Below are 57,671 nucleotides of genomic sequence, written 5' to 3'. Positions count from 1 at the left end.
GCTTGTATCGTCTGCAGGTCGACGCCGGGCTTGAACGGGTCTACTTGCTGCAGCCGGGCCTGTTCAGTGGCACCGAGTTGCTGGCCATGGCTGAGGCCGACTGGACGGCCCCTGGCGCGCTCTCCGCTGCCAAGCGGCTGATGCGCCAGGCATTGGCCGTGCACCTCGGCGGCCGGCCATTGGTCAGTCGCGAGTTGTTTCGAAAGCCGTAACGATCCTGTGTCCGGTCTCGGAAACAGTTATTTTCGTGACCGGACACTATATGCTGTGCACCGAATCTTCCCTTCTTCAGGAGCGTTTCCGTGACCACCAGCAATCGCATTCTTCTTGGCGTCAACATCGACCACGTAGCCACCCTGCGTCAGGCCCGGGGCACTCGTTACCCTGATCCGGTCAAGGCCGCGCTGGATGCGGAAGAAGCGGGCGCTGACGGTATCACCGTGCATTTGCGTGAAGACCGCCGGCACATTCAGGAACGCGATGTGCTGCTGCTCAAGGACGTGCTGCAAACCCGCATGAACTTCGAAATGGGCGTCACCGAAGAAATGATGTCGTTCGCCGAGCGCATCCGTCCGGCCCATATCTGCCTGGTCCCGGAAACCCGTCAGGAGCTGACCACCGAAGGCGGTCTCGACGTCGCCGGGCAGGAAGCGCGGATCAAGGCCGCGGTAGAGCGCCTGAGTAAAATCGGTTGTGAGGTTTCGCTGTTCATCGATGCTGATGAGCGGCAGATCGAAGCGTCCAGAAGGGTCGGCGCGCCGGCGATTGAACTGCACACCGGCCGTTACGCCGATGCCCAGACCCCGAGCGAAGTCGCTGAAGAGTTGCAACGGGTGGCGGATGGCGTGGCCTTTGGTCTGGCTCAGGGCCTGATCGTCAATGCCGGCCATGGTCTGCATTACCACAACGTCGAAGCGGTCGCAGCGATCAAAGGCATCAATGAATTGAACATCGGCCACGCGCTGGTGGCCCATGCGCTGTTCGTCGGCTTCAAGTCGGCGGTGGCGCAGATGAAGGCGCTGATTCTGGCGGCTGCGGCAAAAGCCTAAGATCAAAAGATCGCAGCCTGCGGCAGCTCCTACAGGATTTGCATACACCCGTAATTTACGGGTGCACTCGGTCGGTGTAGGAGCTGCCGCAGGCTGCGATCTTTTGCAGGCGCCACGATTTAAAGCGGCGGGGTTTCCAGGTTCGGCTTGGTCTTGTCCACGCCAGGTACATGCAAGCTGCCCTCGGCCACCTGATTGCCCTCCAGCTGCGGCTGCGTGACCCAGGTCAGGATGTCGTAGTAACGACGGATGTTGGCGACAAAGTGCACGGGTTCGCCGCCGCGGGCATAACCATAACGGGTCTTGCTGTACCACTGCTTCTGCGACAGGCGCGGCAGCATCTTCTTCACGTCGAGCCACTTGTTCGGATTCAGGCCTTCTTTCTTGGCCATAATGCGCGCGTCATCGAGATGGCCGCCGCCGACGTTGTAGGCTGCCAGCGCAAACCAGGTGCGATCCGGTTCCGCGATCTTGTCGTCCAGCTGATCCTTTATGTAGGCCAGGTACTTGGCGCCACCCTTGATGCTCTGCCGGGCGTCCAGGCGGTTGGCCACGCCCATGGCCTGGGCGGTGTTCTGGGTCAGCATCATCAAGCCGCGAACGCCGGTCTTGGAGGTGACGGTGGCTTGCCATAACGATTCCTGGTAGCCGATGGCTGCCAACAGGCGCCAGTCGACTTGCTCTTCCTTGGCCGAGGCCTTGAAGTGCTTCTCGTACTTGGGCAAGCGTTGCTGCAAATGCTGGGCGAAGGTGTAGGCGCCGACATAGCCAAGTACATCCACGTGCCCGTAATAGCGGTCTTTCAAGCGTTGCAAGGTGTCGTTCTTCTGCACCTTGTCGAGGAACTCGTTGATCTCGTTGAGCAGGCTGTTGTCTTCGCCGGCGGCCACGGCCCAACTCTGTTTGTTGGCCTCACCCAGGTCGAAGGCGACTCGCACATTGGGGAAGTAAACCTGGTTCATTGCCAGTTCGTTGGAATCGACCAGGGTCAGATCAATCTGGCCTTCATCGACCATGCGCAGCAGATCGACCACTTCAACGTCGTCGGACTCTTCGTATTGAATGCCAGGATATTTCAGTTTCAGCGCCGCCAGCTGCTCGGCATGGGTGCTGCCCTTGAGCACCATGATCTTTTTGCCCGCCAGAGCAGCTGCGTTGGTCGGGCGTGACTGGCCATTGCGGTAGATGATTTGTGGCGTGACTTCCAGGTAACTATGGGAAAACCTGACGTGTTGCTTGCGTTTCTCGCTGCTGACCAGACCGGCAGCAGCCAGCACCGGGCCGTTGGGTTTGCCTAACTGACCGTAAAGGTCGTCAAGGTTGTCGGCAGTTTCGATCTTCAGTTCCACCCCCAGATCGTCGGCGAAACGTTTCACCAGCTCGTATTCGAAGCCGGTTTCGCCGTTGCGATCCTGGAAGTAGGTGGCGGGACTGTTACGGGTGATTACCCGCAGTACGCCGTCCTCCTTTACGCGCTCGAGTGTGCTGGGTTTATCAACACAGGCACCAAGCATCAGGAAGAGTCCGGTTGCGATGAGCCATTTGGCACAGCGCGGACGGAAAGCCATTTGGGAAAACATTTGCGCAGTATACGCAAAGGACCACGAGCGCCATATCTCGACAGCGAAGAGCAGGTCTGCTAGCGACTGAAAAACCCGCATTAAAGCCTCTGGAACAGACCTTTTGGCATGAAAGTGACGGTAAAAATAACCCGTGGCACGCGCATTGATGACCAACGGTTACAGGCCCCGGACCACCGGCCGACGTTCGGCCGAGGCCTGGTGTACCGTTTCGGGTGCTGTCGCGGGCGGTTTAGGCTAGAATGCACGGCCTCAAAGCACACCCCTTCCCGAGGCTGTCCCGAAGATGTTGATCCTGCGCGGCGCTCCTGCCCTTTCTGCCTTTCGCCACAGCAAACTCCTTGAGCAACTTTGCCGATGCGTCCCGGCTGTCAGTGGCTTGTATGCTGAATTCGCTCACTTCGCCGAAGTTAACGGCGTCCTGACCGGCGACGAACAGCAGGTGCTAGCGCGCCTTCTGAAGTACGGCCCAAGTGTTCCGGTACAAGAGCCGACCGGTCGGCTGTTCCTGGTGTTGCCGCGTTTCGGCACTATCTCGCCGTGGTCCAGTAAAGCGAGCGACATCGCCCGCAACTGCGGACTGAGCAAGATCCAGCGTCTGGAGCGCGGTATCGCGTTCTACGTTGCTGGCCAGTTCAGCGACGCGCGAGCGCAGCTGATTTCCGATGCCTTGCACGACCGCATGACCCAGATCGTCCTCGGCAGCCTGGAGCAGGCTGCCGGCTTGTTCAGCCACGCCGAGCCGAAGCCACTGACGGCTATCGACGTGTTGGGTGGCGGCCGCGCCGCGCTGGAAAAAGCCAACACCGAGCTGGGCCTGGCCCTGGCCGAAGACGAAATCGACTACCTGGTCAACGCTTTCGTCGGCTTGAAGCGCAACCCGCACGACATCGAACTGATGATGTTCGCCCAGGCGAACTCCGAGCACTGCCGTCACAAGATCTTCAACGCCAGTTGGGATATCGACGGTCAGAGCCAGGAAAAAAGCCTGTTCGGCATGATCAAGAACACCTACGTGATGCACAGCGAAGGCGTTCTGTCGGCTTATAAGGACAATGCTTCGGTGATCGTCGGCAACGTCGCCGGCCGTTTCTTCCCGGACCCTGAAACCCGCCAGTACGGCGCGGTGCAGGAACCGGTGCACATCCTGATGAAAGTCGAGACTCACAACCACCCGACCGCGATTGCCCCGTTCCCGGGCGCATCCACCGGTAGCGGCGGCGAGATTCGCGACGAAGGCGCTACCGGTCGTGGTGCCAAGCCGAAGGCTGGCCTGACCGGTTTCACCGTATCGAACTTGCAGATTCCGGGCTTCGAACAACCGTGGGAAGTGCCATACGGCAAGCCTGAGCGCATCGTCACCGCGCTGGACATCATGATCGAAGGCCCACTGGGTGGCGCCGCGTTCAACAACGAATTCGGTCGTCCGGCCCTGACCGGTTACTTCCGTACCTTCGAACAGTCGATCACCACCCCGCGTGGCGATGAAGTTCGCGGTTACCACAAGCCGATCATGCTGGCCGGCGGCATGGGTAACATCCGTGCCGAACACGTACAGAAAGGCGAGATCACCGTTGGCTCCAAGCTGATCGTGCTGGGCGGCCCGGCAATGCTGATCGGTCTGGGCGGCGGCGCAGCTTCCTCCATGGCCACCGGCACCAGCTCGGCGGACCTGGACTTCGCTTCGGTACAGCGCGAAAATCCTGAGATGGAACGTCGCTGCCAGGAAGTCATCGACCGTTGCTGGCAGTTGGGTGAACACAACCCGATCAGCTTCATCCACGATGTGGGTGCCGGCGGTCTGTCCAACGCCTTCCCGGAACTGGTCAATGACGGCAACCGTGGCGGTCGCTTCGAACTGCGCAACATTCCAAACGACGAGCCGGGCATGGCCCCGCACGAAATCTGGAGTAACGAATCCCAGGAACGCTACGTTCTGGCCGTAGGGCCTGCGGACTTCGAACGCTTCCAGGCAATCTGCGAGCGCGAGCGTTGCCCGTTTGCCGTGGTCGGCGAAGCCACAGCCGAGCCGCAGCTTACTGTCACGGATAGCCACTTCGGCAACAGCCCGGTGGACATGCCGCTGGAAGTGCTGCTGGGCAAGGCCCCGCGCATGCACCGTTCGGCCGTTCGCGAAAACGAACTGGGCGACGACTTCGATCCGTCGACGCTGGACATCGCCGAGTGTGTCGAGCGCGTTCTGCATCACCCGGCCGTGGCCAGCAAAAGCTTCCTGATCACCATCGGCGACCGGACCATCACCGGTCTGGTAGCCCGCGACCAGATGGTCGGCCCGTGGCAGGTTCCGGTGGCCGACGTTGCCGTCACCGCCACCAGCTTCGACGTTTACACCGGTGAAGCCATGGCCATGGGCGAGCGCACTCCGCTGGCCCTGCTGGACGCTCCGGCGTCGGGCCGCATGGCCATCGGCGAAACCCTGACCAATATCGCGGCTTCGCGCATCAACAAGATTTCCGACATCAAGCTGTCGGCCAACTGGATGTCCGCTGCCGGTCACCCGGGTGAAGATGCCCGTCTGTACGACACCGTGAAAGCGGTCGGCATGGAGTTGTGCCCTGAGCTGGGCATTACCATTCCGGTGGGCAAGGACTCGATGTCCATGGCCACCCGCTGGAACGACGAAGGCGTCGACAAGAGCGTGACTTCGCCGCTGTCCCTGATCGTGACTGGTTTCGCGCCAGTGGCTGACATCCGTCAGACCCTGACCCCGGAATTGCGCATGGACAAGGGCACCACCGACCTGATCCTGATCGATCTGGGTCGTGGCCAGAACCGCATGGGTGCCTCGATCCTGGCCCAGGTTCACGGCAAGCTCGGTTCGCAGGCGCCGGACGTCGATGACGCTGAAGACCTGAAAGCTTTCTTCGCGGTGATCCAGGGCCTCAACGCCGACGGTCACCTGCTGGCTTACCACGACCGTTCCGACGGTGGTCTGCTGACCAGCACCGTGGAAATGGCCTTCGCCGGCCATTGCGGTCTGGCGCTGAACCTCGACGGTCTGGCGGAAACCTCGGCCGACATTGCTGCGATCCTGTTCAACGAAGAGTTGGGCGCGGTGATCCAGGTTCGCCAGGACGCCACCCCGGACATCCTCGCGCAGTTCAGCGCTGCCGGCCTGGCCGATTGCGTGTCAGTGATCGGTCAGCCGCTCAACAATGGCGAAATCAGCATCACCTTCAACGGCGAAACCGTTTTCGAAGGCCAGCGTCGTCTGCTGCAGCGCCAGTGGGCCGAAACCAGCTACCAGATCCAGCGTCTGCGTGACAACGTCGAGTGTGCCGAGCAAGAGTTCGACGTGCTGCTGGAAGAAGACAACCCGGGCCTCAGCGTCAAGCTCAGCTACGACGTCAATCAGGACGTCGCGGCACCCTACATCAAGAAAGGCATTCGTCCTCAGGTGGCGGTACTGCGCGAGCAGGGCGTCAACGGTCAGGTGGAAATGGCTGCGGCGTTCGACCGTGCCGGCTTCAACGCGATCGACGTGCACATGAGTGACATCCTCGCCGGGCGTGTCGACCTGAACGAATTCAAAGGTCTTGTGGCGTGCGGTGGTTTCTCCTACGGCGACGTTCTTGGCGCCGGTGAGGGCTGGGCCAAGTCGGCGCTGTTCAACAGCCGCGCACGGGACGCCTTCCAAGGCTTCTTCGAGCGTAACGACAGCTTCACCCTCGGCGTGTGCAACGGTTGCCAGATGATGTCCAACCTGCACGAGCTGATCCCGGGCAGCGAGTTCTGGCCGCACTTCGTGCGTAACCGTTCCGAGCAGTTCGAGGCTCGTGTGGCAATGGTTCAGGTGCAGGAATCGAACTCGATCTTCCTGCAGGGCATGGCCGGTTCGCGCATGCCGATCGCCATCGCCCACGGTGAAGGCCATGCCGAATTCGAAAACGAAGAGGCACTGCTCGAAGCCGATCTGTCCGGTTGCGTGGCGATGCGTTTCGTCGACAACCACGGCAAGGTCACCGAAACCTACCCGGCCAACCCGAACGGCTCGCCGCGCGGGATCACCGGGCTGACCAGTCGTGACGGTCGAGTGACCATCATGATGCCGCACCCTGAGCGAGTGTTCCGCGCGGTGCAGAACTCCTGGCGCTCGGAAGACTGGAACGAAGACGCGCCATGGATGCGTATGTTCCGTAATGCTCGTGTTTGGGTTAACTAAAAGGCGACCATGTACAAGCTCAGCTTCTTTGTTCCTGCGAGCCATGTGGAAGTGGTCAAAAGCGCCGTATTCGCCGCCGGTGGCGGGCGGATCGGCGCTTACGACCAGTGCTCATGGCAGACGCTGGGCCAGGGCCAGTTTCGCCCGCTGGACGGCAGTCAGCCGTTTCTCGGGCAAACCGGCCTGGTCGAGCAGGTGGAAGAGTGGAAGGTTGAGCTGGTGGTGGCCAATGAGTTGATCCGCTCGGTGGTGATGGCGCTCAAGCAGAGCCATCCCTACGAGACGCCGGCTTACGAGGTATTGCGGTTGGAAGATTTCTGATCTTCCTGGCCGCAGAAATAAAAAACCCGCCGATAGTTCAGCGGGTTTTTTATTGGGCAGGATCTAATCGATGTGCACCGATTCCACGGTAGGAGCTGCCGATAGGCTGCGATCTTTTGATTTTTTCGATTACGGCCGAATTTCGATCATGGTGCCGTCCGGGACCAGGTTCCAGACTTCGCGCATGTCGATATTGCGCATGGCGATGCAGCCGTCGGTCCAGTCCAGGGTATGGAAGAGGTACTCGGGGTTGTCCTCTGTATCGGGAGTGCCGTGGATCATGATCATTCCGCCTGGCGCCACCCCTTCACGGCGCGCACGGGCCGCGTCGCTGATGTTCGGATAGGAGATGTGCATGGACAGGTTGAAACGGTCGCTGGTCTTGCGCCAGTCCACCCAATAGAAACCTTCCGGAGTGCGCTTGTCGCCTTCCATAAGCTTCGGTCCCCTGGGTTGCCTGCCCAGGGAGATACGATAGGACTTGAATGCCTTGCCGTCGTTGATCAGTTGCAGTTGATGGGCCGATTTGATGATCAGCACTTTTTCGATGAGCCTGCCGTCCAGGGGATCCGCTGTGGAGGCCTGGGATACCGCAATGAAAGACAGGCAGAAGAGGGCAAGCAACCAGCGCATTGAAACGATATCCCTAAGAGTACGAGGGGCCGCGTACGTTTTTTGTTTATGTGATCGCAGGTTGAGCGAGTGGTGGAATCGATTCGGACCGGACAGGGAAAACCTCTGTCTTTCGGTCAGCGTAGTAGCATTCTAATGTACGCCCGACTGTGCGGAAAGCCAGCTCGGACCAAGGGATGTCGGCTTCTTCGAAAAGTCGCACTTCCAGGCTCTCCTGGCCAACGGCAAAGTCCAGGTCCGCCAGCTCCGCGCGAAAGAACACATGCACCTGGCTGATATGCGGCACATCGATCAGGGTGTAGATGCTCAAATTGCGCACCCGCGCGCAGGCTTCCTCGAAGGTCTCGCGGATCGCCGCCTGCTCCACGGTTTCACCGTTCTCCATGAAGCCTGCCGGCAAGGTCCAGTAGCCGCGCCGCGGCTCGATGGCGCGGCGGCAAAGTAGCACCTGGGTGCCCCAGACAGGCAGGCAGCCGGCGACGATATTGGGGTTCTGGTAGTGGATGGTCTGGCAATGGTCGCAGACGAAACGCAGGCGTGAATCGCCTTCGGGTATGCGCTGGGTGACCGGGTTGCCGCAGTGGCTGCAAAAATTCATGCTGGGTTTCCGTGGATGCTGCGCCTATCTTGGCGTGAGAGGCCCGTTGACGGCAAGTTGTCGTTTAGCGACATACCGTGGATCGGGGGTTGGGCGCGTGATTTCTTTGGTGCATGATGCAAGGTAGCCAACAGATCGAGATGACTCATGCTGGACGAGCTGCTTCATCGTGTAAGCAACCACACCCCGCGAACGCTGGAGACCGACCGACGTTTCCCCGAAGCCGCGGTGCTGGTGCCGATCACCCGCAGTGACGAGCCGGAGCTGGTCCTGACCCTGCGTGCCAGCGGGCTTTCGACCCATGGTGGCGAGGTGGCTTTCCCGGGTGGGCGGCGCGATCCGGAAGACCCCGACCTGATCTTCACTGCATTGCGCGAAGCCGAAGAAGAAATCGGTCTGCCGCCGGGGCTGGTGGAGGTGATCGGGCCGCTCAGTCCGCTGATCTCATTGCACGGCATCAAGGTCACGCCTTACGTCGGAGTGATTCCCGATTACGTCGAGTACCTGGCCAATGACGCCGAGATTGCCGCGGTGTTCAGTGTACCCCTGGAGTTTTTCCGTCAGGACCCGCGCGAACATACCCATCGCATCGACTATCAGGGCCGAAGTTGGTACGTCCCCAGCTACCGTTTTGGGGAGTACAAGATCTGGGGCCTGACGGCGATCATGATCGTCGAATTGATCAATCTGCTCTACGACGCGAAAATCAGCCTGCACCACCCGCCGAAAACCTTTATCAATATTTGAAGCCATCGTTCGTATGGCAGAACCCGTGGCACCTGAGCCTTGAGGATAACTAGATGAAATACCGCCTGGGCGACGCCCGAGTCGAGACCCATCCGCAGAGCTGGGTCGCACCCAACGCCACACTGGTGGGCAAGGTCAAACTGGAGGAGGGCGCCAACGTCTGGTTCAACGCCGTGCTGCGCGGTGACAACGAGCTGATCCTGATTGGCAAGAACAGTAATGTGCAGGATGGCACTGTCATGCACACCGACATGGGCTACCCACTGACCATCGGCACAGGTGTAACCATCGGCCATAACGCCATGTTGCACGGCTGCACTGTCGGCGATTACAGTTTGATCGGCATTAATGCGGTGATCCTCAACGGGGCGAAAATCGGCAAGAACTGCATCATCGGCGCCAACTCGCTGATCGGCGAAGGCAAGGAAATCCCCGACGGTTCGCTGGTGATGGGCTCGCCGGGCAAGGTGGTGCGCGAGTTGACCGAAGCACAGAAAAAAATGCTCGAAGCCAGCGCTGCGCACTATGTGCACAACTCCCAGCGTTATGCCCGGGATCTGGTCGAGCAGGAAGAATGAACACGAAAGAACGACCTGTAGCTTCGCCTTGCGTGAACATTTGCGCGTTGGATGATGACGACATTTGCACCGGGTGCCAGCGCACCGTCGATGAAATCACCCGCTGGAGCCGGATGGATAATGAGGAGCGCCGGGAAGTTTTGGGGTTATGCCATGAAAGGGCCAAATCGAGTGGGCTGGTGTGGATGCTGGGTAAAACACCGAACCCGTAGCAGCTGGCGTAGCCTGCGTTCGGCTGCGCAGCAGTCGCGAATTCTGCTTGCATGGTGTGTCTGGAATACCGCGGTGCCTGATTCTACGACTGCTTCGCAGCCGAACGCAGCCTCGCAGCCTCGGCAGCTGCTACGCGAGCCGAACGCAGCCTTCGGCAGCTGCTACGGTCGCATTTGCGTTTGGCTCCTCTGCCATAGCCTGGCGGCTGCTCAAGAACCCGCTGCCAGGCTGAAGCCAAACCGCCCGGTTCATGTAAAATGCCGCGCTTTCTCCCCATGGGAAGCGCGCCTGGCGTAGCTACCCTCGATGATCCGCTCCTTTGAGGACCTGAGATGACCCGTATCGGAACTCCATTGTCGCCAACCGCGACCCGCGTTTTGCTGTGTGGTAGCGGTGAGCTGGGCAAGGAAGTGGTAATCGAGCTGCAACGCCTGGGCGTTGAAGTGATCGCTGTGGATCGCTACGCCAACGCGCCGGCCATGCAAGTGGCCCATCGCAGTCATGTGATCGACATGCTCGACGGCGCGGCGCTGCGTGCGGTGATCGAGGCGGAGAAGCCGCACTTCATCGTGCCGGAAATCGAAGCCATCGCCACCGCTACCCTGGTAGAGCTTGAGGCTGAAGGCTTTACCGTGATTCCGACCGCCCGTGCCGCTCAGCTGACGATGAACCGCGAAGGTATACGGCGTCTGGCCGCTGAAGAGCTGGACCTGCCGACCTCGCCATACCACTTTGCCGACACCGTCGAAGATTATCGCAAGGCGGTCGAGGACCTGGGCTTCCCATGCGTGGTCAAGCCGGTGATGAGTTCCTCGGGTAAAGGCCAGAGCCTGCTGCGCAGCGTCGATGACGTGCAGAAGGCCTGGGACTATGCACAAGAAGGCGGTCGTGCCGGTAAAGGTCGGGTGATCATCGAAGGGTTTATCGACTTCGATTACGAAATCACTCTGCTGACGGTGCGGCATATCGGCGGTACTACCTTCTGCGCGCCGGTCGGTCACCGTCAGGAAAAAGGCGATTATCAGGAATCCTGGCAGCCGCAGGCCATGAGTCCGATTGCCCTGGCGGAATCCGAGCGGGTTGCCAAAGCGGTGACTGAAGCCTTGGGTGGCCGGGGTCTGTTCGGCGTCGAGTTGTTCATCAAGGGCGATCAGGTGTGGTTCAGCGAAGTTTCGCCGCGTCCCCATGATACCGGTCTGGTGACTCTGATTTCTCAGGACCTGTCGCAGTTCGCCCTGCATGCGCGGGCGATCCTCGGGTTGCCGATTCCATTGATCCGTCAGTTTGGTCCATCGGCTTCGGCGGTGATTCTGGTGGAAGGGCAGTCGACCCAGACCGCTTTCGCCAACCTGGGCGCGGCATTGAGCGAGCCGGATACGGCGTTGCGTCTGTTTGGCAAGCCTGAGGTTAATGGTCAGCGTCGGATGGGTGTTGCGTTGGCCCGTGACGAGTCGATCGAAACTGCTCGCGCGAAAGCGACTCGTGCCTCTCAAGCCGTCGTGGTAGAGCTGTAACCGAGTCGCGGCCATCGCGAGCAAGCTCGCTCCCACAGGGGGCCGCGTTCTGTCAGAAAGAATGCGGTCCAATGTGGGAGCGAGCTTGCTCGCGATTCGATCTATCAGGCGATTCGATTCAAATCGTTATCCCTGGTCTCTTTCAAGCACAGCACAGCAATCAAGCTGAGCACCGCTGCACCCGAAACATACCCGCCCACCCAGCTCAAACCGCCCATCGCCACCAGCTTCTGGGCAAAGAACGGTGCCGCCGATGCGCCGACTATGCCGCCCAGGTTGTAGGCTGCCGATGCGCCGGTATAGCGTACGTGAGTTGGAAACAGCTCTGGCAGCAGCGCCCCCATCGGCGCAAAGGTTACGCCCATCAGAAACAGTTCGATGCACAGGAACAGCGCCACGCCCCAGGTCGAGCCTTGGGTCAACAGCGGTTCCATCAAGAATCCGGACAGAATCGCCAGCACGCCGCCGATGATCAGCACCGGTTTGCGCCCGAATCGGTCACTGGCCCAGGCCGACAACGGCGTAGCGGCGGCCATGAACAGTACGGCGAAACACAGCAGAGCGAGGAAGGTTTCGCGAGTGTAGCCGAGCGTCGACACGCCATAGCTCAGCGAAAACACCGTCGAGATATAGAACAACGCGTAGCACACCACCATCGACCCGGCACCCAGCAGCATCGGCGCCCAGTATTGACTGAACAGTTCGACCAGCGGGATCTTCACCCGCTCCTGACGAGCCATGGCGTTGGCGAATACCGGGGTTTCGTGGAGCTTGAGACGTACATAGAGGCCGACCATCACCAATGCCGCGCTGAGCAGGAACGGGATCCGCCAGCCCCATGAACGGAATTGCTCATCGTTCAGAGTCATGGCCAGGGTCAGAAATAGCCCGTTGGCGGCAAGAAAGCCGATCGATGGGCCAAGCTGCGGAAACATGCCGAACCAGGCCCGCTTGCCCTTGGGGGCGTTTTCGGTGGCCAGCAGCGCCGCGCCGCCCCACTCACCGCCCAAGCCAAGTCCCTGACCGAAGCGCAGCACGCACAGCAGGATCGGTGCCCAGGCGCCAATGCTGTCGTAGCCGGGCAATACACCGATCAGCGTGGTGCAGACGCCCATCAATAGCAAAGACGCGACCAGCGTCGATTTACGCCCGATGCGATCGCCGAAATGACCGAACAGCGCTGAACCCAGGGGGCGGGCCAGAAAGGCAATACCGAACGTCAGGAAGGCCGACAGCATCTGCGCCGTGCCGGAGGTCTGCGGGAAGAACACCGGGCCGATGACCAGTGCCGCCGCCGTGGCATAGACGTAGAAGTCGTAGAACTCGATGGCGGTGCCGATAAAGCTGGCGGTGGCCACGCGGGTTGCGGAATTTGTCGGTTGGGCAGGCGCGGCGTCGTTATAGGTACTGGTAGTAGTCATGCGGTTATCCCTGACAGTCATGAGCTGGAACGAATTATTATGGTCGAACACCCAGGGATGTGGGTTTGGCGCGGGCGCGACTCGAGGTCGGAGTCGGCACCGGACAGGTGCGGGCAGTGCGGGGCCGGATGCCGCTGAGTGCGGGTAGCACGCGGTCTGGCGGGGCTGGGTAAGCGCTTGGATTATAGGAAGGGAGCTATCGATCAAACAAGGGGTATATCGATCAGCAAAAGGCTGGCGCTGACCTCATGTGGCGAGGGAGCTGGCTGTGGCGAGGGGGCTTGCCCCCGCTGGGGCGCGCAGCGGCCCTAGAACCTGCTGACTCGTTGTATCAGGAACATCGCGTGCACCGACTTTACGACTGCTTCGCAGCCGAGCGGGGGCAAGCCCCCTCGCCACAGAGCTTCCTCACCACAAGTATGAGTCTGGCCCGGGATGGGATTACGCGGTGGCCGGCACCAGGCTGTTATGCCAGATCAGCACCCGGCTGACCCGGTTGTCTTCGGTTTCGAGGATTTCCAGGCGATAGCGACCGATCTTCAGGCAGACCGCGCTCTCCGGGATGGTTTCCAGCGCTTCGGTGACCAGTCCGTTGAGGGTTTTCGGGCCGTCGCTGGGCAGGTGCCAGCCGAGACTCTTGTTCAGCTCGCGGATCGATGCGGCACCGTCGATCATCAGTCGGCCGTCGGGCTGGGGGTGGATATGCGGATTGTCGAGGCTTTGCTGGCTTTCGAACTCGCCGACGATTTCTTCGAGAATGTCTTCCAGAGTAACGATGCCCAGCACTTCACCATACTCGTCGACCACCATGCCCAGGCGTCGCTGCTGTTTGTGGAAGTTGAGCAATTGCAGCTGCAACGGGGTGCTTTCCGGAACGAAGTAAGGTTCGTGGCAGGCGGCCAGCAGGGCATCCTTGGTCAGGCTCGCGTCGATCAGCAAATGGCGGATCTGGCGGGTATTGAGCACCGCCTCGACCTGATTGATATCGCTGTGGAACACCGGCAGACGGGTGCGGTTGGAGTTCTTCAGCTGTTCGACGATCTCTTCGATCGGGTCGTCCAGATTGATCCCGTCGACTTCACTGCGCGGTACCAGGATGTCATTGACCGTGATGTTGTCCAGCGCATGAATACCTGACAGCAGGTGCGGGCGGAAGGCGGCCTGCTCATGGTCCGGTCCATGGTCACGGGTTGGCGCTGGCTCGTCCTCGCTCTGTTTGACGCTGGAGGGTTTGGCGTTGAGCGGGCGCAGGAATAATTGAGCGATGGCGTTGAGCAGCCATGCGGCGGGATAGAGAATCTTCAGCGGCACGCTGAGCAGATTATTGCCCAGCCCCAGAATCGCTTCAGGATACCGCGTGGCCAGGGTGCGCGGCAGGTAGTCGGCAAAGACCAGCAGGGCGCAGGTGGCGCTCAGACAGGCCAGCCACGGTCCGTTGTCCTGCCAGTAACTCAGGGCCAGCAAGGTGCCGATGATCACTGTGAGCACCCGGCACAGGGTATTGCACAGAATCAGGCTTTCACGGGGGAAACTCAGCCTGGCCAACGGCTTGTCGCTCGAGCGCGAGGCGGTGCGCTGGGCCAGCAGATGCTGTTGGGCGATTTCGATGGCGGTAAACAGCCCTGACCATAAAATCAGCAGGGCCAGTACAGCGAGCAGTGGCCCCAGGGGCAAGTTGTCCATGATCACTGCCCGTCAGACATGCAGGATGTATTCGCGGACCAGCTTGCTGCCGAAATACGCCAGCATCAGCAGGCAGAAACCGGCAAGGGTCCAGCGAATGGCCTTGTGTCCGCGCCAGCCGAGGCGGTTGCGGCCCCACAGCAGCACGCTGAAGACGATCCAGGCCAGGCATGCAAGGAGGGTTTTGTGTACCAGGTGTTGGGCAAACAGGTTCTCGACGAACAGCCAGCCGGAAATCAGCGACAGCGACAGCAGTGTCCAGCCGGCCCAGAGGAAGCCGAACAACAGGCTTTCCATGGTTTGCAATGGCGGGAAGTTCTTGATCAGCCCGGAAGGATGCTTGTGCTTGAGTCGGTGATCCTGGATCAGCAGCAGCAAGGCCTGGAACATCGCAATGGTGAACATGCCATAGGCCAGGATCGATAGCAGGATGTGCGCCAGGATTCCCGGCGCCTCATCGATCACCTGCACCGTGCCCGACGGTGCGAACTGCGCCAGCAACACCGTGGCCAGCCCCAGTGGGAACAGCAATAACAGCAGATTCTCCACCGGGATCCGCGAGCAGGCCACCAGCGTCAGCGCGATCACCGCGACGGCAATCAGGCTGGCAGCGCTGAAAAAGTCCAGGCCCAGGCCGATCGGCGTCATCAGGTGGGTGAAAAGACTGGCGCTATGGGCCAACACGGCGAGGACGCCGAGCGTGACCAGCAGGCGTTTGTTCGCCTTGGCGCCCATAGCCAGACGAGAGCCTTGATAGAGGGTCGCAGCGGCATATAAGCAGGCGGCGGCGAGAGTGGTTAGCAAACTGGGTGACAAGGGGAGCATAAATCCTGTTAGGCAAGCCCGAAAGGCACTGAGTTTGGCATAGAACCCACATGACACGAAAGACCACAGAACCAGACAGCGAGGTGTCCGCCAGCCCCAGTCTTCGCTATAATCCGCGACCTGCCCACGCCGCAGGCTCGCCGAGCACATGTTTTTCACGGGCTGGGCCGCCATTACCTCGGTCTACTATAGGGCCTGAAAGGATCGCGCATGTTTGAAAACCTAACCGACCGTCTCTCGCAGACGCTGCGCCATGTCACCGGCAAGGCCAAGCTGACCGAGGACAATATCAAAGACACCCTGCGCGAAGTGCGCATGGCGTTGCTCGAAGCCGACGTCGCCTTGCCGGTGGTCAAAGACTTCGTCCATGCGGTCAAGGAACGCGCTGTCGGCACCGAGGTGTCGCGCAGCCTGACGCCGGGCCAGGCCTTCGTGAAGATCGTTCAGGCCGAGCTCGAAAGCCTGATGGGCGCGGCCAACGAAGACCTGAATCTGAGCGCCGTGCCGCCAGCCGTGGTGTTGATGGCTGGTCTGCAGGGTGCGGGTAAAACCACCACTGTCGGTAAACTTGCGCGTTTCCTCAAAGAGCGCAAGAAGAAGAGCGTGATGGTGGTGTCGGCGGACGTCTACCGTCCGGCGGCGATCAAACAGCTGGAAATGCTCGCCGGTGAAGTCGGCGTAACCTTCTTCCCGTCCGATCTCAGCCAGAAGCCGGTGGCGATCGCTGAAGCGGCGATCAAGGAAGCCCGACTCAAATTCATCGACGTGGTCATCGTCGATACCGCCGGTCGTCTGCACATCGACGCCGAGATGATGGGCGAGATTCAGGCCCTGCACGCGGCGATCAAACCGGTCGAAACACTGTTCGTGGTCGACGCCATGACCGGCCAGGATGCCGCCAACACGGCCAAGGCCTTTGGCGATGCGCTGCCGCTGACCGGGGTGATCCTGACCAAGGTCGACGGTGACGCCCGTGGCGGTGCCGCGCTGTCGGTTCGCGCAATCACCGGCAAGCCGATCAAGTTCATCGGTATGGGCGAGAAGAGCGATGCGCTCGAACCGTTCCACCCGGAGCGGATTGCTTCGCGTATTCTTGGCATGGGCGACGTGCTCAGCCTTATCGAGCAGGCCGAACAGACCCTCGATAAAGACAAAGCCGACAAGCTGGCGAAAAAGCTCAAGAAAGGTAAAGGCTTCGATCTCGAAGACTTCCGCGATCAACTGCAACAAATGAAGAACATGGGCGGCCTCGGCGGCCTGATGGACAAGCTGCCGAACATCGGCGGAGTGAATCTGGCGCAGATGGGCAATGCCCAGGGCGCGGCAGAGAAACAGTTCAAGCAGATGGAAGCCATCATCAACTCCATGACCCCGGCCGAGCGCCGCGACCCTGAGTTGATCAGCGGTTCGCGCAAACGTCGGATTGCCATGGGTTCCGGCACTCAGGTGCAGGACATCGGTCGCTTGATCAAGCAGCACAAGCAGATGCAGAAGATGATGAAGAAATTCTCCGCCAAAGGCGGAATGGCGAAAATGATGCGCGGCATGGGCGGAATGTTGCCCGGCGGCGGCATGCCGAAAAGGTAAAAGTTTTCGCGTCGACAGTCATGTCGGCGCTGCCCCACACGGACGTGGGATCTCCAGCAAACCCGCGCTTGGCGGGAGCTGACCTGCCGTTGTTCGCAACGGCTCTATAGCAAATCTTGATGGCATGCCGATAGGCGCCGGAAAAAGACATTTGCAAAAGTCCGGATATTCCTTAGAATATGCGGCCTTTCGGGCACCTATGCCCGCTGTGCATTTAGATTTGCAGCACCGACTACAGGAACGATGTTCACATGCTAACAATCCGTCTTGCCCTTGGCGGCTCCAAAAAGCGCCCGTTTTACCACTTGACCGTGACCGACAGCCGCAATCCACGCGACGGTTCGCACAAAGAACAAGTGGGTTTCTTCAACCCGATCGCTCGTGGTCAAGAAGTCCGCCTGTCCGTGAACCAAGAGCGCGTAGCCTACTGGCTGAGCGTTGGTGCACAACCTTCTGAGCGTGTTGCTCAGTTGTTGAAGGATTCGGCTAAGGCCGCGGCCTGAGCAATATGAACGCGACGCCTGCCATTGCTGATGATTTGATCGTTATCGGCAAGATTTACTCCATTCATGGCGTTCGCGGCGAGGTGAAGGTCTTTTCCTTTACCGATCCGGTTGGAAACCTGTTGGATTACAAGACCTGGACGCTCAAGCGCGAAGGCGATGTACGACAGGTAGAGCTGGTCAGCGGCCGTGTACATAACGGCAAGTTTCTGGTCACAAAGCTCAAGGGTCTCGATGACCGTGAAGAAGCTCGTCTTCTGGCCGGTTTCGAAATCTGCGTGCCGCGTAACCTGTTTCCTGATCTGACCGACGGCGAGTACTACTGGTACCAGCTGGAAGGCCTCAAGGTCATTGACCAGCTCGGGCAATTGCTCGGGAAGATCGATCACCTGCTGGAGACCGGCTCGAATGATGTAATGGTGGTCAAGCCTTGCGCTGGCAGCCTGGATGATCGCGAACGCCTGTTGCCCTATACCGGGCAATGCGTGTTGAACGTCGACCTGGCAGCGGGCGAGATGAGGGTGGAATGGGATGCGGACTTCTAAGCGTGGCTAATTTGCGCGTAGAAGTGATCAGTTTGTTTCCCGAGATGTTCTCCGCCATCAGCGAGTACGGCATCACCAGTCGTGCGGTGAAACAGGGGCTCTTGCAGCTGACCTGTTGGAATCCGCGAGACTACACGACGGATCGACATCACACTGTGGACGATCGCCCATTTGGCGGTGGTCCGGGCATGGTGATGAAGATCAAGCCCCTGGAGGATGCTCTGGTTCAGGCCAGGCAGGCAGCCGGGGAGGCGGCGAAGGTCATTTACCTGTCGCCCCAAGGCCGTCGATTGACTCAGTCGGCGGTACGCGAGTTGGCGAATGAGGAAGCATTAATCCTGATTGCCGGCCGCTATGAAGGCATTGACGAGCGATTTATTGAAGCTCATGTCGATGAAGAGTGGTCAATTGGCGACTATGTACTGTCCGGTGGCGAGCTGCCGGCGATGGTCCTGATAGATGCGGTTACACGACTGCTGCCTGGAGCTTTAGGGCATGCGGACTCCGCCGAGGAAGATTCCTTTACGGATGGTCTGCTGGATTGCCCGCATTACACCCGACCGGAGGTGTATGCGGATCAGCGTGTTCCCGACGTGTTGCTTAGTGGCAACCACGCACATATCCGGCGTTGGCGTTTACAGCAGTCCCTTGGTCGGACCTCTGAACGACGCGCCGATCTTCTGGAAAGCCGCTCGCTTTCTGGAGAAGAGAAGAAGCTGCTCGAGGAATACATCCGCGAGCGGGACGATAGTTAACAACGTATCGATGGTAGATCCGACGATTTACCTTAGGAGCACAGCATGACTAACAAAATCATTCTTGCACTCGAAGCAGAGCAGATGACCAAAGAGATCCCTACCTTTGCCCCGGGCGACACTATTGTCGTTCAGGTGAAAGTGAAGGAAGGCGACCGTTCGCGTCTGCAAGCGTTCGAAGGCGTAGTAATCGCCAAGCGTAACCGTGGTGTGAACAGTGCTTTCACCGTTCGTAAAATCTCCAACGGTGTTGGCGTAGAGCGTACTTTCCAGACCTACAGCCCGCAAATCGACAGCATGGCCGTTAAACGTCGCGGTGACGTACGTAAAGCCAAGCTGTACTACCTGCGTGACCTGTCCGGTAAAGCAGCTCGCATCAAGGAAAAACTGGCTTAAGTCCAGCTTTTTCGATGCAAAAAAAGGCAGCCTGCGGGCTGCCTTTTTGTTGCCCGGTTTTTGTCTTTTTCGATCCCTGGCGACGTTACCCAGAGATTTTCAGCGCGCGCGAGATCAAAAGATCGCAGCCTTCGGCAGCTCCTACGCTGACCGTGTTCACTAGTTGTTGCGTCGATCCCCCCGTAGGAGCTGCCGCAGGCTGCGATCTTTTGATCTTGGGGCAGCCCCCTGTTCCTTGAAATAGCCGGCTATGAAAGACTAGTGACAATAATCCCGGTTCACTGCCTATTCACCCGCGGCCTTGAGCTTGCGAATCCTGAGTGCTCATGCCTGCCATCGACCATCCCCTGATAGACCAGTTTCTCGATGCCTTGTGGCTGGAGAAAGGCCTTGCCGAAAACACCCGTGACGCCTATCGCAGTGATCTGGCGCTGTTCAACGGCTGGCTGCAGGAACAGGGCCTTGAGTTGATCAATGCCGGTCGCGAGCTGATTCTCGATCACCTCGCCTGGCGTCTGGAGCAAGCTTATAAACCGCGCTCCACTGCACGTTTTCTCTCCGGAGTACGGGGCTTTTATCGGTACTTGCTGCGGGAAAAGCTGATTGCGCTCGATCCGACCTTGCAGATCGATATGCCGCAGCTGGGCAGGCCGTTGCCCAAATCCTTGTCTGAAGCCGATGTCGAAGCGCTGCTGGCGGCGCCGGATCTGAGTGAGGTCATCGGTCAACGAGATCGCGCCATGCTCGAAGTGCTGTATGCCTGTGGTTTGCGGGTGACTGAACTGATCAGCCTGACCCTGGAGCAAGTCAATCTGCGTCAGGGCGTGCTGCGAGTGATGGGCAAGGGCAGCAAGGAGCGGTTAGTGCCGATGGGCGAGGAGGCGATCGTCTGGGTCGAGCGGTATATGCGCGACGCTCGCGACGAGCTGCTGGGCGGGCGCCCCAGCGATGTGCTGTTCCCCAGCCAGCGGGGCGAGCAGATGACCCGGCAAACGTTCTGGCACCGGATCAAGCACCAGGCAAAGGTCGCCGGGATCGGCAAATCCCTGTCTCCGCATACCTTGCGCCATGCCTTTGCCACCCATTTGCTCAATCACGGCGCTGATCTGCGGGTGGTGCAGATGCTGCTCGGCCACAGCGATCTGTCGACCACCCAGATCTACACCCACGTCGCCCGTGCACGGCTGCAAGACCTGCACGCCAAGCACCATCCGCGCGGCTGACTGGATATTGAAATGATGCGACCTGTAGCAGCTGCCGCAGGCTGCGTTCGGCTGCGCAGCAGTCGTAAATCCTGTACGCACGGGTTAATTGAAACACCGCAGCGCCTGATTTCACGACTGCTGCGCAGCCGAACGCAGGCTTCGCCAGCTGCTACGAAAAGCGGATCTGCGTTGATCGGCAGGTGTCTTGCATCAGCCACATTCGGCCCCGCAAGGCTTATGTGGTAGGCTTTGCCGGTTTGCACAGTGGGCGGCTAGAACCCGATGTTTCGGTACCGGCGTTCCAACCGTCCCATTTGTCCGCCTTCAGGAGTTCCCATGCGCGTGACCCAGATTTTCGCCGCCGCAGCCATTGCGTTGGTCAGTACCTTTGCGGTGGCCGATCAGGCCGCCGAGCAAGCTATTCGCAAGAGCCTCGATAACCTGCAACTCGAAGTGCCAGTCGATACCATTACTGCCAGCCCGTTGGCCGGCTTGTATGAAGTCAAACTCAAAGGCAGCCGAGTGCTGTACGCCAGTGCCGATGGCCAGTTCGTCATGCAGGGTTACATGTTCCAGCTCAAGGACGGCAAGCCGATCAACCTGACCGAAAAAACCGAGCGTCTGGGCGTTTCCAAGTTGATTAACGGCATCCCGGTCGCTGAAACTGTGGTTTATCCGGCCATCGGCGAAACCAAGTCGCACATCACGGTATTCACCGACACCACTTGCCCGTACTGCCACAAGCTGCATGCCGAAGTGCCTGAGCTGAACAAAATGGGTATCGAGGTGCGTTACGTCGCTTTCCCGCGTCAGGGCCTGGGTTCGCCGGGTGACGAGCAGCTGCAAGCGGTCTGGTGCTCGAAAGACAGGAAAGCGGCCATGGACAAGATGGTCGACGGCACAGAAATCAAGGCCGCCAAATGCGCCAATCCGGTTTCCAAACAGTTTGAAATCGGTCAGTCCATTGGTGTAAACGGTACACCGGCTATCGTTTTGGCCGATGGCCAAGTGATTCCGGGCTATCAGCCTGCGCCACAAGTCGCCAAACTGGCACTGGGTGCGAAATAATCCTGCATCGTCACGCTAAGCCGTTGACGATCATGGTGCGGTGACAGCGGTCGTCGTTCCATTAATAGAGAGCCGCGCGTTGTGCGGCTGTTTTCCACGGCCGACCTTGAGTCGGCCGTTTCATGGGGAGTTCAGAGTGAATCCGGTCAAAGTAGGCATCTGTGGGTTAGGTACCGTCGGTGGCGGCACCTTCAACGTACTTCAGCGTAACGCCGAGGAGATTGCTCGCCGTGCCGGGCGTGGAATCGAAGTGGCACAAATTGCCATGCGTACGCCAAACCCCCTGTGCGAGATTACCGGTACCCCCATTACCAACGATGTCTTCGCCGTCGCGACCAACCCTGAAATCGATATCGTCATCGAGCTGATCGGTGGTTACACCGTCGCCCGTGAACTGGTGCTCAAGGCGATCGAGAACGGCAAGCACGTGGTCACCGCGAACAAGGCGCTGATCGCCGTTCACGGCAACGAAATTTTCGCCAAGGCTCGTGAGAAGGGCGTGATCGTCGCCTTCGAAGCGGCCGTGGCCGGTGGCATTCCGGTGATCAAGGCAATTCGTGAAGGTCTGTCGGCGAATCGCATCAACTGGGTCGCCGGGATCATCAACGGCACCGGCAACTTCATCCTCACCGAGATGCGTGAAAAAGGCCGGACCTTCGAAGACGTGCTGGCCGAGGCGCAAGCCCTGGGTTACGCCGAAGCCGATCCGACCTTCGACGTGGAAGGCATCGATGCGGCCCACAAGCTGACGATCCTGGCGTCCATTGCCTTCGGTATCCCGCTGCAATTCGACAAGGCCTACACCGAAGGCATCACCAAGCTGGCCACTGCCGACGTGAACTACGCCGAAGCCCTGGGCTATCGCATCAAGCACCTGGGTGTGGCACGCAGCACAGCGAGCGGTATCGAACTGCGTGTACATCCGACGCTGATCCCGGCCGATCGGCTGATCGCCAACGTCAACGGTGTGATGAACGCGGTCATGGTCAACGGCGACGCCGCGGGCTCGACCCTGTTCTACGGTGCCGGTGCCGGCATGGAGCCCACGGCTTCCTCGGTGATCGCCGATCTGGTGGACGTGGTTCGCGCCATGACCTCGGATCCGGAAAACCGCGTCCCGCACCTGGCCTTCCAGCCGGACTCGCTGTCGGCCCATCCGATCCTGCCGATCGAAGCTTGCGAAAGTGCCTACTACCTGCGTATCCAGGCCAAGGACCATCCGGGTGTATTGGCCCAGGTCGCGAGTATCCTGTCGGAGCGTGGCATCAACATCGAATCGATCATGCAGAAAGAAGTCGAGGAACACGACGGCCTGGTGCCGATGATCCTGCTGGTCCACCGTGTGCTGGAACAGCGCATGAATGATGCGATCACTGCCCTGGAAGCGTTGCAGGATGTGGTCGGTCCGGTCGTACGGATCCGCGTCGAGCACTTGAACTGAGGCAGCTGCAAGCTTCTAGCTACAAGCTGCAAGTAAAAGCAATCAACACAGCGGCAAGCTTCAAACTTCAAGCTGCAAGTAAGAGCCGAGTCGCTTTTGTCTTGCAGCTTGTAGCTTGTAGCTTACAGCCCAAACCGAAGGTTTGATCTTATGCGCTATATCAGTACCCGCGGCCAGGCACCGGCCCTGAATTTCGAAGAAGTCCTGTTGGCTGGTCTGGCCAGCGATGGCGGCCTGTACGTGCCGGAAAACCTGCCACGTTTCACCCAGGAAGAAATCGCTTCCTGGGCTGGTCTGCCGTACCACGAACTGGCCTACCGGGTGATGCGCCCGTTCGTTACCGGCAGTATTCCGGATGCCGATTTCAAAAAGATTCTTGAAGAAACCTACGCAGTGTTCTCCCACGATGCCGTGGCGCCGTTGCGTCAGCTGAACGGCAACGAATGGGTGCTTGAACTGTTCCATGGCCCAACCCTGGCGTTCAAGGACTTTGCCCTGCAACTGCTGGGTCGCCTGCTCGATTACGTGCTGGAAAAACGCGGTGAACGGGTGGTCATCATCGGTGCCACTTCCGGTGATACCGGTTCGGCGGCAATCGAGGGCTGCAAGCACTGCGAAAACGTCGATATCTTCATCCTGCACCCGCATAACCGCGTGTCCGAGGTTCAGCGTCGGCAGATGACGACCCTCTTCGGCGAGAACATCCACAACATCGCCATCGAAGGCAACTTCGATGACTGCCAGGAAATGGTCAAGGCCAGCTTCGCCGACCAGAGCTTCCTCAAGGGCACGCGCCTGGTCGCGGTAAACTCGATCAACTGGGCGCGGATCATGGCCCAGATCGTTTACTACTTCCATGCATCCCTGCAGCTGGGCGGTCCGGCCCGTTCGGTATCGTTCTCGGTGCCGACCGGCAACTTCGGCGATATTTTCGCCGGCTACCTGGCACGCAACATGGGTCTGCCGATCAATCAATTGATCGTCGCCACCAACCGTAACGACATCCTGCACCGCTTCATGAGTGGCAATCAGTACGTCAAGCAAACCCTGCACGCGACCCTGTCGCCATCGATGGACATCATGGTCTCGTCGAACTTCGAACGCCTGTTGTTCGATATGCACGGTCGCAATGGCGCTGCACTGGCCGACCTGATGGAAACCTTCAAGCAGGGCGGCGGTTTCAGCGTCGACGACGAGCGCTGGACCGAAACGCGCAAGCTGTTCGATTCGCTGGCGGTCGATGATGCGCAAACCTGCGAAACCATCGCTGAAGTCTTCGCCCAAAGCGGCGAGTTGCTCGATCCGCATACGGCCATCGGCGTCAAGGCTGCGCGTGAATGCCGTCGCAGCCTGGACATCCCGATGGTGATTCTGGGAACGGCTCACCCGGTCAAGTTTCCTGAAGCCGTGGAAAAAGCCGGCGTAGGAAAAGCCCTTGAACTGCCGGCTCATCTTTCTGATTTGTTCGAGCGAGATGAACGCTGCACTGTGTTGGCCAATGACCTGAAAGCTGTGCAGGCCTTTGTCAGTCAGCATGGCAACCGCGGAAAACCTCTTTGATTGACTAGATCTGTCACAAATTGAAGCCCGTCTCCTGACGGGCTTTCTCATTTCTGCGTGCCACACTTGTCGTAGTTTCGCCATTGAAGGACGGACGAGTGGCTGTGAAGGGAGTGGTAATGCAGTTTTTTATCAGGTTCAAACCAGGCCTGTGCCGGTGGTTGTTTTTCGCAGCGATGGCTTTCGGCCATCCAGCCCTGGCGGTTCACGGCGGATCGTTTGCCCCCGAAACCTCTATCGCCGACAAAAGGCCAAGGCTTGATGCAGCAGAGCTGGAATGGATCCGTGAACACCCTCAAGTCATAGTGGCCTCATTGCAATATCCGCTGTATCTGTTCAAGGACAAGCGCGGGCAGTGGGCCGGATGGAACAGCGATATCCTCAAGCGCATTTCATCGCTGACGGGTTTGCAGTTCATCCATGAGGAAACCTTTTCCAACGCTCAGATGCTTGAGCTGCTGGAAAGCGGCAAGGCGGACATGAGCACCACCCTTGCGGTCAATGACGAGCGCAAAGCGTTTCTAAGTTTCAGCCATGCCTTTGGAGGATCGGGCTGGGTCTTCGTGATCCGGGCAGACGATTCCCCATGGATTTCCCTGGAACAGCTTGCGGGGAGGGTTCTGGCGCTACCGGAACGACATGCTTTGGAGGCCGGCATCAAAGCTGACTATCCGGATATTCGTCTGCGCTTGGTCAAGACCTATGCCGAAGCCCGGGCCCTGGTCGAAAGTGGCGAGGCGGATGTGACTATCGAGAACGAGACGGGCGCGCAGTTATATCCGCGAGGACAACTCAAGGTGGGAAGCCGTGTCGAAGGCAAATGGGCGTCCGATCATTTGGCTATACGTAAAAGCCAGCCACAGTTGTTGAGTATCCTCAACAAGGCTCTTGATGCGTTCACCGCCGCCGAGTTGCAGGCTATTCGCCAGAAGTGGGTGGGCAGCATCACGCCTGCAGCTCCGGCCTCTTTGTGGCAACGCGTTTCGCGCTGGGTGTGTTGGGGCGCGGTTATCGCCATGGTGTCTGGATTGATTTCCCTGGTCTGGAATCGTCGGCTCAAGCTTCAGGTGCAACAGCGTCTAAAGGTCGAAAGACAACTCAAGGATCAACTGGCTTTTGAACAAGTGCTGCTCAATGCCTTTCCCGATCCGGTTTTTGTCCGCGATCTGCAAGCGCGCCTGGTCATGTGCAACAAAAGCTATGAAGAGAGGTTGTCGGTTCGCCAGGATCAGATTCAGGGGCGCCGTTTGACAGAGGTCGATGTCTTTCCCAGGGAGACCGCCGAGCAGCTGCATGGGGAGCTCATGGAGCAGTTGAAAACGCAAAAAACCAGGTTCGTCAATCGACAGTTGAGGCTCAAGACCGGTGTGATGAATGTCTATCAGTGGACGGTCCCGTTCTACAGTGCCGAGGGGCAGTTGCGGGGATTGCTGGGTGGCTGGATCGATTTCAATGAGCGCAAAGAGTCTGACGCCGATTGACGCGGGACAGCAGTTTTCTTTTTGTCATCTTTCACCGGCATGCTCTACCCATTCACATTGATGGGGCGCGCTTTCGGTCGACCTGACGAACTTTCTTCACGGGCCAGTGGTCATTTACTGTGGACACACGCCCTTAGGCACTTTGTTTTCGGACTATTGAGTGGTGATCGAGATGGAAAGTATCAGCCTGTTACTGGGGGAGGCGTTGAGTCCCTATCACGTAGCCCTGACCCCGTCGGGTGCCCATGGCGAATGCCTGGTGACCTTGAAGAATGCCGCCGGGGCCATTGTGGTCGAGCGGGAGTTCAATCAGGCCCAGTTGACCGACCAGCGTTCGCTGACAGATGTCGTCGACGGCCTGCATCGTGACGTGTTGATCGCCGAAGGGCGCCTCGAACCCTGTGTTATTGCCGCGTTGCGCAATGCAGCACAGGGCAAGGCGCTCGCCAGGAACAATTGATTTTTTGTATTTGGGGAACCTTAATGCCGTCGGGGCAGTCAGATTTTATACAACAGGATCAAGCATTGTGCTCCGGTGCTTGTAGCTTGTTGTACTGGTCTTAATTGGCCACGTTTAACCCCGAGTCGTCTCCCCACTTCTCGGGGTTTCTTTTTGTCTGGCGTTTGTCATTGCTCCGATGAGCCCTGGAAAAATGCCTTGGTGTCTTCCAGATAATCGCGACGCATCTGTGGATCAAGCCACGCAGCATAGAATCCGCTCAGTGTGTCTTGACGCAAATTACCCAAGGCCCTGTTGATGCGGGTGATGGCTTGATGCCCTGGTGCGGTATCCGAGCAACCGACATGGATCGACTGGTATTTTTCCGTGCCTTTGATTGGGTAGAACGCCAGCTCAGCGGGTGATATGCCTTGCTGTTGCGCCTGGTAACGGATTTCCGGCCAATAGCCCAGTAACGCGGTCAGACGGCCCAGACGCTGCATTTGCAACAGGCTACCCAGAGCGTCATTGCCATAGTGCGTCGTCAATGCTTCGGCCGCTGCCCGTTGCAGCAGGTCGTCCACCGGTTGACCATAGCTGCGCTCGGCAATCACCCCGAGTTTCTTGCCGCCAGCGGTCAGCAGTGAGGCCAGGTCGACTTTACCGTCGCTAATGAACGGCGCCAGGGTCGCGCGGTCTTGAAGGCGCACCGCCAGGCCGTTGCTGATGATCCTGAGGCTCGTTATCGAATACACGATCCGCTGCGCACGCTCCTTATTCCAGATCAGCGAAGGATCGCAGGTGAATGAGGGGGCACGGAGCATTTGCATGCCGCGCGCTCGGTTGACCCGCACAATCTGGTGCTCGTACTCCGGCAGGCTGGCGATCAGGAGCGGAATCAATTGATCGATCGCCCCCCGGCCTTTTTGCGGTCCCTCGAAAATCGTCAAGGGCGGCAAGTCGCGCAACAACCAAGTCAGCGTCTCCTTGGCCTGAGCGGCCCCTGGCACTGCCAGCAGGCACGCCAGCAACGGAAAAATGTTCAACAAGCGAATCAAAGACAAGCACCTCAGCTTAGATAGCCCCGACTACACGCAGGCGGGCGATTTGCTCGGCGTCGTAGCCAAGCTCGTTGAGCACCTGCGCGTTATGTTCGCCGAGCTGTGGCCCGACCCACTCGGATGTGCCCGGGGTATCCGAGAGTTTCGGTACGATACCCGGCATCTTGAAGGCTTTGCCATCGGGCAGTTTGGCCTGCAGGAACATTTCACGGGCGAGAAATTGCGGATCGCTGAGCATGTCTTCAGCGCTGAAGATCCGGCTGGCGGGTACTTCGGCCAGGTTCAATTGCTCGATCACCGCGTCCAGTGGCAATGAACTGACCCAGCGATCGATCACCCCGTATAGTTCATCGCGCCGGCCGTCGCGCCCATCATTGCTGCCCAGGGTCGGATCTTCAGCCAGATCCGTGCGACCGATCGCCTGCATGAAGCGCTTGAAGATGGCGTCGCCATTGGCGCCGATCTGCACGTGCTTGCCGTCGGCGCTGGTGTGGATGGAGGAGGGTGTGATCCCGGGCATGATGTTACCGGTGCGCTCACGGATAAAGCCGAAGACGTCGAACTCCGGAACCATGCTTTCCATCATGGCGAAGATCGCTTCATACAGCGCGACGTCCACCACCTGCCCCTGACCGCCATTGACCTCTCGGTGACGCAGCGCCATCAGCGCGCCAATCACGCCCCAGAGCGCGGCAATCGAGTCACCGATGGAAATGCCAGTGCGTACCGGTGGCCGGTCCTCGAAGCCGGTGATGTAGCGCAAGCCGCCCATGGATTCGCCGACCGCGCCAAAACCCGGTTGATCCTTCATCGGCCCGGTCTGACCGAAACCGGAGAGGCGCACCATCACCAGTTTCGGGTTCAGCGCATGTAAAACCTCCCAGCCGAGGCCGAGCTTTTCCAGCACGCCGGGGCGGAAGTTTTCGATGAGGATGTCGGCTTCACTGAGCAGCTGTTTGAGAATCGCCAGCCCGTCCGGGTGTTTCAGGTTCAAGGTCAGGGATTTCTTGTTGCGCGCCTGGACGAACCACCACAGCGAAGTCCCTTCATAGAGCTTGCGCCATTTGCGCAACGGATCGCCGCCGTCCGGGGATTCGACCTTGATCACCTCGGCGCCGAATTCGCCGCAGATGCGCGATGCGAATGGCCCGGCGATCAAGGTGCCGAGTTCGATGACTTTAACCCCGGCAAGCGGTTTGGCGGTGAGCGGCATGGGAAATCCTGTAAGACAAACGGCTGAACGGAGAGAGGGTTTTAACATAGCCCGGCGGTCCGGCTAAAGGTTGATGAGTGTCGGGATTCGTTGATTGGCCTGCGCATCGGTTAGACTTGCCGCCTTTCCTCGTATCAAGAAGCCCGTTCATGGCCCAGCCGTCCACGACCTACAAGTTTGAACTGAACCTTACTGACCTCGATCGTGGGGTATACCAAAGCGTCAAGCAGACCATCGCCCGCCATCCTTCGGAAACCGAAGAACGGATGACCGTGCGCCTGTTGGCCTACGCCTTTTGGTACAACGAGCAGCTGTCCTTTGGTCGCGGTCTGTCAGAAGTAGACGAACCCGCCCTGTGGGAAAAAAGCCTGGATGACCGTGTCCTGCACTGGATCGAAGTCGGCCAGCCGGACGCCGATCGCCTGACCTGGTGCTCGCGTCGTACCGAACGCACCAGTTTGCTGGCCTATGGCAGCCTGCGGGTCTGGGAAACCAAAGTGATCCCGGCGGTGAAAAACCTGAAAAACGTCAACATCGCCGCGGTGCCGCAAGAGATTCTGGAAGTGCTGGCCAAAGACATGCCGCGGGTCATCAAGTGGGACGTGATGATCAGCGAAGGCACGATTTTCGTCACCGACGATCGCGGTCAGCACGAAGTCCAGCTGCAGTGGCTGACCGGCGAGCGCGGCTGATTCTTCGCCTTTCGTCTGCATCACCTGTGTTTGATCCCATCTCCTGAAGAGTAGAATCCCTCGTCCCATGCGTATCGAACCCCGCCTGTTGCCCGCTGTCCTGCCGTTTCTCGGTGACCTGCCACCGTTGTTGACCCGTCTCTACGCGGCCCGTGGCGTGCAGTCGGAGGCTGAACTGGACAAGAGCCTGGCGCGCCTGATCCCGTATCAGCAACTCAAGGGTATCGACGCGGCCGTGGATTTGCTGGTGCTGGCGCTGGAACAGCGTCAACGCATCCTGATCGTCGGTGACTTCGACGCCGATGGCGCGACCGCCAGTACGGTCGGCCTGCTCGGTCTACGCCTGCTGGGTGCCGCTCACGTCGACTATCTGGTGCCCAATCGTTTCGAATACGGTTACGGCCTGACCCCGGAAATTGTCGCGGTCGCCCTGCAGCGCAAACCGCAGCTGCTGATCACCGTCGACAACGGCATCTCCAGCGTCGAAGGTGTGGCAGCGGCGAAAGCGGCGGGGCTGACCGTACTGGTCACCGACCACCACGTGCCGGGTCACGAGTTGCCGGCGGCGGACGCCATCGTCAACCCGAATCAACCGGGTTGCGAGTTTCCGAGCAAGGCCCTGGCCGGGGTCGGAGTGATCTTTTACGTACTGATGGCGTTGCGCGCGCGTCTGCGCAGCCTGGGCCGGTACGACAGCAAGCCGCAGCCGAACATCGGTGAGCTGCTGGATCTGGTGGCGCTGGGCAGTGTCGCCGACGTGGTACCACTGGATGCCAACAACCGGATTCTGGTGCACCAGGGGCTTGAGCGGATTCGCGCGTGACGTGCACGGCCAGGTCTCAAAGCGATCCTGGAAGTCGCCAAGCGCGATCACTCGCGAATCACCTCCACCGACCTGGGCTTTATCATTGGCCCGCGTCTGAACGCAGCAGGGCGCCTGGATGACATGAGCCTGGGCATCGAATGCCTGCTCAGCGAAGATATGGCCTCAGCGCGGGAAATGGCGACCCAGCTCGATGAACTGAACCAGCACCGCAAATCCATCGAACAAGGCATGCAGCGCGAAGCCCTGGCCCAGCTCAAGGACTTACCGCTGGAATCGATGCCGTTCGGCCTGTGCCTGTTCGAAGCCGATTGGCACCAGGGGGTCATCGGGATCCTCGCTTCGCGTATGAAAGAGCGCTACCACCGCCCGACCATTGCGTTTGCCGATGCGGGTGAAGGCATGCTCAAAGGCTCGGCGCGTTCGGTGCCGGGTTTCCATATCCGCGACGCACTGGATGCGGTGGCGGCGAAACATCCGGAATTGATCAGCAAGTTTGGTGGCCACGCCATGGCGGCCGGACTGTCGTTGCCGGAGCAGAATTTTCCGGCGTTTGCCGAGGCCTTCGACGCTGAAGTCCGTCGCCAACTGCGTGAGGAAGACCTGACCGGGCGGCTGCTCTCGGACGGTACGCTGGCGGTCGAAGAGTTCCACCTGGAACTGGCCCGGGCCTTGCGCCACGCGGGTCCCTGGGGGCAGCACTTCCCCGAACCGCTGTTTCATGGAGTGTTTCAGCTGGTCGAGCAGCGCATCGTCGGCGAGCGACACTTGAAAGTGGTGCTCAAAAGTGAATGCGGTTCGCTGAAACTCGACGGTATCGCGTTCGGCATCGATCGCGACATCTGGCCGAACCCGACCATTCGCTGGGTCGAGCTGGCTTACAAACTCGATCTCAACGAGTTCCGCGGCCAGGAAACCGTGCAATTGATGATTGCCCATATCGAACCGCGGTAGTTCGCGCAGCTGTTGTGGCGAGCGGGTTTGGAAACAGGAAGTCGAACACGGACTCTGTGGCGAGGGGGCTTGCCCCCGCTCGGCTGCGCAGCAGTCGTAAAACCGGCACACGAGTTCTAACTGAGGGAACTCATTGTCTGATTTCAGGACCGCTGCGCGCTCCAGCGGGGGCAAGCCCCCTCGCCACAGAGGTGTGCATCCTTTCAAATCGGGGTCTTTAGTGTTCTGAACCCCCCCCTCATCCCCCGTTGTCGACTAGGCTCTAAGCACTGCTTGATTGGCCTTGTGACATCTTGTCAATTTTTTGCCCGCGGGGGCGGGTGCTGCATCCTTCCAGTCACTCGTCGACTATTCAAACAGAACCCTGGAGCCTGACCATAAATAGAGAGGTGCCCCATGAGTCTGCTGCTTGAACCCTACACCATTCGTCAATTGACGCTGCTCAACCGCATCGCGGTCTCGCCGATGTGCCAATACTCCAGCGCCGATGGGCTGGCCAATGACTGGCATCTTGTTCACCTCGGCAGTCGCGCCGTAGGCGGTGCCGGGCTGGTCTTTACCGAGGCCACGGCGGTTACCGCCGAGGGGCGGATCACCGCTCAGGATCTCGGCCTGTGGAACGATGAACAGATCGAACCGCTGCAACGCATCACTCGCTTTATCACCGCCCAAGGCGCCGTAGCCGGTATCCAGCTGGCCCACGCCGGACGCAAGGCCAGCACCCATCGGCCGTGGCTGGGCAAACACGGCAGCGTCAAGCCGGCCGACGGTGGCTGGACCCCGGTCGGCCCGTCGCCGATTGCCTACGACCCCGAACATACTGCGCCGAAACAGCTGGATGAAGGGCAGATCGCCGGGGTCATTCAAGCGTTTGTCGATGCCGCCAAACGCGCGTTGGTTGCCGGTTTCAAAGTGGTCGAGGTCCATGCCGCCCACGGTTACCTGCTGCATCAGTTTCTGTCGCCGTTGAGCAATCAGCGTCGCGATCAATATGGGGGGTCTTTCGAGAACCGCATTCGCCTGGTGCTGCAGGTGACCGAAGCGGTGCGGGCGGTCTGGCCTGAAGAGTTGCCGCTGTTCGTGCGGGTATCGGCGACCGATTGGGTCGAAGATGGCTGGAACCCGGATGAAACCGTCGAGCTGGCGCGTCGCCTGCACGCTTTGGGGGTCGACCTGATCGATGTGTCCTCGGGCGGTACCGCGGCGAATGCCGAGATTCCCACCGGGCCGGGTTACCAGACGCGCTTTGCCGAGCGCGTGCGCAAGGAGGCGGGAATTGCCACGGGTACCGTCGGGTTGATTACCGAGCCGGCGCAGGCTGAACACATCCTGCGCACCTGTCAGGCGGACATTATCCTGCTGGCTCGCGAGCTGCTGCGCGATCCGTACTGGCCGCTGCATGCCGATGATGACCTGGGCGGGCACAAATCCATCTGGCCTGCACAGTACCAGCGGGCAACGCACCGTGATCAGCCGATCCATGAATCGGATTTGCGCGACTAAGATCAACAGATCGCAGCCTGCGGCAGCTCCTACGTACATCCGCAATATCGCAGCCATGTGCAAATCCCGTAGGAGCTGCCGCAGGCTGCGATCTTTTCGATGCCCCCTCGATGAAGGAGATGGATCAAATCAAGGGTACTTGCGCTTGTCCGGCGCCGGCGGGAAGTACTGATACAGCCAGGTCTCGCTCAACGTCCGGTCATGGGTACGGATGAACAGCCGCAACTCCACGGGAGCCACGCTATCGTCGGTGGGGTACCAGTCGAAGATCACGCGGTAACCCTTGATGTCTTCAAGCGGCAGCACGTTGAAGTCCTTTACCTGACCGTTCGACGCCGTGAGGATCGGCTCGATGCTCGTGCCCTCGGGTAGGCGCTCCAGACCGCCGCCGGTAAAGTCCACGGCAAAACGCCGCGCCCATACCTCGGGGTAATGCTCGCCCGGCGCCCAGCCTTCGATAAAACCGCCCATGCCCGAGCGTGTCGCGTTGACCCGCGCCAGCGGTGTGCTGACCGGTGGCAGGGGGCTCCAGTAGAGTTTGTAGCCGTAGTTCAGGGAGTCGCCTGCCGTGATGGTTTTTTTCGGTGTCCAGAAAGCCACGATATTATCGAGGGTTTCACCCGTGGTCGAGAGTTCCAGCAGGTTGATAGAGCCTTCACCCCAGGCGGTGGTCGGCTCGACCCAAAGACTCGGGCGGCGGTTGTACCAGTCCACGGTGTCCTGATAACTGTCGAACTCGTGATCGGTCTGGACCAGGCCAAAGCCTTTTGGATCGGTATCGGCAAAGGCATTGAACTGCAGCGTTGCCGGGTTATTCAGCGGCCGGCAGATCCACTCGCCGTTGCCGCGCCACATGGCCAGACGGTCGGAGTCGTGAATTTCTGGATGAATGGTGTCGCACATGCGCCGTTCGTGGGTGCCGCAGCTGAACATGCTGGTCATCGGTGCGATGCCCAGTTGCTCGATGGCGCTGCGCGCGTTGATATGCGCGTCAATAGTCATCACCACCTGATTGGCCTGGCAGTCGATATCAAAGCGATAGGCTCCGGTGGCGCTGGGCGAGTCGAGCAGGGCGTACACCACAAAGCGCGTGCTGTCCTTGTCCGGCGTTTCGAACCAGAACTTGGTGAAGTCGGGAAACTCCTCCTGGCGCTTGGCGTAAGTGTCGATCGCCAGCCCGCGGGCCGACAAACCGTACTGACCGTCGGGACCCATCGCGCGGAAATAGCTGGCGCCGAGGAAGGACAGCTCATCGTGCTTGTCCAGCTCCGGGGCTTTGAACAGCTGGAACCCGGCGAAACCCAGGTCACCCTTGAGCTGGTTAGTGTCGACCGTGGTTTTCTGATAGTTGAACAAAGATGGGTGAAAGTGCACTTCGCTCGACTGGCGGGTCTTGGGATCGACGCTGAACATGCGCACCGGTTGCTTGAAGCCCATACCGACATGGAAAAACCGCACGTCGAGTTGACCGTTCAGCTTGTTCCACAGCGAATGATTACCATCGTACTTGATCGCGTTGAATTGCAGCGGAGACATGTTGGCGAGCGTCGGCGGCAATACCTGCTTGGTATCCACGTAGCGGCTGCCTGCCAGTTGTTTGGCTTGAGCCTTCAAAGCCTCGAAGTCGAAGGTCTTGGCCTCGCCATCGGCGGTGTCGGTGCCGGCCCAGGCGTGGGCGGCCATTAGTCCGCTGGCTGAGAGACCGGTATAGGCGGCAATGGCCATGGAGGCTTTGAGCAGATTCCTGCGGTGCATAAGTACAACCTGTCTTGGGCGATCCCGCGCCGTTCCTGGCACGTGCTGGATCAGAAATTGAGGTTCGGACATGCCTTCGGCCAAACGCAACTGACACTAAACAGATACCAAATAGCTTAAACCGTTCGGTTGCAGATCAAAATGAATGATGGCGCCGCGTGGCGCTGCAATGAAACAAGAAATGTCGGTGAAGTTTTCCGACAGTACTTTCTGGTTTATAGGGCATTTCTGCTTTTTTTGACTAATTACTCTAAAAACCCCTGTTCAGCGTGCAGATACTTTCTATTCTTGTACTCATAACCGGCTTTGGCCCTTCAGGCCGGTGGGTTTCAGCAGAGGGTTTGCGTTACGCCGCTACTGAAAAAAAACGTTAGGGCGATGAGCTGTCTAAAGTTTTCTTTGACGTGCAGGGGACATCGTCCATGTCGAAAGTACAGGGTATTGCCGGTTTTTTTGCTCTTGTTTGTGGTTGGAACATCTCGCGAAAGTCGCGTCGACTCAGTTCGGAGGAGGTGAAGCTGGTCGAACAGTACCGCGCACTGTCGGAGAGTGATCGCATCGCCATGCGCTATCTGGTGGATGCGATGAGGAGTGTTTCGCGGTTTTAGGAGGGTAGTGGATGAGGGGGCACGGATCTTGCCCCCTCGTACACCTGCTAAATGGCCACGTTTTAGGTAATATTTCTCAATAGCACACCCTGGATATCGAGCCTTACGCAGCCCCCGTAGGAGCTGCCGCAGGCTGCGATCTTTTCGGGTTAATGCTTGAACATTACATGCCGCACAGTAGTGTAGTCCTCCAGTCCGTATGTGGACATGTCCTTGCCATAGCCGGAGAGTTTCTGCCCACCGTGGGGCATTTCGCTGACCAGCATGAAGTGCGTGTTGACCCAGGTGCAGCCGTACTGCAAGCGCGCTGCGAGGCGGTGGGCGCGGCCGACGTCGGCGGTCCAGACCGACGACGCCAGGCCGTAGTCCGAATCGTTGGCCCACGCCAGTGCTTGTGCTTCGTCGCTGAATTTGGTCACCGAGACCACCGGCCCGAACACTTCGCGGCGGACGATCTCATCGTCCTGTTGCGCATCGGCCAGCACCGTCGGTTCGTAGAAGAACCCATCGCCTTCCACCGCCTTACCGCCGGTGATCAGGCGAATGTGCGGTTGCGCCACCGCCCGTTCGACAAACCCGGCCACGCGATCGCGGTGCTCAGCGGTGATCAGCGGGCCAAGCTCGGTGGCCGGATCATCTTGCATGCCGTACTTGATGCTACTGACCGCCGCACCGAGCTTCTCGACGAACGTGTCGTAGATGCCTTCCTGGGCATAGATGCGGCAGGCGGCGGTGCAGTCCTGTCCGGCGTTGTAGAAACCAAAGGTGCGAATGCCCTCCACGGCCGCGTCGATGTCGGCATCGTCGAAGATGATCACCGGAGCCTTGCCGCCCAGCTCCATGTGCATGCGTTTGACGCTGTTTGCGGTGCTGGAAATGATGTTCGCGCCGGTGGCGATCGAGCCGGTCAAGGACACCATGCGCACTTTCGGGTGAGTCACCAGCGGACTGCCGACGCTTGGGCCACGGCCGAACACCAGGTTGAGCACCCCGGCCGGAAAGATCTCCGATGCCAGTTCGGCCAGGCGCAACGCAGTCAACGGGGTCTGTTCCGACGGCTTGAGCACCACGGTATTACCGGCAGCCAGGGCCGGGGCGATTTTCCAGGCGACCATCATCAGCGGGTAGTTCCACGGCGCGATGGAGGCCACTACGCCCACCGGATCGCGGCGGATCATCGAGGTGTGGCCAGCCAGGTATTCGCCGCCGGCCGCGCCGCTCATGCAGCGGCTGGCGCCAGCGAAGAAGCGGAACACATCGGCAATCGCCGGGATCTCATCATTGAGTGCCGCGCTGTAGGGTTTGCCGCAGTTATCCGATTCCAGTTTGGCCAGCTCTGCGCCATGGGCCTGGATCGCATCGGCGAGTTTGAGCAACAGCAACGAGCGTTCTCTGGCCGGGGTCTGCGACCAGCCTTCGAAGGCGGCGTCGGCGGCGCACACGGCGGCATCGACCTGGGCTTCGCTGGCTTCGTTGATTTCCACCAGCACCCGGCCCAGCGCCGGGTTGAACACCGGCTGGCGGGCGCCTTCACCGTCGACCAGTTGGCCGTTGATCAAGAGTTTGGTTTGCATATCGATGTCCTCTTCAATGCGGTTCGGGGGGTGGTTATTTGCCGCCACTCCCGGCAACACCTTCACCGCCACGGGTCAGGTAGTAGGCGCCCAGGATCGGGAACATGGTCACTAGCATCACCAGCATTGCGACCACATTGGTCACCGGCACATCCCGCGGTCGGCTGAGCTGGTTGAGCAGCCACAGCGGCAGGGTGCGTTCATGGCCGGCGGTAAAGGTGGTGACGATGATTTCGTCGAACGACAGGGCAAACGCCAGCATGCCGCCGGCCAGCAACGCCGAGCCGAGGTTCGGCAGGATGATGTAGCGGAAGGTCTGCCAGCCGTCGGCGCCAAGGTCCATCGAGGCCTCGATCAGGCTGTGGGAGGTGCGACGCAAGCGGGCGATGACGTTGTTGTAGACGATCACTACACAGAAGGTCGCGTGGCCGACGATGATGGTGAACATGCCTGGCTCGATGCCCAGGGTCTTGAAGGTCGCGAGCAGGGCGATGCCGGTGATGATGCCCGGCAAGGCAATCGGCAGGATCAGCATCAGCGAGATGCCTTGTTTGCCGAAGAAGTCCCGCCGATACAACGCGGCCGACGCCAGGGTGCCGAGGACCATGGCAATCAGCGTCGCAATGGCGGCGATCTGCAGTGACAGCTTGATCGCTTCCAGCACGTCCGGCCGGGAGAAGGCCACGCTCAACCACTTCAGGGTGAAGCCCTTGGGTGGAAAGCTGAAGGCGGCGTCTTCGGTGTTGAAGGCGTAAATGAGGATGATCAGGATCGGGAAGTGCAAGAACAGCAACCCGCCCCAGGCGGCCAGACGCAGTCCGATGGAAGCTGTTTCCCCCTGCTTTTCTGGTTTAAGTTTTTTTGAGTCAGAGCGCATCGAAGGCCCCCAGACGTTTGACGATGGACAGATAAATGGCGATCAGCACAATCGGCACCAGGGTGAAGGCCGCGGCCATCGGCATATTGCCGATGGCACCTTGCTGGGCGTACACCATGCTGCCGACGAAGTAGCCCGGCGGGCCGACCAGTTGCGGCACGATGAAGTCGCCGAGGGTCAGCGAGAAGGTGAAGATCGACCCGGCAGCAATGCCCGGGATCGACAGCGGCAGCGTCACTTGCAGGAACGTCTGGCGCGGCTTGGCCCCGAGGTCGGCGGAGGCTTGCAGCAGCGACGGCGGCAGGCGTTCCAGGGCGGCCTGGATTGGCAGGATCATGAACGGCAGCCAGATATAGACGAACACCATGAAGCGACCCAGATGGGAGGTGGACAAGGTGCTGCCGCCGACCCCCGGAATGCCGAGCACGAACTGCAACACCGGCTCCAGCCCGAGGTGCTGAACGAACCACTGGGCGACGCCGCCCTTGGCCAGCAGCAAGGTCCAGGCATAGGCCTTGACGATGTAGCTGGCCCACATCGGCATCATCACCGCGATGTAGAAAAACGCCTTGGTTTTGCCGCTGGTGTAGCGCGCCATGTAGTAGGCGATAGGGAAGGCGACGATGGCGCTGGCGATCGATACCGCGACCGCCATGCCCAGGGTGCGCAGAATGATGTCGAAGTTCGACGGCTGGAACAGCGCCGCAAAGTTCGCCAGGGTCAGGTCGGGAGTGACCGCCATGGTGAAGTCGTCGAAGGTGTAAAAACCCTGCCAGAGCAGGATCAGCAACGAGCCGAGATAGATCGCGCCGAACCAGAGCAGGGGTGGCACCAGCAGCATCGACAGGTACAGATTGGGCCGTCGATACAGCAGGTTGGAAAACCGTCGCAACGGCGAGCTGCCGGGCGCGGTGTGGGTCATGGCCAGGCTCATGTCAGATCTCGCTTGCAACGGTGTCGGTCAGGCGGATCATGGCTTCGCGGGCCCAGCGTGCGCTGATCCGTTGCCCTGGCTGATGCGCGATGCTGCTGTCCAGCCATTGATTGTTGGCCTGGCTGATGTTCAGGGTTTGGCCGTTTTCCAGTTTCAGCTCGTAACGGGTGGCGCTGCCCTGGTACTGAATGTCGTGGAGCAGGCCGCTGACTTCGATTTCGTGGCTGGCCAGCGGACCTTCGGCGAAACGCACGTGTTCCGGGCGAATCGAGAACGGCTGGTCACTGCCGCTCAACTGCCTGGCCAGGTCGCCGCGAATCACATTGGAGGTGCCGACGAATTCGGCGACGAAGATGGTGGCCGGTTTCATGTAGAGGTTGCGCGGGGAGTCGACTTGCTCGATGCGTCCCTTGTTGAACACCGCCACTCGGTCGGACATCGACAGCGCTTCGGTCTGATCGTGGGTGACAAAGATAAAGGTGATGCCGAGCTGGCGTTGCAACTTCTTCAGCTCGCCCTGCATTTGCTCACGCAGCTTCAGGTCGAGAGCGCCCAGCGGTTCGTCGAGCAGCAACACCCGCGGGCGATTGACCAGGGCGCGAGCCAGGGCCACACGTTGGCGCTGACCGCCGGAGAGTTGTGCCGGTTTGCGCTCGCCGTAACCGCCGAGGGCGACCATGCCCAGAGCTTCTTCGGCGCGGTTCAGGCGTTCGGTCTTGCCGACTCCCTTGACCTTCAAGCCATAGGCCACGTTGTCTCGCACGTTCATATGCGGAAACAGCGCGTAATCCTGGAACACGGTGTTCACGTCGCGTTGATAGGGTGGCAAACCGGCGGCTTCTTTGCCGTGAATGCGGATCGAGCCGGCACTTGGTTGTTCGAAGCCGGCGATCAGGCGCAGGCAGGTGGTTTTGCCCGAGCCGGAAGGGCCAAGCATGGAAAAGAACTCGCCGTCCTGGATATCGATGGAAACCCGGTCAACGGCTTTCACCTCGCCAAACTGCCGGGAAACGTTAGTGAACTGGACTGCAAGCGTCATGGTGCGGTGCTCCAGAAAGGCGCGCTTTTGAACAATTGAATCGGCTGTGGCATCAAAAAGATCGCAGCCTGCGGCAGCTCCTACGGGATTTGCAGAAGACGCCACATTTGCGGTGCCTGCGATCGGCGTAGGAGCTGCCGCAGGCTGCGATCTTTTGATCTTTCTTTTGATCTCAAGAGGGCTTACCTGCCTCCCATGATCGCGATGTAGTCCTGGGTCCAGCGGCTATACGGCACGAATTTACCGCCCTCGGCCTGCGGGGTTTTCCAGAAGGCGATCTTGTCGAACTGGTCAAAGCCGTTGGTCTTGCAACCTTCAGCACCGAGCAACTCGCTCTCTTTGCAGGCCGCCGGAACCGCTGGCAGCGAACCGAACCACGCAGCTACGTCGCCCTGGACCTTGGGTTGCAGCGACCAATCCATCCACTTGTAGGCGCAGTTCGGGTGCTTGGCCTCAGCGTGCAGCATGGTGGTGTCGGCCCAACCGGTGGCGCCTTCCTTGGGGATGGTCGAAGCGATCGGCTGTTTCTCGTTCACCAGCCCGTTGACCTGGTACGGCCAGGCGCCGGAGGCTACTACGCCTTCGTTTTTGAAGTCACTCATTTGCACCGTGGTGTCATGCCAGTAGCGGTGGATCAACGGTTGCTGGGCACGCAACAGGTCGAGCACGGCCTTGTATTGGGTTTCGGTCAGTTCATAAGGGTTCTGGATGCCCAGTTCCGGCTTGGCCGACTTGAGGTACAGCGCCGCATCGGCGATGTAGATCGGGCCGTCATAGGCCTGCACACGGCCCTTGTTAGCCTTGCCGTCCGGCAGGTTCTGCGGGTCGAACACCACGCCCCAGCTGGTTGGTGCCTGCTTGAACACATTGGTGTTGTACATCAATACGTTCGGGCCCCACTGATAGGGGGTGCCGTAAGTCTGCTTGTTGACCACGTACCAGGGGCCATCCTTGAGCCGAGGATCGATGTTCTTCCAGTTCGGGATCAGCGTGGTGTTGATCGGCTGTACACGCTTGCCGGCAATCAAACGCAAGGAAGCGTCACCGGAAGCGGTGACCAGGTCGTAACCGCCCTTGGCCATCAGGCTGACCATCTCATCGGAGGTGCCGGCGGTTTTGACGTTGACCTTGCAGCCGGTCCCTTTCTCGAAGTCAGTCACCCAGTCATAGCTTTTGTCAGTTTCGCCACGTTCGATGTAGCCCGGCCAGGCGACGATATCCAGCTGGCCTTCGCCGGCGCCAACGGTTTTCAGCGGTTCGGCGGCCTGGATGCAGGCACTGGTCAGCAGCGCGGTGGTCATTGCACTGAGCAGTGCGGTCTTGTGCACGAACATGGGGTTTCCCTCTTCTTTAATTATGGTCGGGGCAGTTGTGAACATGGTGAAGTCACGCTTGTACGGCTTGTTATTAGCGTAGTGCTGTTTTTCTACCGATGCTGGTCCTGGCGGGTCATGGTGGGCTGCAGCTCTTTTTAATCAATGGCCTGGCGTAGAAACCACGGGTCTGTACAAGGGCCAGGCAACATCTGGAAGTACTCTTGAAAACCGGGGCAGGGCACTTCGCACTAGGCTGGTAGCCTAAAGGGTCCGGTTAACCCCTGTTTCGGAGGTGAAAATGAACACACGCGGATTGCTCGATCAGTTACTCAAGTCCGGCCAGGACTTGTTGCAGAACAAGGCCGGCGGTACTCGGAACAAAACCTCGGGTTCGGACAAGGGTGCACTGGGCAGCTTGCTGGGTGGCGGCGGTTCGGGCGGCCTGGGCAGCCTGCTTTCCGGGGCTGGCGGCGGCGCGCTGGCGGCTGGCGCCATGGGCTTGTTGCTGGGCAACAAAAAAACCCGCAACTTTGGCGGCAAGGCACTGACCTATGGCGGTCTCGCGGCCCTGGGTGTCCTGGCCTACAAGGCCTATGGCAACTGGCAGGCACAGCAGCCCAGTGCGCCACAGGCCGAGCCGCAAACCCTCGATCGCCTGCCGCCAGCGCAAGTTGAACTGCACAGCCAGGCGATCCTCAAGGCGCTGGTCGCCGCCGCCAAGGCCGATGGCCACGTCGATGAGCGCGAGCGGGCGTTGATCGAGGGCGAGTTCACCAAGCTGGACAACGATCAGGAACTGCAGCACTGGCTGCATGCCGAACTCAACAAGCCACTGGACCCGGCCGACGTTGCCCGCGCCGCCAGCACCCCGGAAATGGCCGCCGAGATGTACATCGCCAGCGTGATGCTGGTGGATGAAGAGAACTTCATGGAGAAATCCTACCTGGACGAACTGGCGCGTCAGCTCAAGCTGGAACCAGGCTTGAAGGTCGAACTGGAGAAGCAGGTTCGCCAGGCTTCGATGTAATCAGGGAAAGCAGCTGGATCGAAAAGATCGCAGCCTGCGGCAGCTCCTACGCCGACCGTGTACACCCGCGATGTTGCGGGTGTACACAATTCCCCCGTAGGAGCTGCCGCAGGCTGCGATCTTTTCAGGCTCTGCGTAATTTTCAGCCCCTCAATGACCCACCCACGGTCTTTTCCTGTCAATTCATCACTGACAACGCTTGCTGCTCCTGCCCCAAAGTAGCGCTCCAGAGCGGCCCCCAACTTTCTGCTCACTAAGTGAGACGTACAGCACAACACGTTACTGGGTGAAGACACGGCCTCGACTATACTGCCCCCCATTTGAACGGCCCCGAGGACTGACTGTGAAGAACTGGACGTTGCGCCAACGCATTTTGGCGAGCTTTGCGGTGATTATCGGCATCATGTTGCTGATGGTCCTGGTCTCGTATTCTCGGTTGCTGAAGATCGAATCCTCGGAGGAGAACATACGGACCGACGCCATGCCTGGTTTGTACTTCAGCGCAATGATTCGTGGCGTCTGGATCGATAATTACATGGAGGTCGAGGAACTGTTTGGACTGCAACATGGAGGGGAGGAGGGCTCAAAGCATGTGGCGGACTTCAAATCCCTGGAGCAGCAAATCGAGCAGCAACTGGCGAATTATCAGCAGACCATCCATGGACCAAAGGATCAGGCCGAGTTCGATGCCTTCAAGACGCTGCATCAGACTTACACCAAGACACTGGCCACTGTGCTTGATCTGCACCATCGTGAGCAAAATACTGACGCCGAGCGGGTTTTCAAGGAAGAGTTGACCCCGATCTGGGCCGCCGGTCGCGAGAAGCTCAACGAGATCATTTCCCAGAACAAGGGTGTGGCAGATCAGTCCATGGGCGCCATTCATGACGCACTGATTGAAGCCGAAATCAGCATGGGCGTCTCTTTACTGATCGCGATATTCGCTGCCGGTCTGTGCGGTCTGCTGCTGATGCGCGCGATCATGGCGCCGATGAACCGCATCGTCGAAATCCTCGATGTCATGCGTACCGGCGACTTGAGCGGGCGTTTGAATCTGGAGCGCAAGGACGAGTTCGGCGCGGTCGAAACTGGCTTCAACGACATGATGAGCGAACTCACGTCGCTGGTGTCCCAGGCCCAGCGCTCTTCGGTACAGGTCACCACCTCGGTCACCGAAATCGCTGCGACCTCCAAGCAACAGCAGGCCACCGCGACTGAAACGGCGGCGACCACCACGGAAATCGGCGCCACTTCGCGGGAAATTGCCGCGACCTCCCGGGATCTGGTGCGGACCATGACCGAAGTCTCCACCGCCGCCGACCAGGCCTCGGTGCTGGCCGGCTCCGGTCAGCAGGGCCTGGCGCGCATGGAAGGGACCATGCTCTCGGTGATGGGGGCGGCCGATCTGGTCAATGCCAAGTTGGCGATCCTCAACGAGAAGGCGGGCAACATCAATCAGGTAGTGGTGACCATCGTCAAGGTCGCCGACCAGACCAACCTGCTGTCGCTCAACGCCGCCATCGAAGCCGAGAAGGCCGGTGAGTACGGCCGTGGTTTTGCCGTGGTTGCCACCGAAGTGCGGCGCCTGGCGGATCAGACCGCCGTGGCCACTTACGATATCGAGCAGATGGTCCGTGAGATCCAGTCGGCGGTGTCGGCCGGGGTCATGGGCATGGACAAATTCTCCGAAGAAGTGCGCCGCGGCATGTCCGAGGTACAGCAGGTCGGCGAGCAGCTGTCGCAGATCATTCATCAGGTTCAGGCGCTGGCACCGCGGGTGCTGATGGTCAACGAAGGCATGCAGGCCCAAGCTACCGGGGCCGAGCAGATCAACCACGCGCTGGTGCAATTGGGTGATGCCAGCAGCCAGACCGTGGACTCGCTGCGTCAGGCCAGCTCCGCCATCGATGAGCTGAGTCACGTGGCGGTGGGGCTGCGCAGCGGCGTCTCGCGTTTCAAAGTCTGATGAGCGAGCTCGTGGCGAAACGCGGCGTGGCAATAGCGCCGAAACATTCGTTGTTTTTACTGTTCCGCATCGGCAACGACCGTTATGCCCTGCAGGCCATAGAAGTGGCCGAAGTGCTGCCGCGCCTGCCACTCAAACCGATCGCCAAGGCCCCCTCGTGGGTCGCCGGGGTGTTCGCCTGGCGGGGTGCGGTGGTGCCGGTTATCGACCTCAGCGAATTGACCTTCGGCCAGCCGGCTCAGGCACGCACCAGCACCCGCCTGGTGCTGGTGCACTATCGTCCGGATGCCTCGCTGCCCGGGCAATTGCTCGGGCTGATTCTTGAACAGGCCACCGATACCCTGCGCTGCAACCCGGCGGACTTTCAGCCCTATGGCCTGGACAATCGCCAGGCGCCGTATCTGGGGCCGGTGCGCGAAGATCAGCAGGGTTTGCTGCAATGGATTCGGGTCGTCGATTTGCTCGACGCCGAGGTTCGCGCGCTGCTGTTCCCGTCGCCACCCCTGGATCTCGCTCGGCTTGAGGAGCGTCCATGAGCAGCGACCAGCGGTTTTTCGATTTCCTCAAGGAGCGCATCGGCCTGGACGTGGCGTCCGTGGGGCCGGCGATCATCGAGCGTGCAGTGCGCCAGCGCGCCACTGCTCAGCGGGCGCTGAGCGCGGACGAGTACTGGCACGCACTGCAAGGTTCGCTAGATGAACAGCATGCGCTGATCGAAGCGGTGATCGTCCCGGAAACCTGGTTTTTCCGCTACCCGGAATCCTTCGCGACCCTGGCCAGGCTGGCGGTGACGCGTCTGGCCAAGATCAACAATATGCGCGCCTTGCGGATTCTCAGCCTGCCGTGTTCGACCGGCGAAGAGCCCTATTCGATTGCCATGGCCTTGCTCGATGCCGGTCTGGCGCCCCATCAGTTCAAGGTCGAAGGGCTGGATGTCAGTCCTTTGTCGGTCGAACGGGCCAGGCGCGCGATCTACGGCAAGAACTCATTTCGCGGACAGGACCTCGATTTTCGCGAGCGTCACTTCAGCAATGAGGCTGAGGGTTATCACGTCAGTCAGCGGGTGCTCGAGCAGGTCCGTCTGCAGGTGGGCAATCTGCTGGATCCGGCCCTGCTGGCCAACGAACCGCCCTATGACTTTGTGTTCTGCCGCAACCTGCTGATCTACTTCGACCAGCCGACTCAGCAACAGGTGTTTGAAGTGCTCAAGCGCCTGACCCATGTCGACGGCGTGCTGTTTATCGGCCCGGCCGAGGGCAGTTTGCTGGGACGCTTGGGCATGCGTTCGATCGGCGCTGCGCAGTCCTTTGCCTTCAGTCGATACATCGAGCCTGAACCCGAGCCGCTGCCGGACTTTATTCCAACACCGATGCCGGTTCGCCAGCCAATACGCAGCGTGGTAGCGCCTGCGCCCAGCCGGCCCTTCGCCAGTGTCGTGCCAACACTTAGACCTGCCCAGGTGAGTGCTGCGCCCACTGATGCCGCGGCCTTGCTCGGCCACATCGCCGCCCTGGCCAATGCCGGCAAAAGCGCCGAAGCCCGCGTGGCTTGTGAGCAGTACCTGCGCAGCCATGAACCGGTGGCTCAAGTGTTTTACTGGCTGGGTTTGCTCAGCGATGTCGCCGGCAGCGTGCTGGAGGCTCAGGGTTTCTATCGCAAGGCCTTGTATCTGCAGCCGCAGCACCCGGAAGCCTTGATGCAGCTGGCGGTTTTGCTGGCGTCCCAAGGGGATACGGCGGGTGCCCGTCGGTTGCAGGAACGCGCCGCTCGTAGCGAGCGCACCGCTGATAGTGAGGATAAACGATGAGCAGTTCTGTTTCGTTGAGCCTGACCCACAAGGATGCGCAGGCCATCGATGACTGCTGGAACCGTATCGGTATCCACGGTGACAAGTCCTGCCCGTTGTTGGCCGAACATATTCACTGTCGCAACTGCGCGGTGTATTCCGCTGCGGCCACCCGCCTGCTCGATCGTTATGCCTTGCAACAGGAAGACCATCAGCAGTCGATCGCCGTCGAGAACGATGTCGTCACTCGCTCGCTGTTGATGTTTCGCCTGGGCGAAGAGTGGCTGGCACTGGCGACCCGCTGCCTGGTCGAGGTTGCGCCGTTGCAGCCGATCCATTCCTTGCCGCACCAGCGTTCTCGTGCGCTGTTGGGCGTGGCGAATGTGCGTGGAGCCCTGGTCGCCTGCCTGTCGCTCGTGGAATTGCTGGGGCTGGACGCTACCACCGTGGTTGCCTCCGGTACACGGGTCATGCCGCGCATGTTGATCATCGCAGCCCATGGTGGCCCGGTAGTGGTGCCCGTGGATGAAGTGGACGGGATTCACGCTATCGATGAACGCACCTTGAACGCTTCCTCCAGCTCCGGTTCGCAAGCCAGCGGCAAATACACCCGGGGTGTCTTGCAATTCAAAGGCCGCAGCTTGCGCTGGCTGGATGAAGAACAGTTGCTGTGCGCCGTGACCCGGAGCCTCGCATGACCCCCGATCAGATGCGCGACGCGTCGATGCTCGAGCTGTTCAGCCTGGAAGCTGAAGCACAGACCCAGGTGCTCAGTGCTGGCCTGCTGGCGCTGGAGCGCAACCCGACCCAGGCCGATCAACTGGAAGCCTGCATGCGTGCGGCGCATTCACTCAAGGGCGCCGCACGGATTGTCGGGGTGGATGCCGGGGTCAGCGTGGCGCATGTGATGGAGGATTGCCTGGTCAGCGCTCAGGAAGGTCGTCTGTACTTGCTGCCCGAGCATATCGATGCCTTGCTGCAAGGCACCGATCTGCTGATGCGCATCGCGACGCCGGACAGTGCCAATGTCGGCCCGAACGATATCGAGGGCTATGTCGCCTTGATGGGCCGGTTGCTCGATCCGGCCGCGATGCTCGTCAGAAGTGCTGCCCCCGCCATTGAAGCGCTCACGCTGCCGATGGCTGAACTGCAACTCACGCTGCCCCGTAACGAGCTGGAATTGTTGCTGGAGCCAGGTCCGATGCTTGCCGCACCCAGCGAAACGCCGCGCAACAGCCGGCGTGTCACCGAGGGTGGCGAACGGGTACTGCGGGTGACCGCCGAACGCTTGAACAGTTTGCTCGATCTGTCGAGCAAGTCGCTGGTGGAAACCCAGCGTCTCAAGCCCTGGCTGGTGACTATGCAGCGTCTAAGGCGCATGCAGAGCAACAGTCTGCGAGCCCTGGAAAACCTCAACCTTCATCTCAAAGAGCACGACCTGAGCCTTGAAGCCCAGGAAGACTTGGCCGATGCCCGGCGCCTGCTCGCCGAGTCCCAGCAACTGCTGGCGGAGAAAACCGCCGAGCTGGATGAGTTCGGCTGGCACGCCAGTCAGCGCGCTCAAGTCTTGTATGACACGGCGCTGGCCTGTCGCATGCGGCCGTTCGCCGATGTGCTGGCCGGCCAGGAACGGATGGTCCGCGATCTGGGGCGCAGCCTGGGCAAGCAGGTGCGGTTGGAGATCGAGGGCGACAAGACCCAGGTTGATCGCGATGTGCTGGAAAAACTCGAAGCGCCGCTGACCCATTTGCTGCGCAACGCCGTGGATCATGGCATCGAAGCCCCCGAACAACGGCTGCTCGCTGGTAAACCGGCAGAAGGTCTGATTCGTCTGCGGGCGTCCCATCAGGCCGGGCTGCTGGTACTGGAGCTGAGCGACGACGGCCACGGCGTCGACCTGGAACAAGTCCGCCAGAGCATTGTGGAGCGCCAATTGTCACCAGCCGAGACCGCCGCCCAGTTGAGCGAAGAAGAGTTGCTGACCTTCCTGTTCCTGCCGGGCTTCAGTCTGCGTGACAAGGTCACCGAAGTCTCCGGTCGCGGCGTCGGCCTGGATGCGGTTCAGCACATGGTCCGGCAGTTGCGCGGAGCGGTGGTGCTGGAACAAACGGCGGGCGAGGGCAGCCGGTTCCATCTTGAAGTGCCGCTGACCCTTTCGGTGGTGCGCAGCCTGGTGGTGGAAGTCGCCGACGAGGCCTATGCCTTCCCGCTGGCGCACATCGAACGCATGTGCGACCTGGAACCGGAGGCGATCGTGCAAGTCGAAGGCCGGCAGCACTTCTGGCACGAAGGCCGGCATGTCGGCCTGGTCGCGGCCAGCCAGCTGTTGCAGCGCCCGGCGGCGCAGAGCAGCGAGCAAAGCCTCAAGGTGGTGGTGATCCGCGAGCGCGACGCGGTGTATGGCGTGGCCGTCGAGCGGTTTGTCGGCGAACGCACGCTGGTGGTGCTGCCCCTCGACGATCGCTTGGGCAAGATTCAGGATATTTGCGCCGGGGCGCTGCTGGACGATGGCTCCGTGGTGCTGATTGTCGACGTCGAAGACATGCTGCGCTCGGTGAATAAACTCCTCGACACCGGCCGCCTGGAACGAATCGCCCGGCACCCGCATCAGGTGGCGGAAGTCGCACGCAAACGCATTCTGGTGGTCGACGACTCCCTGACCGTGCGCGAATTGCAACGCAAACTGTTGCTCAATCGCGGTTATGACGTGGCGGTGGCGGTAGACGGCATGGATGGTTGGAACGCCCTGCGCGCTGAAGACTTCGATCTGCTGATCACCGACATCGATATGCCGCGAATGGATGGCATCGAATTGGTCACCCTGTTGCGTCGCGATACTCGTTTGCAGTCGCTGCCGGTAATGGTGGTTTCCTACAAGGATCGCGAAGAAGACCGCCGTCGTGGACTGGACGCCGGGGCCGACTATTATCTAGCCAAAGCCAGTTTCCATGATGACGCGTTGCTGGATGCAGTGGTGGAACTGATAGGGAGAGCACGGGCATGAAGATCGCTATCGTCAACGATATGCCCATGGCAGTAGAAGCCTTGCGCAGAGCCCTGGCATTCGAGCCGGCGCACGAAGTGGTGTGGGTCGCGAACAATGGCGCCGAGGCCGTGAAACTGTGCGCCGAACTGACTCCAGACCTGATCCTGATGGATTTGATCATGCCGGTAATGGATGGCGTGGAGGCGACCCGGCGGATCATGGCCCAGAGCCCATGTGCCATCGTGATCGTGACCGTCGACCGCGAGCAACACGTCCATCGGGTGTTCGAGGCCATGGGCTTTGGCGCGCTGGATGTGGTCGATACGCCGGTTGTCGGTAGCAGTAACGCGAAAGAGGCCGTAGCGCCGCTGCTGCGCAAGATTCTCAACATCGGCTGGCTGATCGGCCAGAGCGGCAGTGAGGTATGTTCGGCGCCGACACCGTTGCGCAGCATGGCGCAGCGAAAGAGTCTGGTGGCCATCGGTTCTTCCGCTGGCGGGCCGGCGGCGCTGGAAATCCTCCTCAAAAGCCTGCCACGGGATTTTCCTGCGGCCATCGTGCTGGTTCAGCATGTTGACCAGGTATTCGCCGCAGGCATGGCCGAATGGTTGAGCAGTGCTTCGGGGTTGACCGTGCGCCTGGCGCAACAGGGAGAACAGCCGCAAAGCGGCACCGTGCTGCTGGCCGGCACCAACCACCATATTCGCTTGCTGAAGAACGGCACGCTGGCTTATACCGCAGAGCCAGTCAACGAGATCTATCGTCCCTCGATCGACGTGTTCTTCGAGAGCGTGGCCAGTTACTGGAGTGGCGATGCGGTGGGCGTATTGCTGACCGGCATGGGCCGGGATGGCGCACAGGGTCTCAAATTGATGCGCCAGCAGGGTTTCCTGACCATCGCTCAGGACCAACGCAGCAGTGCAGTGTATGGGATGCCCAAAGCGGCGGCGGCGATTGACGCCGCCGTGGAAATTTGCCCGCTGGACAAGATTGCGCCACGACTGCTGGAGATATTTGCCAAATGACTGACCACATAGCTGTCTTGGTCAGCCTAGAAATTCAGGTGATCACCGATGAATGATTTACAGCTCGACGATTTCAAAACCGATGAAAATGCCGCGATGGTGCTGTTGGTCGATGACCAGGCAATGATCGGTGAAGCAGTACGGCGCGGGCTGGCCAATGAAGAGAATATCGACTTCCACTTTTGCGCCGACCCGCATCAGGCCATCGCCCAGGCTGTGCGCATCAAGCCGACGGTGATCCTCCAGGATCTGGTCATGCCAGGCCTGGATGGCCTGACGCTGGTCCGTGAATACCGCAACCACCCGGCGACCAGGAATATTCCGATCATCGTGCTGTCGACCAAAGAAGACCCCTTGATCAAAAGCGCGGCGTTTGCCGCCGGGGCCAACGATTACCTGGTCAAGTTGCCGGACAACATCGAACTGGTGGCGCGGATCCGCTATCACTCGCGCTCCTATATGACCCTGTTGCAGCGCGATGCGGCCTATCGCGCCTTGCGGGTCAGCCAGCAGCAGTTGCTCGACACCAATCTGGTGTTGCAACGCCTGATGAACTCCGACGGCCTGACCGGGCTGTCCAATCGCCGGCACTTCGACGAGTACCTCGAACTGGAATGGCGGCGATGCCTGCGCGATCAGACGCAACTGTCGCTATTGATGATCGATGTCGACTACTTCAAGTTGTACAACGACAGCTTCGGTCATCTGGAGGGCGACGAAGCCCTGCGCAAGGTCGCCATGGCCATTCGCGACGCCAGCAGCCGCCCGTCGGACCTGCCGGCCCGTTACGGTGGCGAAGAGTTCGTCCTGGTGCTACCCAATACCTCGCCAGGCGGCGCACGGATGGTCGCCGAGAAACTGCGCCAGACCGTGGCCGCACTGAATATCCCGCACATCTACCCGACCGAAGGCGCGAAGCTGACCATCAGCATCGGCCTGTCGACCCTGACCCCGCAGCAGGGCAGCAATTGTCGGCAACTGATCCTGGCCGCCGACAAAGGGTTGTACCGGGCGAAGAACGATGGGCGTAATCAGGTGGGGATTGAATGAAATAGGGGTGTCATCGGCCAAGCGGGCTGCGATGACAGCCTGATTACGGTATACTCGCCGGCTTTCAAAAGTTCGCCAACGAGTGCTGCCCGCCATGGAAATCAACCCGATCCTTAACAGTATCAAGGACCTGTCCGAGCGCTCCGAAACTATTCGGGGGTATCTTTGACTACGATCAAAAGCATGAGCGTCTGACCGAAGTCAATCGCGAGCTTGAAGATCCGAGTGTCTGGAACAACCCTGAATACGCCCAGAATCTAGGCCGCGAGCGTTCCTTGCTGGCCCAGATCGTCGATACCCTTGATGAGATGTCCAGTGGTCTGGTAGATGCCAAAGACCTGCTGCTGATGTCTGCCGAGGAAGAAGACCAGGCCGCTGTAGACGACGTTGCCGCTGAAGTCGAGCGTCTGCGCGAATCCCTCGAGAAGCTAGAGTTCCGCCGGATGTTCAGCGGCGAGATGGATGCCAACAACGCTTACCTGGACATTCAGTCCGGTTCCGGCGGCACCGAAGCCCAGGACTGGGCCAACATCCTGCTGCGCATGTACCTGCGCTGGGCGGATAAACGCGGTTTCGAAGCGACCATCATGGAGCTGTCCGCCGGTGAAGTCGCCGGGATCAAGGGCGCGACCGTGCATATCAAGGGTGAATACGCCTTTGGCTGGCTGCGCACCGAAATCGGCGTGCACCGTCTGGTGCGCAAGAGCCCGTACGACTCCGGCAACCGCCGTCACACCTCGTTCTCGGCGGTTTTCGTTTCGCCGGAAATCGATGACAACATCGAAATCGACATCAACCCGTCGGACTTGCGGATCGATACCTATCGCTCCTCCGGTGCCGGTGGTCAGCACGTAAACACCACCGACTCGGCGGTCCGTATCACCCACGTACCGAGCAACACCGTGGTCTGCTGCCAGAACGAACGTTCCCAGCACGCGAACAAAGACACCGCGATGAAAATGTTGCGGGCACGTTTGTACGAACAGGAAGTGCAGAAGCGCAACGCTGCTTCGCAAGCCCTGGAAGACACCAAGTCGGATATCGGCTGGGGTCATCAGATCCGTTCGTACGTGCTCGACCAGTCGCGGATCAAGGATCTGCGCACTAACATCGAGCGCAGCGACTGCGACAAGGTGCTCGACGGCGATATCGACGAATACCTGATCGCCAGCCTCAAACAAGGGCTGTAATCAGGCAACACCGGAAATCTGCGGAGCCACCGCGCTCCCGCAGGAGCGCGGCGAAGCCCGCGAACCCTCGAAGCCGGGGGCAATGAACCTGTGATGGAATATTTAAAGACATGAGCGACCTACAACTCGATCCGCAAGCCCTGCAACAGGAAGAAAACTCCCTGATCGCCCTGCGCAAGGAAAAGCTTGCTGCCGAGCGCGCCAAGGGCCAGGCCTTCCCCAACGACTTCCGTCGCGATGCCTACTGCGAAGATTTGCAGAAGAAGTACGCGGACAAGACCAAGGAAGAGCTGGCAGAGGCTGCGATCCCGGTCAAGGTTGCCGGTCGTCTCATGCTCAACCGTGGTTCCTTCATGGTGATTCAGGACATGTCCGGGCGCATCCAGGTTTACGTCAACCGTAAAACCCTGTCCGAAGACACCCTGGCCGCGGTCAAAACCTGGGACCTGGGCGACATCATTGCCGCCGAAGGTACCCTGGCGCGTTCCGGCAAAGGTGACCTGTACGTTGAAATGACCAACGTGCGCCTGCTGACCAAGTCCCTGCGCCCGCTGCCGGACAAGCACCACGGCCTGACCGATACCGAAACCCGTTATCGCCAGCGCTACGTCGATCTGATCGTCAACGAAGAAGTCCGTCAGACGTTCCGCATTCGTTCGCAAGTGATTGCGCACATCCGCAGCTTCCTGATGCAGCGCGACTTCCTTGAAGTCGAAACGCCGATGCTGCAAACCATTCCGGGTGGCGCCGCGGCCAAGCCGTTCGAGACTCACCACAATGCCCTGGACCTGGACATGTTCCTGCGCATCGCGCCGGAGCTGTACCTCAAGCGTTTGGTGGTCGGTGGTTTCGAGCGCGTGTTCGAGATCAACCGCAACTTCCGTAACGAAGGCGTTTCGACCCGGCACAATCCCGAGTTCACCATGCTCGAGTTCTACCAGGCCTACGCTGACTACGAAGACAACATGGACCTGACCGAAGAACTGTTCCGCGAACTCGCGCAGCTGGTTCTGGGTTCCACCGATGTGCCGTATCAAGGCAAGGTGTTCCACTTCGGCCAGCCGTTCCAGCGCATCTCGGTGTTTGCTTCGATCCTCAAGTACAACCCGGAGATCACCGAAGCCGATCTGCAAGACATCGACAAGGCCCGCGTTATCGCCAAGAAGTCCGGTGCCGACGTCAAAGGCTTCGAAGGTCTGGGCAAGCTGCAAACCATGATTTTCGAAGAGCTGGTCGAGCACAAACTGGAACAGCCGACCTTTATCACCGAATACCCGTTCGAAGTGTCGCCGCTGGCACGTCGCAACAACACCAACCCGAATGTCACCGACCGCTTCGAGCTGTTCATTGGCGGCCGTGAAATCGCCAACGCCTACTCCGAGTTGAACGACGCGGAAGACCAGGCCGAGCGCTTCCAGGCCCAGGTGCGTGACAAGGATTCCGGTGACGACGAAGCCATGCATTACGATGCCGACTTTGTTCGCGCCCTGGAGTACGGCATGCCGCCAACGGCAGGTGAAGGGATTGGTATCGACCGTCTGGTGATGCTGCTCACCGACGCTCCGTCGATCCGCGACGTGATCCTGTTCCCGCACATGCGGCCGCAAGCCTAAGTGTTTTGAGGAAAAAGCCGCCTACGTCAGGCGGCTTTTTATTGCCTGTCTGGTACAAACGTATCAATTTGTTGCTTTCATTTGAGAGGAAATACCTGTCGTGAATCGTGCAATTGCTCTAGATGGTGCAGCGGGTATCGCCGCTGCGGTCGCTGAAAGTGTTCAGTACCAGGGCCGCAAGGCCAGCCGACAGGGCAGCGAGCAGCGCCGACAGGTTATTCTCGATGCCGCCATGCGCATCGTCGTACGCGACGGGGTACGGGCGGTGCGTCACCGCGCAGTGGCCGCCGAGGCGGGTGTGCCGCTGTCGGCAACCACTTACTATTTCAAGGATATCGATGACCTGCTCACCGATACCTTCGCTCAATACGTGGAACGCAGCGCGGCCTTCATGGCTAAATTCTGGGCGAATAACGAAGGCTTGCTGCGTGAGATGGTTGCCTATGGTGATGGCAGCCAGGCGTCCCGTTCGCAATTGGCCGATGACATTGCCCGGTTGACCGCCGACTATGTTCAGCGCCAATTGCACAACCGTCGCGAGCACCTGATGGCCGAGCAGGCGTTCCGCCAGGAAGCGCTGCTCAATCCGCGTCTGGCGCTGTTGGTGCGCTCGCACCAGCAAATTCTCCTACAGGGCACATGCCAGTTTTTCCAGGTATTGGGTTCCCGTGAGCCACAACAAGATGCCAAAGTGTTGACGGCGATTATCGGACGGATGGAATATCAAGGTCTGCTCAATGCTCCGGAGCCTCAGGCCGAGGAAGAAATGCTCGGTATTCTCAAGCGTTACATGCATTTGGTGCTGGCATCGGTGTGAGCCACGCAGTCGCCATCGGTGATGGCATTGACGTGAACCACGCGGTCCCTTGTGTAGGAGCTGCCGCAGGCTGCGATCTTTTGATCTTCGATCTGCCCACGCAGATCTCACCAGGCTGAAACAGATCGCAGCCTGCGGCAGCTCCTACAGAAGCCGGTCATATGTTCATAGGGAGTGTTGAATGAAGTCCTGGCGTGTAGTGATCGCCTTGTCGTTCCTGCTGCTCAGCGGCTGTCTGGTGTCCTTCAAGGCGCCGTTGCCGGCGAGTGAGCCGGCGCCTGCGGGGTTGCTCGGCAAATGGACCAGCAAGAATGCCTGGGGCGAGGCGCTCAACCTTGAGCTGACCCGTGTCGGTACCCATCGCTACCAGGCCGTCAGCTATGTCAAAGCCAAACCCCGGGAGCGCGACGCCTATGGCTTCACTGTCTCGCGCCACGGCAACCGCTGGTATGTGTCGGCAAAAGTACCGGCCCAATTTGGCGGTAATTTCACTATCGCCGGTTTCGAGTTGACCGATAACCATGAACTGGTGGTCTACAACCTCGACCTCGAGCAGATCCATCAGGCACTGGGGCAAGAGGCCCTGAGCGGCGAGCCGTTTGAAACCAAAGAAGGCGAGGGCGTGCTGATCGGCAATCCACTGGATCAGGTGTTCGCCTACCTGGATGACCCCGCCAACTCTGACGTATTCGTCGAAGTGGCGCGCTTCCAGCGTTCAGGTAAGTAAACGCGGCAAAGAACGTAATCTATAGGAGCTTCGGGTGGACGAATACCAGCAGACGATACGCCTCTTGTCCGATCGCATAGTGCTGGCGCAAACGCCGATCCGCGTACTGGATGCGGTCAAGTGGGACGACAGCATCCGCAACGGTTTCCTCGAGGCCGATGGCAAGGAAATGCCTGCGGTGGATCGCGACTACTACCTCAACCGCCCGCTGGCGTTCGATCCCAGTTCGGTGAAACTGGAATTCCAGAACATCGAACGGGACATTACCCGGCAACTGGGGCAGTTCAACCCGGTCGGGCAGATCATGCGGCGTATGTGCAAGGAGTACCGCATGGTGGTGCGCATGCTCGAAGCGCGCGGCACCGAAGACTTCGGTCTGATCTCCCAGGAGCTTTACGGCGCCGCTTCCGACGCCTTCCATGCCGGTGACCCGACCCTGGCCGACCTGGGCCTGATGCTCTCCGATTACCTGAACAACATCGACGGCCGCGGCGACCTCAAGGACGAACCCAAGATCCTGACCGCCAAGGAAGCCGTTCACCTGCTGCAAACCCGTCTGAACAAGGTGTTCGGTGAGGCCGAGGACACCATTCGGGTGTTCGAGTCCGACGGGATCGTCGCCGATGCGGCGGCCGGTGCCGACTACATCAAGATCCGTACCGACGCGATGTTCAACCACCGTGACGTGCGCGCCCTCGAAGTCCATGAGGGGCTGGTGCATGTCGGCACCACCCTCAACGGCCTGAACCAGCCGATCTGCACCTTCCTGTCCAAGGGCCCGCCGTCCTCGACCGTGACCCAGGAAGGCCTGGCGATCCTGATGGAAATCATCACCTTTGCCTCTTATCCAAGCCGCCTGCGCAAACTGACTAACCGCACCCGCGCCATCCATATGGTGGAAGAGGGCGCGGACTTCATGCAGATCTTCGAGTTCTTCCGCGAGCATGGCTTCGATATGGCGCAAAGCTACGGCAACGCCAGCCGGGTGTTCCGCGGCTCGGTGCCTGACGGTCTGCCATTCACCAAAGACTTGTCCTATCTCAAGGGCTTTATCATGGTTTACAACTACATTCAGTTGGCCGTGCGTAAGGGCAAGCTTGAACAGATTCCCTTGCTGTTCTGTGGCAAGACCACCCTGGAAGACATGCGCACGCTACGCCAGCTGGTGGACGAAGGACTGGTGGTGCCGCCAAAGTATTTGCCCGAACAAATCCGTGACTTGAATGCCTTGTCGGCCTGGATGTGCTTCTCCAACTTCCTCAATCACCTGAGCCTGGACCGGATCGAAGCGGATTATTCGAATATCTTGTAGCAATGAGGTCTATCGGCGAACGGGCTTTTTTGGCGAGGGAGCTTGCTGTGGCGAGGGGGCTTACCCCCGCTGGGGCGCGAAGCGGCCCTAAAACCTGCAAATCGGTGCTGCCAGGCAGACCACTGGGCAGGTTTTACGACTGCTGCGCAGCCGAGCGGGGCGATGCGGCGTTCCGACAAGCCCCCTCGCCACAAGTGATCACCAAACTGATGCATCACCCTTATATGCGAGGTTTCAATCGGATGAGAATCCTCGGCATCTTCAGCCTGTTACTCGCCCTGAGCGGCTGCAGCGCCTTGCTGTTCTACCCCGAACCCGGCCAGCCGTTTACCCCGGAAAAAGCCAAACTGCAATTTCGCGACGTCACCCTGACCACCGCCGACGGCCTCAAGTTGCACGGTTGGTGGCTACCGGCCAAGACGGGTGTGGCGGTCAAGGGCACGGTGCTGCATCTGCACGGCAATGGCGGCAATCTGGCCTGGCACCTGGGCGGCAGCTGGTGGCTGCCGGAGGAGGGCTATCAGGTGTTGCTGGTGGACTATCGCGGCTACGGCCTGTCCGAGGGTGAGCCAAGGCTGCCAGAGATCTATCAGGACCTCGACGCGGCGTTCCAGTGGCTGGACCAGGCCCCCGAGGTCCAGGGCAAGCCGCTGGTGATCCTCGGCCAGAGTCTTGGCGGCGCGCTGGCGGTGCATTACCTGGTCAAACATCCCGAGCGCCAGCGTCAGCTCAAAGCCATAGTGTTCGACGGTGTGCCGGCCAGTTACCGGGATGTCGGGCGCTTCGCCTTGAATTCTTCCTGGCTGACCTGGCCGTTCCAGGTGCCGCTGTCCTGGCTGGTGCCGGACGACGACAGCGCGATCAACGCCATGGCGCAACTCAATGCAGTGCCAAAACTGATCTACCACAGCATCGATGATCCGCTGGTGCCTCTTTCCAACGGCATCCGTCTGTATCAAGCTGCGCCGCCGCCCAGGGTGCTGCAGCTGACCCGTGGTGGGCATGTGCAGACCTTTGCCGATCCGCTCTGGCGAAAAGTCATGCTGCGCTATCTTGATGACCCGCAGCATTTCGACGGCTTGCGCCGGCTGGGCGAAGTCCCGAATTACCCACAACCCCCGAATTCAAAAGTTGAACCTCCAGAGAGTCCGCAATGAGTGAAGAACGTAACGCCATTCCCCTGATCATCACCGGTATCTGCAGCATCCTCGGCACTGTCGCGGTCCTGTGGTACTACGGTTACCTGCATTTTGCAAAACCGGAGGACGCACTGCTGCTCAGCGAATTCACCATGGTCAAGACCCAGCCGGGCGAGGACTACAAGGTTTCCCTGGAGCCCGCTACCCAGGTCGCGCAGTGCATTGATGGCGTGCTGGTGCTGTTCGACACCGAGCAGAAAGGCTTGACCGGCGTGCTGGTCAACAGCAAGAAGAAGGCTGTGCGCTGCATGGGCGAGGAAACGCCGCAAAAACTGGAGCAATAACCCAATCTCCCACAC

51 protein-coding genes and 1 pseudogene (1 of these 52 running past the window's edge) are annotated in these 57,671 nt (G+C 59.9%); 38 read left to right on the top strand and 14 right to left on the bottom strand.

The window, feature by feature from the left end; all coding sequences use genetic code 11:
- Together recO and pdxJ are read left to right on the top strand one after the other, a co-directional pair.
- Positions 1-212 carry the end of a DNA repair protein RecO gene (gene recO, locus F8N21_RS07465; protein ID WP_150641510.1) on the top strand. Its footprint begins 478 nt before the window's first position, so 212 of the gene's 690 nt are visible here — the last part of the coding sequence; its start codon lies off the left edge, out of view; it ends in the stop codon at positions 210-212.
- A gap of 90 nt (positions 213-302) precedes the next feature.
- Positions 303-1,049 (top strand): pyridoxine 5'-phosphate synthase, encoded by a 747-nt coding sequence (gene pdxJ / locus F8N21_RS07460; protein ID WP_150641509.1) that lies wholly within the window; start codon positions 303-305, stop codon positions 1,047-1,049.
- 119 nt (positions 1,050-1,168) lie between these two features.
- On the opposite strand, the gene mltF is transcribed toward pdxJ, so the two are convergent.
- Positions 1,169-2,629: a membrane-bound lytic murein transglycosylase MltF gene (gene mltF / locus F8N21_RS07455; protein ID WP_150641508.1), complete on the bottom strand. Its 1,461-nt coding sequence runs from the start codon at positions 2,627-2,629 to the stop codon at positions 1,169-1,171.
- Between the two features lie 286 nt (positions 2,630-2,915).
- Here mltF and purL point away from each other — a divergent pair, with 286 nt between their 5' ends.
- Positions 2,916-6,812: a phosphoribosylformylglycinamidine synthase gene (purL, locus tag F8N21_RS07450; protein WP_150641507.1), complete on the top strand. Its 3,897-nt coding sequence runs from the start codon at positions 2,916-2,918 to the stop codon at positions 6,810-6,812.
- 9 nt (positions 6,813-6,821) lie between these two features.
- Entirely contained in the window at positions 6,822-7,133 is a 312-nt protein-coding gene (locus F8N21_RS07445) for a YqfO family protein (RefSeq protein ID WP_150641506.1), read from the top strand.
- Between the two features lie 129 nt (positions 7,134-7,262).
- On the opposite strand, the gene F8N21_RS07440 is transcribed toward F8N21_RS07445, so the two are convergent.
- On the bottom strand, positions 7,263-7,766 hold the full coding sequence (locus F8N21_RS07440; RefSeq protein WP_150641505.1) for a L,D-transpeptidase family protein: 504 nt from the start codon (positions 7,764-7,766) through the stop codon (positions 7,263-7,265).
- A 46-nt stretch (positions 7,767-7,812) separates the two neighbouring features.
- A complete protein-coding gene (locus F8N21_RS07435; RefSeq protein ID WP_150641504.1) occupies positions 7,813-8,364 on the bottom strand; it encodes an NUDIX hydrolase in 552 nt (183 codons plus the stop codon).
- Between the two features lie 147 nt (positions 8,365-8,511).
- On the opposite strand from F8N21_RS07435, the gene F8N21_RS07430 reads away from it, so the two are divergent.
- From F8N21_RS07430 to purT, 4 genes are all read left to right on the top strand, one after another.
- Complete coding sequence (locus tag F8N21_RS07430) at positions 8,512-9,111, top strand: CoA pyrophosphatase (RefSeq protein WP_150641503.1); 600 nt, start codon at positions 8,512-8,514, stop codon at positions 9,109-9,111.
- A gap of 53 nt (positions 9,112-9,164) precedes the next feature.
- On the top strand, positions 9,165-9,689 hold the full coding sequence (locus tag F8N21_RS07425; protein WP_150641502.1) for a gamma carbonic anhydrase family protein: 525 nt from the start codon (positions 9,165-9,167) through the stop codon (positions 9,687-9,689).
- The gene (locus F8N21_RS07420; RefSeq protein WP_150641501.1) at positions 9,686-9,901 is read left to right on the top strand and encodes a DUF1289 domain-containing protein; all 216 of its coding nucleotides are present in this window, start codon (positions 9,686-9,688) and stop codon (positions 9,899-9,901) included. The genes F8N21_RS07425 and F8N21_RS07420 overlap by 4 nt, the downstream gene beginning before the upstream one ends.
- Before the next feature lie 333 nt (positions 9,902-10,234).
- Complete coding sequence (gene purT / locus F8N21_RS07410) at positions 10,235-11,416, top strand: formate-dependent phosphoribosylglycinamide formyltransferase (RefSeq protein WP_150641500.1); 1,182 nt, start codon at positions 10,235-10,237, stop codon at positions 11,414-11,416.
- Between the two features lie 104 nt (positions 11,417-11,520).
- Here the strand turns inward: purT and F8N21_RS07405 are convergent, their stop codons facing one another.
- The 3 genes from F8N21_RS07405 to F8N21_RS07395 all read right to left on the bottom strand — a co-directional run bounded on the left by F8N21_RS07405 (position 11,521) and on the right by F8N21_RS07395 (position 15,345).
- Positions 11,521-12,837 (bottom strand): MFS transporter, encoded by a 1,317-nt coding sequence (locus F8N21_RS07405; RefSeq protein ID WP_150641499.1) that lies wholly within the window; start codon positions 12,835-12,837, stop codon positions 11,521-11,523.
- 441 nt (positions 12,838-13,278) lie between these two features.
- The gene (locus F8N21_RS07400) at positions 13,279-14,520 is read right to left on the bottom strand and encodes a CNNM domain-containing protein (protein WP_150641498.1); all 1,242 of its coding nucleotides are present in this window, start codon (positions 14,518-14,520) and stop codon (positions 13,279-13,281) included.
- 12 nt (positions 14,521-14,532) lie between these two features.
- Positions 14,533-15,345, bottom strand: a complete 813-nt coding sequence (locus F8N21_RS07395; RefSeq protein ID WP_150641497.1) for an inner membrane protein YpjD — start codon at positions 15,343-15,345, stop codon at positions 14,533-14,535.
- Positions 15,346-15,555: 210 nt separating this feature from the next.
- Between F8N21_RS07395 and ffh the strand changes: the two genes are divergently transcribed.
- The 11 genes from ffh (at position 15,556) to F8N21_RS07340 (ending at position 26,346) form a co-directional block, all read left to right on the top strand.
- Positions 15,556-16,932 carry a signal recognition particle protein gene (gene ffh / locus F8N21_RS07390; protein ID WP_150641496.1) on the top strand — a complete coding sequence of 459 codons (1,377 nt, stop codon included), beginning with the start codon at positions 15,556-15,558 and terminating at the stop codon, positions 16,930-16,932.
- 251 nt (positions 16,933-17,183) lie between these two features.
- The gene (gene rpsP / locus F8N21_RS07385) at positions 17,184-17,435 is read left to right on the top strand and encodes a 30S ribosomal protein S16 (protein WP_025854836.1); all 252 of its coding nucleotides are present in this window, start codon (positions 17,184-17,186) and stop codon (positions 17,433-17,435) included.
- Positions 17,436-17,440: 5 nt separating this feature from the next.
- Positions 17,441-17,980 (top strand): ribosome maturation factor RimM, encoded by a 540-nt coding sequence (gene rimM / locus F8N21_RS07380; protein ID WP_150641495.1) that lies wholly within the window; start codon positions 17,441-17,443, stop codon positions 17,978-17,980.
- Positions 17,962-18,735: a tRNA (guanosine(37)-N1)-methyltransferase TrmD gene (trmD, locus tag F8N21_RS07375; protein ID WP_191624234.1), complete on the top strand. Its 774-nt coding sequence runs from the start codon at positions 17,962-17,964 to the stop codon at positions 18,733-18,735. The genes rimM and trmD overlap by 19 nt, the downstream gene beginning before the upstream one ends.
- A 45-nt stretch (positions 18,736-18,780) precedes the next feature.
- Positions 18,781-19,131: a 50S ribosomal protein L19 gene (rplS, locus tag F8N21_RS07370; RefSeq protein WP_003175895.1), complete on the top strand. Its 351-nt coding sequence runs from the start codon at positions 18,781-18,783 to the stop codon at positions 19,129-19,131.
- Between the two features lie 326 nt (positions 19,132-19,457).
- Positions 19,458-20,354, top strand: a complete 897-nt coding sequence (xerD, locus tag F8N21_RS07365; protein ID WP_150641493.1) for a site-specific tyrosine recombinase XerD — start codon at positions 19,458-19,460, stop codon at positions 20,352-20,354.
- 318 nt (positions 20,355-20,672) lie between these two features.
- Positions 20,673-21,404 (top strand): thioredoxin fold domain-containing protein, encoded by a 732-nt coding sequence (locus F8N21_RS07360; protein ID WP_150641492.1) that lies wholly within the window; start codon positions 20,673-20,675, stop codon positions 21,402-21,404.
- A 136-nt stretch (positions 21,405-21,540) separates the two neighbouring features.
- Positions 21,541-22,845: a homoserine dehydrogenase gene (locus tag F8N21_RS07355; protein ID WP_150641491.1), complete on the top strand. Its 1,305-nt coding sequence runs from the start codon at positions 21,541-21,543 to the stop codon at positions 22,843-22,845.
- 150 nt (positions 22,846-22,995) lie between these two features.
- Positions 22,996-24,405: a threonine synthase gene (thrC, locus tag F8N21_RS07350; protein WP_150641490.1), complete on the top strand. Its 1,410-nt coding sequence runs from the start codon at positions 22,996-22,998 to the stop codon at positions 24,403-24,405.
- Between the two features lie 119 nt (positions 24,406-24,524).
- Positions 24,525-25,886 (top strand): transporter substrate-binding domain-containing protein, encoded by a 1,362-nt coding sequence (locus F8N21_RS07345; RefSeq protein WP_150641489.1) that lies wholly within the window; start codon positions 24,525-24,527, stop codon positions 25,884-25,886.
- A 172-nt stretch (positions 25,887-26,058) separates the two neighbouring features.
- Complete coding sequence (locus F8N21_RS07340) at positions 26,059-26,346, top strand: DUF3509 domain-containing protein (RefSeq protein ID WP_150641488.1); 288 nt, start codon at positions 26,059-26,061, stop codon at positions 26,344-26,346.
- Positions 26,347-26,513: 167 nt separating this feature from the next.
- Here the strand turns inward: F8N21_RS07340 and F8N21_RS07335 are convergent, their stop codons facing one another.
- Entirely contained in the window at positions 26,514-27,383 is an 870-nt protein-coding gene (locus F8N21_RS07335; RefSeq protein WP_224788180.1) for a TIGR02285 family protein, read from the bottom strand.
- Positions 27,384-27,399: 16 nt separating this feature from the next.
- Entirely contained in the window at positions 27,400-28,599 is a 1,200-nt protein-coding gene (locus F8N21_RS07330) for a CaiB/BaiF CoA transferase family protein (protein ID WP_150641487.1), read from the bottom strand.
- 149 nt (positions 28,600-28,748) lie between these two features.
- On the opposite strand from F8N21_RS07330, the gene F8N21_RS07325 reads away from it, so the two are divergent.
- The 3 genes and pseudogenes from F8N21_RS07325 to F8N21_RS07315 all read left to right on the top strand — a co-directional run bounded on the left by F8N21_RS07325 (position 28,749) and on the right by F8N21_RS07315 (position 32,571).
- The gene (locus F8N21_RS07325) at positions 28,749-29,291 is read left to right on the top strand and encodes a YaeQ family protein (protein ID WP_150641486.1); all 543 of its coding nucleotides are present in this window, start codon (positions 28,749-28,751) and stop codon (positions 29,289-29,291) included.
- Between the two features lie 67 nt (positions 29,292-29,358).
- Positions 29,359-31,068, top strand: a pseudogene (gene recJ, locus F8N21_RS07320) (single-stranded-DNA-specific exonuclease RecJ).
- A 396-nt stretch (positions 31,069-31,464) separates the two neighbouring features.
- Complete coding sequence (locus F8N21_RS07315) at positions 31,465-32,571, top strand: NADH:flavin oxidoreductase/NADH oxidase (protein ID WP_150641485.1); 1,107 nt, start codon at positions 31,465-31,467, stop codon at positions 32,569-32,571.
- Positions 32,572-32,700: 129 nt separating this feature from the next.
- Here the strand turns inward: F8N21_RS07315 and F8N21_RS07310 are convergent, their stop codons facing one another.
- On the bottom strand, positions 32,701-34,326 hold the full coding sequence (locus tag F8N21_RS07310) for a glucan biosynthesis protein D (protein ID WP_150641484.1): 1,626 nt from the start codon (positions 34,324-34,326) through the stop codon (positions 32,701-32,703).
- Positions 34,327-34,748: 422 nt separating this feature from the next.
- Here F8N21_RS07310 and F8N21_RS07305 point away from each other — a divergent pair, with 422 nt between their 5' ends.
- A complete protein-coding gene (locus tag F8N21_RS07305; RefSeq protein WP_150641483.1) occupies positions 34,749-34,934 on the top strand; it encodes a hypothetical protein in 186 nt (61 codons plus the stop codon).
- 149 nt (positions 34,935-35,083) lie between these two features.
- Here F8N21_RS07305 and F8N21_RS07300 read toward each other — a convergent pair whose 3' ends face one another.
- The 5 genes from F8N21_RS07300 to ydcS all read right to left on the bottom strand — a co-directional run bounded on the left by F8N21_RS07300 (position 35,084) and on the right by ydcS (position 40,692).
- Positions 35,084-36,508, bottom strand: a complete 1,425-nt coding sequence (locus tag F8N21_RS07300; RefSeq protein ID WP_150641482.1) for a gamma-aminobutyraldehyde dehydrogenase — start codon at positions 36,506-36,508, stop codon at positions 35,084-35,086.
- 34 nt (positions 36,509-36,542) lie between these two features.
- The gene (locus F8N21_RS07295) at positions 36,543-37,385 is read right to left on the bottom strand and encodes an ABC transporter permease (RefSeq protein WP_150641481.1); all 843 of its coding nucleotides are present in this window, start codon (positions 37,383-37,385) and stop codon (positions 36,543-36,545) included.
- Positions 37,375-38,319 carry an ABC transporter permease gene (locus F8N21_RS07290; protein ID WP_191624233.1) on the bottom strand — a complete coding sequence of 315 codons (945 nt, stop codon included), beginning with the start codon at positions 38,317-38,319 and terminating at the stop codon, positions 37,375-37,377. The genes F8N21_RS07295 and F8N21_RS07290 overlap by 11 nt, the downstream gene beginning before the upstream one ends.
- Position 38,320: 1 nt before the next feature.
- Positions 38,321-39,358, bottom strand: coding sequence for an ABC transporter ATP-binding protein (locus F8N21_RS07285; RefSeq protein WP_150641480.1), 1,038 nt, complete (start codon positions 39,356-39,358; stop codon positions 38,321-38,323).
- A gap of 182 nt (positions 39,359-39,540) precedes the next feature.
- A complete protein-coding gene (ydcS, locus tag F8N21_RS07280; RefSeq protein WP_150641479.1) occupies positions 39,541-40,692 on the bottom strand; it encodes a putative ABC transporter substrate-binding protein YdcS in 1,152 nt (383 codons plus the stop codon).
- A gap of 280 nt (positions 40,693-40,972) precedes the next feature.
- Between ydcS and F8N21_RS07275 the strand changes: the two genes are divergently transcribed.
- The 15 genes from F8N21_RS07275 (at position 40,973) to F8N21_RS07205 (ending at position 57,656) form a co-directional block, all read left to right on the top strand.
- On the top strand, positions 40,973-41,701 hold the full coding sequence (locus F8N21_RS07275) for a tellurite resistance TerB family protein (protein ID WP_150641478.1): 729 nt from the start codon (positions 40,973-40,975) through the stop codon (positions 41,699-41,701).
- 343 nt (positions 41,702-42,044) lie between these two features.
- Positions 42,045-43,667 (top strand): methyl-accepting chemotaxis protein, encoded by a 1,623-nt coding sequence (locus tag F8N21_RS07270; RefSeq protein WP_150641477.1) that lies wholly within the window; start codon positions 42,045-42,047, stop codon positions 43,665-43,667.
- Positions 43,667-44,203 (top strand): chemotaxis protein CheW, encoded by a 537-nt coding sequence (locus tag F8N21_RS07265; RefSeq protein WP_150641476.1) that lies wholly within the window; start codon positions 43,667-43,669, stop codon positions 44,201-44,203. The genes F8N21_RS07270 and F8N21_RS07265 overlap by 1 nt, the downstream gene beginning before the upstream one ends.
- Positions 44,200-45,474, top strand: a complete 1,275-nt coding sequence (locus F8N21_RS07260; protein WP_150641475.1) for a CheR family methyltransferase — start codon at positions 44,200-44,202, stop codon at positions 45,472-45,474. Before F8N21_RS07265 ends, F8N21_RS07260 begins: the two co-directional genes overlap by 4 nt.
- The gene (locus F8N21_RS07255; RefSeq protein ID WP_150641474.1) at positions 45,471-46,151 is read left to right on the top strand and encodes a chemotaxis protein CheW; all 681 of its coding nucleotides are present in this window, start codon (positions 45,471-45,473) and stop codon (positions 46,149-46,151) included. Before F8N21_RS07260 ends, F8N21_RS07255 begins: the two co-directional genes overlap by 4 nt.
- Complete coding sequence (locus F8N21_RS07250; protein ID WP_150641473.1) at positions 46,148-48,457, top strand: hybrid sensor histidine kinase/response regulator; 2,310 nt, start codon at positions 46,148-46,150, stop codon at positions 48,455-48,457. Before F8N21_RS07255 ends, F8N21_RS07250 begins: the two co-directional genes overlap by 4 nt.
- Positions 48,454-49,464 (top strand): chemotaxis response regulator protein-glutamate methylesterase, encoded by a 1,011-nt coding sequence (locus F8N21_RS07245; protein WP_150641472.1) that lies wholly within the window; start codon positions 48,454-48,456, stop codon positions 49,462-49,464. The genes F8N21_RS07250 and F8N21_RS07245 overlap by 4 nt, the downstream gene beginning before the upstream one ends.
- A 48-nt stretch (positions 49,465-49,512) precedes the next feature.
- The gene (locus F8N21_RS07240; RefSeq protein ID WP_150641471.1) at positions 49,513-50,514 is read left to right on the top strand and encodes a diguanylate cyclase; all 1,002 of its coding nucleotides are present in this window, start codon (positions 49,513-49,515) and stop codon (positions 50,512-50,514) included.
- A gap of 94 nt (positions 50,515-50,608) precedes the next feature.
- Positions 50,609-51,704, top strand: a protein-coding gene (gene prfB / locus F8N21_RS07235; RefSeq protein WP_150641470.1) for a peptide chain release factor 2 whose coding sequence is annotated in 2 segments (ribosomal slippage) — positions 50,609-50,680 and positions 50,682-51,704 — 1,095 coding nt in all. Because the reading frame shifts where the segments join, the coding sequence is not laid out codon by codon here.
- A gap of 110 nt (positions 51,705-51,814) precedes the next feature.
- Positions 51,815-53,317, top strand: a complete 1,503-nt coding sequence (lysS, locus tag F8N21_RS07230; RefSeq protein WP_150641469.1) for a lysine--tRNA ligase — start codon at positions 51,815-51,817, stop codon at positions 53,315-53,317.
- A 100-nt stretch (positions 53,318-53,417) separates the two neighbouring features.
- Positions 53,418-54,134: a TetR/AcrR family transcriptional regulator gene (locus F8N21_RS07225; RefSeq protein WP_150641468.1), complete on the top strand. Its 717-nt coding sequence runs from the start codon at positions 53,418-53,420 to the stop codon at positions 54,132-54,134.
- Positions 54,135-54,315: 181 nt separating this feature from the next.
- On the top strand, positions 54,316-54,861 hold the full coding sequence (locus F8N21_RS07220; protein ID WP_150641467.1) for a hypothetical protein: 546 nt from the start codon (positions 54,316-54,318) through the stop codon (positions 54,859-54,861).
- Between the two features lie 34 nt (positions 54,862-54,895).
- Positions 54,896-56,173 (top strand): flavohemoglobin expression-modulating QEGLA motif protein, encoded by a 1,278-nt coding sequence (locus tag F8N21_RS07215; protein ID WP_150641466.1) that lies wholly within the window; start codon positions 54,896-54,898, stop codon positions 56,171-56,173.
- A gap of 242 nt (positions 56,174-56,415) precedes the next feature.
- Positions 56,416-57,330 carry an alpha/beta hydrolase gene (locus tag F8N21_RS07210; protein ID WP_150641465.1) on the top strand — a complete coding sequence of 305 codons (915 nt, stop codon included), beginning with the start codon at positions 56,416-56,418 and terminating at the stop codon, positions 57,328-57,330.
- Entirely contained in the window at positions 57,327-57,656 is a 330-nt protein-coding gene (locus F8N21_RS07205; protein WP_150641464.1) for a hypothetical protein, read from the top strand. The genes F8N21_RS07210 and F8N21_RS07205 overlap by 4 nt, the downstream gene beginning before the upstream one ends.
- Positions 57,657-57,671: the final 15 nt, after the last annotated feature.

Origin of the sequence: Pseudomonas fluorescens, from assembly GCF_902497895.1 — a bacterium.
In the GTDB taxonomy this organism is placed as follows: Bacteria; Pseudomonadota; Gammaproteobacteria; order Pseudomonadales; family Pseudomonadaceae; genus Aquipseudomonas; species Aquipseudomonas fluorescens_BP.
Note: the sequence above shows the minus strand (reverse complement) of the source record. Positions and strands in the feature narration are given on the sequence as shown.

Bases quoted from the DNA above. Each gene is read 5' to 3' on its own strand.
- rplS (WP_003175895.1), top strand. From the start codon at position 18,781: ATGACTAACAAAATCATTCTTGCACTCGAAGCAGAGCAGATGACCAAA.
- rimM (WP_150641495.1), top strand. From the start codon at position 17,441: ATGAACGCGACGCCTGCCATTGCTGATGATTTGATCGTTATCGGCAAG.
- F8N21_RS07310 (WP_150641484.1), bottom strand. From the start codon at position 34,326: ATGCACCGCAGGAATCTGCTCAAAGCCTCCATGGCCATTGCCGCCTAT.
- ffh (WP_150641496.1), top strand. From the start codon at position 15,556: ATGTTTGAAAACCTAACCGACCGTCTCTCGCAGACGCTGCGCCATGTC.
- F8N21_RS07205 (WP_150641464.1), top strand. From the start codon at position 57,327: ATGAGTGAAGAACGTAACGCCATTCCCCTGATCATCACCGGTATCTGC.
- F8N21_RS07250 (WP_150641473.1), top strand. From the start codon at position 46,148: ATGACCCCCGATCAGATGCGCGACGCGTCGATGCTCGAGCTGTTCAGC.
- F8N21_RS07265 (WP_150641476.1), top strand. From the start codon at position 43,667: ATGAGCGAGCTCGTGGCGAAACGCGGCGTGGCAATAGCGCCGAAACAT.
- F8N21_RS07420 (WP_150641501.1), top strand. From the start codon at position 9,686: ATGAACACGAAAGAACGACCTGTAGCTTCGCCTTGCGTGAACATTTGC.
- F8N21_RS07445 (WP_150641506.1), top strand. From the start codon at position 6,822: ATGTACAAGCTCAGCTTCTTTGTTCCTGCGAGCCATGTGGAAGTGGTC.
- F8N21_RS07255 (WP_150641474.1), top strand. From the start codon at position 45,471: ATGAGCAGTTCTGTTTCGTTGAGCCTGACCCACAAGGATGCGCAGGCC.
- F8N21_RS07405 (WP_150641499.1), bottom strand. From the start codon at position 12,837: ATGACTACTACCAGTACCTATAACGACGCCGCGCCTGCCCAACCGACA.
- purL (WP_150641507.1), top strand. From the start codon at position 2,916: ATGTTGATCCTGCGCGGCGCTCCTGCCCTTTCTGCCTTTCGCCACAGC.
- F8N21_RS07290 (WP_191624233.1), bottom strand. From the start codon at position 38,319: ATGAGCCTGGCCATGACCCACACCGCGCCCGGCAGCTCGCCGTTGCGA.
- F8N21_RS07435 (WP_150641504.1), bottom strand. From the start codon at position 8,364: ATGAATTTTTGCAGCCACTGCGGCAACCCGGTCACCCAGCGCATACCC.
- F8N21_RS07430 (WP_150641503.1), top strand. From the start codon at position 8,512: ATGCTGGACGAGCTGCTTCATCGTGTAAGCAACCACACCCCGCGAACG.
- F8N21_RS07345 (WP_150641489.1), top strand. From the start codon at position 24,525: ATGCAGTTTTTTATCAGGTTCAAACCAGGCCTGTGCCGGTGGTTGTTT.
- F8N21_RS07240 (WP_150641471.1), top strand. From the start codon at position 49,513: ATGAATGATTTACAGCTCGACGATTTCAAAACCGATGAAAATGCCGCG.
- F8N21_RS07245 (WP_150641472.1), top strand. From the start codon at position 48,454: ATGAAGATCGCTATCGTCAACGATATGCCCATGGCAGTAGAAGCCTTG.
- F8N21_RS07360 (WP_150641492.1), top strand. From the start codon at position 20,673: ATGCGCGTGACCCAGATTTTCGCCGCCGCAGCCATTGCGTTGGTCAGT.
- rpsP (WP_025854836.1), top strand. From the start codon at position 17,184: ATGCTAACAATCCGTCTTGCCCTTGGCGGCTCCAAAAAGCGCCCGTTT.
- xerD (WP_150641493.1), top strand. From the start codon at position 19,458: ATGCCTGCCATCGACCATCCCCTGATAGACCAGTTTCTCGATGCCTTG.
- trmD (WP_191624234.1), top strand. From the start codon at position 17,962: ATGGGATGCGGACTTCTAAGCGTGGCTAATTTGCGCGTAGAAGTGATC.
- F8N21_RS07300 (WP_150641482.1), bottom strand. From the start codon at position 36,508: ATGCAAACCAAACTCTTGATCAACGGCCAACTGGTCGACGGTGAAGGC.
- F8N21_RS07325 (WP_150641486.1), top strand. From the start codon at position 28,749: ATGGCCCAGCCGTCCACGACCTACAAGTTTGAACTGAACCTTACTGAC.
- F8N21_RS07275 (WP_150641478.1), top strand. From the start codon at position 40,973: ATGAACACACGCGGATTGCTCGATCAGTTACTCAAGTCCGGCCAGGAC.
- F8N21_RS07315 (WP_150641485.1), top strand. From the start codon at position 31,465: ATGAGTCTGCTGCTTGAACCCTACACCATTCGTCAATTGACGCTGCTC.
- purT (WP_150641500.1), top strand. From the start codon at position 10,235: ATGACCCGTATCGGAACTCCATTGTCGCCAACCGCGACCCGCGTTTTG.
- F8N21_RS07295 (WP_150641481.1), bottom strand. From the start codon at position 37,385: ATGCGCTCTGACTCAAAAAAACTTAAACCAGAAAAGCAGGGGGAAACA.
- F8N21_RS07210 (WP_150641465.1), top strand. From the start codon at position 56,416: ATGAGAATCCTCGGCATCTTCAGCCTGTTACTCGCCCTGAGCGGCTGC.
- F8N21_RS07260 (WP_150641475.1), top strand. From the start codon at position 44,200: ATGAGCAGCGACCAGCGGTTTTTCGATTTCCTCAAGGAGCGCATCGGC.
- F8N21_RS07400 (WP_150641498.1), bottom strand. From the start codon at position 14,520: ATGGACAACTTGCCCCTGGGGCCACTGCTCGCTGTACTGGCCCTGCTG.
- lysS (WP_150641469.1), top strand. From the start codon at position 51,815: ATGAGCGACCTACAACTCGATCCGCAAGCCCTGCAACAGGAAGAAAAC.
- F8N21_RS07340 (WP_150641488.1), top strand. From the start codon at position 26,059: ATGGAAAGTATCAGCCTGTTACTGGGGGAGGCGTTGAGTCCCTATCAC.
- F8N21_RS07220 (WP_150641467.1), top strand. From the start codon at position 54,316: ATGAAGTCCTGGCGTGTAGTGATCGCCTTGTCGTTCCTGCTGCTCAGC.
- F8N21_RS07395 (WP_150641497.1), bottom strand. From the start codon at position 15,345: ATGCTCCCCTTGTCACCCAGTTTGCTAACCACTCTCGCCGCCGCCTGC.
- F8N21_RS07330 (WP_150641487.1), bottom strand. From the start codon at position 28,599: ATGCCGCTCACCGCCAAACCGCTTGCCGGGGTTAAAGTCATCGAACTC.
- F8N21_RS07440 (WP_150641505.1), bottom strand. From the start codon at position 7,766: ATGCGCTGGTTGCTTGCCCTCTTCTGCCTGTCTTTCATTGCGGTATCC.
- F8N21_RS07305 (WP_150641483.1), top strand. From the start codon at position 34,749: ATGTCGAAAGTACAGGGTATTGCCGGTTTTTTTGCTCTTGTTTGTGGT.
- thrC (WP_150641490.1), top strand. From the start codon at position 22,996: ATGCGCTATATCAGTACCCGCGGCCAGGCACCGGCCCTGAATTTCGAA.
- F8N21_RS07285 (WP_150641480.1), bottom strand. From the start codon at position 39,358: ATGACGCTTGCAGTCCAGTTCACTAACGTTTCCCGGCAGTTTGGCGAG.
- F8N21_RS07425 (WP_150641502.1), top strand. From the start codon at position 9,165: ATGAAATACCGCCTGGGCGACGCCCGAGTCGAGACCCATCCGCAGAGC.
- mltF (WP_150641508.1), bottom strand. From the start codon at position 2,629: ATGTTTTCCCAAATGGCTTTCCGTCCGCGCTGTGCCAAATGGCTCATC.
- ydcS (WP_150641479.1), bottom strand. From the start codon at position 40,692: ATGTTCGTGCACAAGACCGCACTGCTCAGTGCAATGACCACCGCGCTG.